We start from the raw sequence: 57671 nt of genomic DNA, 5'->3' as shown, positions 1-57671 counted from the left end.
CTTTTGAATGAAATCAAAAAAATAATGACGGAGAAGAAGCCGCAAGAGGCTGAAAAACCGAAGCGAAGGAGGAGGACACATGACGGCAACTAGTATGCGTAATCCAGGATACGTGGTACTTGTGGACACGGACGGTAATCCGGTCAACATAGGCGCTCCCGGTCCTGATAGCGTAGGTACAGAACAATTGCAAGATGGAGCCGTAACCACAGCTAAATTAGCTCCAGATGCCAAAGCCCCATCTGCTGCTACTGCAGATTCCGTTGCTTGGGGCAATGTCACTGGTAAGCCAAGCACATTTCCGATAGCAGATAATGGTGTAACAACAGCCAAAATCGCAAATGGGGCTGTAACAGATGATAAGCTGGCTACGCCTAAAATCGATAAGCCGGAAACATTAATTCCGAAGATGGTGATAGGTACAACGCTGGAAACCAGCGTCTTGGGAATCGTGCCATACGAACAAACGCCTACGGCAGACCATCTTGCTATGTACCAATTTGGAGGACAATTGGCAGCAGCCGATCCGGTAGCAGATAACGATGCAGCAAACAAAAAGTATGTAGACGACCAGCATGCGTTAACTGTACTCAAAAGTGCTTTTGCAAGCATAGATCCAATTGCTGATCCATCAACGGCCACAACCGAGGATGTTGCTACACTGCTTAACAGTATTTTGACAGCGCTCAAGGGGTGATAAGATGCTACTTAGCGAAGTTGTGGAAGAAATCATCGAAAGGGCGCCGGACAGTTATCGTTCCATCCCATCAATACTTCGTAAGATAACCCAAGTAAGAGACCAGATCATACGCAATTTTGGGCCGGCTCAACGACAGTCTGAGCCCATTGTATCAACAGTAGACATCATCAAGGGCAAGTCCCAATATCCCTTACCATGCCCTCCTGGTAACGTGGTAGACGTTGATATGTATGTAAGTGGAGAGTGGCGCAGAATGGCGTATAGGCAGTTTGATGAACGATTCAACGGGGCTTATTATTACTTTCTCAACGGTACTATCGGGCTTGTTCCAGAGCCAGACGAGGATATAGAACAGGGACTTAAGATATTCCATACATCTGTTCTTGCTCCACTAACAGTGAATGATATGAATGGACTTACCGGACTTGACCCTAACTTTGACATGGTTCTGGTTTTTGGGGTGCTTAAGGACATCACAACAGGTTCTGAGCGAAGCCAATACCGCGAACAATATGAGCAATGGCTTTATGATTACAGGACAGCTAACAGCGGTTGGGAAAGGCATGTCGTAAAAGAAAGATGGTGATATAATGAGTAATTTTCCTTGGTATAACGGTAATAGTAGCACAAGCTCGAATATCTCGCAGCAAACAAAAAGCACTTACCTAGACTACAGGAAAATCAACAAATTTAACGATGTCGGTTTCTTTTTGCAGAACTATGTTAACGAAGGTGGCATTGTCACCAAGAACTTACAGCGTAATGACATGGTGGATGTGACTGACATATCGGCAGCATTGAATAATAACGTTCTGGCCAGAGAAGGAACAAGCTTCCAAACAACGATACCGAACACTACCTACTACCTTGATTTTCATCAAGACGGTTATTGGTGGTGGGGAACAGGACATCCAGTTGGAGCGTCTTATTTGACTGTAGCCGAGGTTACAACGGATGTAAACGGAAATGTAGATACTATTACAGATAAAGCCTCTCCACGAGGTGGGTTTAGGCTCAAGAGTGAGTTTGGGTTAGAGGATTATGCCACACTCGACGATATAAAACAGCGATTTGTAAACGTCAGACTACCTCCTTACAGTGTTCCGATGGATGGAACTAATGTATTGCCGCAACTCCAGCGAGCAGTAGATGACGTGGCCAACGCAGGTGGTGGAGAGGTTTATTTGCCAAACGGTCTCTATATGGTTGATGCTTTAATCGGGCTGCAATTGCGCTCAAATGTAAGATTGAGATTAGATGACAATGCCGTTATTAAGGCGATCCCAACAAGTACTCAGGCTTACCGAGTTGTTGGATGCGACCAGATATCCGACTTTAGTATTATTGGAGGCACCATCCAAGGAGAACGCCAAGACCACATAGGCACCACAGGCGAATGGGGAATGGGAATAGAACTAAAGGGCGTTTCTAACTTTACGATTGAAAGGGTTGTTCTGCGTGATTGTTGGGGTGACGGTCTCTATATCGGTCAAGGCACAGAAAAATTATACTGCGAAAACGGTAAAGTAATTGATGTTACTTGTGACAACAACAGGAGACAAGGAATATCGTTTATATCCGGGAGAAACATTTCTATCGTAAGGCCGATGTTAAAAAACACAAACGGAACAGCCCCTCAAGCAGGAATAGACTTTGAGCCTAATAATGCCAATTGTCTGATAGAAGGAATCACATTAGACAGTCCTTATACTGAAAATAATAGCGGTCCAGGTATTTTGATGGCTTTACAGTGGCATACCGGAGCAACAAGGGAAGTTGACTGTACAATCATCAATCATAAAGATATAGGCAGCTATCACGGTTTATATTTAGCCCAACTGCAGCAAAGCACAAAGGGGAAAATAACTGTTTTAGACCCAAAATGGTATGACAACAGGAGTAATGGTTTGTGGATGAGAAATTGGAGTGCCTTTGGAATCCAAGTTGACATTATCAATCCATACGTTATAAATCCCAACAGAGCAGGATCCACTGCAGGATCCTTCGGGGCAGGAATACTCGTCGGAAGAGAGCCGGTGGATACAGTAGGTGACAGTCATATAGGGAATGTAAATATTTATAACCCGACAATTAGAGATTCGTCATACCCCAACAAAATGACTGTAGGCATAAATGTACAGGATGTATCGCGTTCCGATCGTTATGTTAAAAATGTCACAATTGTTGATCCTTTAGAGATAAGTGGATACGGAGCAAATGGAAACGCGCAAATGTGGTATGCATGTGATTCTGGCGGGTCTATATCAGACAGAAAGGGAATTCTGGTTTATGACATAGCCAATACGCAACCAACCATACGGTTATCATCTCCATACCAGCTATTGCATAATCAGAGCAGCACAACGTCTCAATCGATTACACTGGACGGGGCGCTACCCCCATCGTGGGTGACAACAGTAGAAATAAGAAGTGCTCACCAGATTTTAATTATCCCCGCACCTAACGAGATGATTTATCCACTAAGCGCCGAAGCTGGAAAAGGAATAAAGTCATCTACTATTGGGGCAAGAGTAACCCTCAGAAAACTAAATACAACTTCATGGATTATTGAAAGTATTGTCGGTTCCTGGGAGGTTAACGATTAAACAACTGGAATATTTTATATGTAATTGATATAATTTCATTGTTTGGAGGGGAACAATGAAGATTATATCAATATTCTTGTTTTTACTTGGATGGACGAGTGCGTTCGCATTTCATCAATGGGTACCCATACCAATGTTTTTGGGCTTGCTTATATGTTTAGCCACAATTTTGGTCGTAATCAAGGATAAAAAAATAGATGGTCTAGGAAGAGGAGTAGTAATACTAACCTATTTTTCGTTCTCTCTCTGGTCCTATCGTTTTTACTCCAAAATTACTCACTAGGTTTTCAACAGTCTGGATTGAATCACAGCATTTCGTACATCAGCGTTATTGTTGTTTATTTTTTGTCATTTATTGTTCTGATGACAAAAACGAACTATCCAGTCGAAAAAATATATAAGTATATTACTTGGGGAGTAGTGTTTGTAGCAATAATAACAATTCTAGAGTTTATCAGTAAAAACTTTTTAAATTGGGGTTTCAACATACTTAGAATTGCAGATGAGAACAATGCTACTTATGGCGTGGGAGGACAACGTTTTTTTAGGGCGAGAGGGACTACTGTTGAATCCGGTCATCTTGCAATGTATTTACTGATGTTCGTTCCGTTTGTTTATCACTATCAAAAGAATATTAATCAAAGCAAAGCAAAACTAGTTTTCAGTCTAATAGTCGTGACATTATCCTTAATATTTACTTTTAGTGCAGCTGGTTTCGTAGAACTAAGTATTATATTGCTGATAGTTGCGATAATAAAAATCGTGAAGTTATTCAGGAAAGGGTTTAAACTTTCTAGTGTTGTGATGATTTACCCTGTTTTTTGTGGAGTAGTATTCCTGAGTATGTATTATTTTCTGCAGGGAGATCGTAACCTTTCGTTTATTACGGGGATTATAGATAAAATAACCCTAGTCAATTATTCAATAGATGACGGAGGATCCAGGTTGGCAAGATGGTATAGGGCCCTTGAGTTATTTAAAGAAAAACCTTTAATGGGACATGGTCCTGGAATATCATCATTACTATATGGCACAGGCAGTACAAGTCTATACTTGGAAATTCTCATTGCTACCGGGTTAGTAGGACTTTGCTTGTTTCTAGGGGTAATGCTTTATCACTTAACCATCATATTAAAAATTAAGGGTAATTTAAAGTATGTATACTTGGTATCATTTGTCACAATGTCTATTCATCTCGCCATTATTTCTAACTACTGGTACCCGTGGATGTGGACTTTATTCGCTCTGATTAATGTTCAGTATTGGAAGCAAAACAGAAGTGTTTCGGAAATCAAAGGCGATAGAAAGGTAATTCCTGACGTAATTTCTGCAAGCTTATCAAAATAAAGAAGGTGACAATATGCTTACCCTTCAACAAATCATAACCGAAGCGGACATTCTCGTCCCAAACGCATACGCAAATCCTGACAAAGTTGCATGGCTAAATGCAATCAATCAGGATTTTTTTTCGGTCGTTAAGATACCGCAGGCGGTTACTTTTAACGCTTCGGGTAATCAGCCTCACTATACACTACCGAATAACACCCGAGCTAAAAACATCGATCAGGTCAGGGTTGGTTTAATCCAGTACCGATCGTTACTAAGCGAGGACGTAAAGCCAGGACAAAACTACTGGACGTTTAACGATTCTAACTTTCAACTTACCTTAACTCCGCCCCCGGCAATGTCTGGTCAAGGCGTGGTTAGATGCTATAGGGTAGGAACTACAACCTTTACAAGCAATAGTCTAAATGTCCAACCAGACGCACCACCAGAGTACCATTGGATTTACACGATAGGGCTATGTTCCAAGATCGCCAAAGCTCAAGATGATATTGCCAAGGCTAATAACTACGCATCTGAGTTTACCAATGCTCTCAATGTAGCAGCTCAAAACCACGCAAAGCTAGGTGATTGATGTGAGGATTAACATTCCTAGGCCCCCTGAGTGGTTGCCATCCGCAAAGGGACCTCCAGCAGAGCGTAAGAGCGCTGTAACGAGTCTCCAACCGTTAGGCGAGCTACCTGGAATTTTGCCGCCTTCTGTGACAAGAGAGTTCCGAGGAATCAACACTCTTGATTCACTCTCTATAGGCGATAACTTCGCCACTCAAATGAAAAATATGGACGGATACCCTTTCCTAGAAACCAGGAGAGGGTTTTCTGTTATGGGGGCTGCTATCGGTTCTAAAGTCATCGGGCTTGGCACCTGGAAAGACACGGAGCTCCACGCCATATTCAGTGACGGAACTTGGCGCAGGTGGACAGGTTCGGCATGGAGTTCAGCTCTTGTCAGCGGACTGGATACGTCCACAGACTGGCATTTTACCAATTTCAAGGGGAATTACTCTGACGTGAACCTAATCGCCTCTAACGGGTCGACAGTAAGGAGATATGACGGCAGCACCGTACAGACATTGTCTGGTCCACCTGCAGGAATTAAATTTATCGAACAATTTGCAGATCGTTTATTCGGGGCTAAGGATAGTACGTTACATTTCAGTGGTTGGAGAGATGCAGGAGATTGGTCCAGTGCTACCGGAGATGCTGCGGCTTCCGGATGGATCGAAGTTGAAACGCCAGACGGCGAGGACATAGTAGCCGTTAAACCCGGAATAGGGCATGTCACAGTGTTTAAACCGAACTCGATTCATGAGCTTTTTGGATACTCACCTGAGGATTACACCATGCAACCAGTCACCTATGAGGTAGGGGCTGTTAATAATAAATCGATTATTAACATTGGCGGAGCATTATACTTTGTGCATCCCACAGGAATCTATCTCTATCAAGGCGGTATGCCTCCATCTAAAGACTTTTCGCTGACCGTTCAGAAATACATTGATGGAATGGACAAGGGGCGTACAAGCGAAATTTGCGCAGCTACAGACGGGTTAAAACTGTACTTCTATATCCCGAGCCGACTTCTTGTTTATGACCTGTTGCATCAAATATGGAACGTGTACGAGGACACAACACCAAACGTAATGGTCGGCTGGAACAATACGCTTTATATCGGTGCTGAAAGAGTCTACCAACCAGCGACCAACGCAAATGGGGTCAACTTTGAATGGATAACCAAACCTTTCGGAGCTGGATCATTCGCTCAAAAGGTTCGCTGGTACCGGATGTATATTGTTGCTGATGTGCCAATCGGCAGCAGCTTACAAGTCCATTTATCCAAAACCATTGACGGTAATGACTGGACGTTAGCTCAGACCGTCACAGGGGCAAGCAACATTCAACAGGCCAGAATCATCATTCCAGTCACGACAGTAGCTGATTCCAATTGGGTAAGGGTAAGATTTTCCGGTACTGGTTACGTAAAGATTCATGAATTCACAAGGCAGGTAAGAGAAATGCCTATTGTATAAGGAGGCGCTATGAGTACACCTAATCTACCAAAGGTAAATGGAGCAATGGAAACAAAGGACTTAGTTAATCTTGTAGCCATCTTAATCAAAGAGTTATCTTGGCTACTCACCGGGAATTTGGATGTTAAAAACATCAGGGCCAAGTCCATTACGGCTGACAGGCTGACTGTAGATGAGTTATCCGCAATTTCAGCCAATCTTGGACACATCACAGCAGGACTAGTAGAGGCTGTAACTATCATAGGGTCGTTGATTAAAACAGCTGACTTCGGACAAAGAGTTGAGCTTAGCAGCAGTGAAAACTTGCTTAAAGCAGTAAATTTTTCAGGTTCCCAATTACGTATAGTACCAGATGTTGCAGGAACACCGGCTCTTGAGTTCAATAATGGCTCTGGATCAATCGGTGTAATTTTCTTAGATACATGGGGTTTGAACTTAGTGTCCTCTTTGAGTATTGCAATATCGTCAACGATGGGGAATCTAGACCTAAGCGCCGGGAATAGCGGGAGAGTAACTGTAAGAAATTGGGGGCAGTTTGGAAACAGAGATACAGGAAGATCACTACAGCAAGAACTGAGCGAATTATCAGCAAGAATATCGGCCCTTGGAGGATAGAGTTAACCATAGTATAATAAGGAAAACTATGGTAAAGGGTTGATAATATGAGAAAGTATCTTATTGGTGCAATTTTTGGCGCTGCCCTTACAATCGGAATAACGGCACATGCGGAAGTAAGCAACATGATAGGTAAGGCTGTTGACGGAGTTTTCCCGGTTAAACTAGAGGGAGAACTTTTGGAAAACGAAGCTATCGTAATCCAGGGAACCTCTTATCTGCCTGTACGGGAGTTCGCTGAAACATTAGGGTACGAGGTGAGTTTTGATATGAATGAGGGTATAAGCTTAAGTGCAGATAAGACAGTTGAACAAGAATCGCAGGACGAACTGGCAAAGATAACAACAGAGGTGAAGCAGAAAGCAGAAGATGTTGTTCCATTATTAGAATCTCTGAATCACGAAATTAAGATTATGGATGACAAAATCAAACTATTTGGAGCTCAGAATAGTGATGGTAGTTTAACAGAAATTATAAATGGATTAATCCAGGAAAAAACCGAGTTAGAGGAATTAAGAGCACACCATTACCCTGATTGGGACAAGTGAATAAAACATTCTGGACACTCCTTGCGGGGTGTCTTTTATTTTGGGGTGATACTATGGCAACACCTACATTTAGGCAGCCTGCCGATAATGACACGCCTTGGCAGCAACGGCTTGCTAACTATGCCTCTGACCGGGATGCAGGTCGCAACGAGTATAAACGCGCCTTAGAGGTCTATCAAGGCAAATCAGCGCTTGGAGATACGGCAGGGGCTAATCTAGCAAAGCAGTGGGCCGACAAAGTAAACACGGCTACAGGGGGCTATGCAGCACAACAAAAGAGCCCATACCAAGAGCAAATTAAACCTTTGATCGAACGTATGACACAAAATGCCAACCAGCAGCCGTTTCAGTTCCAGGCGCCACAACAATTCAGTTACAATCCTCAAACCGATCCACAGTACCAAGCAGCTTTAAGACAAGCTCAGCAAAACGCACAGACAGCCGGTAATAATGCCATGGTACAAATGGGCTCCCGGGGCATTGGAAACTCATCTATGACTACGGATCGAGTGGCGCAAATCCAACAAAGTGAGCTTGGCCGGGTGAGCGATACTGTATTACCTCAGCTCATGCAGCAAGCGTATCAACGGTATGCCGATGATGCTAACCGAGACTGGCAGCGACAGCTTGCAAACTATCAAGCTGCACAAGATAATCAAAATCGCTTGTCAGAGCTTGTACCTCTACTGTCTGGACTGGATCAACAAGATTGGCAGCGTGGGATTACAGAAGCTGGACTGACAGGCCGTTATAACGGTCAGAATACCATGCAACAGCGACAAATGAACATCGATAACGCTAATACTTTAGCGCAGCTCTACGGTACTTATGTAGGTCCGAAAGATGATGGCAATGTCTTGTTTGATCAAGTAAGAGACATGGCGCCGATCAACTCTCAACAGTTCCAGTATCAACAGTACCGTGATGCTATCGCGGACGAGAGATACAAACAGCAATTTGACGAGGATGCAAGACGGCATGGCCTGGATTACGCTCTGAGACAGGCTCAATTAGCTAATCAAATTGACATGAGTCGAGCAGGATTGGCGCTTGATCAGGCAAGGTTTGGATTGGATCAGGATCGTTTCCGGTCGTCAATTGACATGGAGATTTACGACCGAATGAATCAACCATCTGCAGCAGGACCAACGGCAGGTGATATTTCCAGGATTATCAATAGTTCACCGATTATGCAAAGACTTCAAGAACAGGCTAATTTGGGAGTGGATGTCTATTCCGATCCGAACGTCCAAAGACAAATTGAGGCCATGATCATTTCTCAAACTCAGAACCCTCAAACAGCAGTACAGCTTTATAACCTCTATGGAATCCCGGTCCCGTCCGGTCTACAGAAGGAGTACAACGATAGTTTAAAGTAAATAATTCAGGAAGGAGTGATGCCTCATACCAAAGCATAGCACCGTCACAATATCAACCAATCATTCAGTCAGCGGCGCAGGAGAATAACTTGCCAGTCCGTTTAATTGAGTCCGTAATTAAGGCAGAGAGCAGTTTTAACCCACGGGCTAAAAGCCACGCAGGAGCACAAGGCCTTATGCAATTAATGCCGGGAACAGCAAAAGACTTAGGGGTTTCTGACCCCTTCGACCCTGCCCAAAACGTTGCAGGAGGAACCCGGTATTTAGGGCAAATGTACAATAAATACGGAGATTATCAGTTAGCTTTGGCAGCATACAATTGGGGACCCGGTAACGTAGATAAGGCTATACGTAAACACGGCGCTAGCTGGTCAGCAATAAGCAAAAACGCACCGAAAGAAACGCAAAATTATGTGAGCAAAATATCCAAAGAAATGGGGTGGTGAGATGGCTAGTTACTTTGAACAACGGGCCAAGGAGTTGGGACTTAACGTCCCGGCTTCCGGCCAGTCTTCAAGCGGATCGTATTTTCAGCAGAGAGCCCAGGAATTAGGTTTGAACAATCCACCACCCACACAGACCCCACAAGGGTCTGATTTCTTTTCTCAAAGGTCTATGGAGTTAGGGTTAACCCCTCCACAAATGCCGGACAGGATTAATGTAATGGATGTACGCCAGTCGCCGTTAGCACAACAGGCAGCGCAGTTTACACCACCTATGGCTAATCAATCGCTACCAACGGCACCACCGGACGACAGGAACCCGGTAACACGGACTTTGGACTATATATTCAAGGAAAACCCTGTTGCCCGGGTGATTAACCGACCTTTTGCAGCAGCTGCACAGTCCCTGATACCGGATGCACCGATGATTAAAGACGGTCAGGCTATCCCCGGAACCAGCGCAAGACAGCAATTCGCGGAACGCAATCCAATAGCATCGACAGGCAGTGAAGCACTGGACAAAGGTCTTGATGTGGCTGGCAACATCGGTAGCTATTTTATGAACCCCTCTGGACAGGGCCAAAACATTGCCAACCTTTACAATGCTGTAGCTCCACTAGCTCAAAACATCAGCGCAAGAGTGGCGCAAAGGCTGCCTGACGCTGGCATGAGATTATCTAAGGACGGCACAAGGATAGTAGACAACATGCTATCGAGAGGTGTCCAGGAGGGCACAAGAGAAGCATTAGCGGCAGCAACGTATGCCGTTCCCCGTTCCCTTATTCAGGGCGAGTCCGATCCGTTAGACATCGCCAAGAATGTAGCTATGGAAGGGGCGCTTGGGGCCGTCACGGGAGCCGCGGCCCCTTATGCTGGGGACTTATTATCGAGGGCAACGCAGCCTATCAGAGATCGGTTTAGGCCACAGGTGGATGATTTTACACCACCAGTCAGCCAAGCTCCAGCTAGTGCAACACCTGAACACAGACTTGAGATACCAAGGGAACCCGATGCCAGGGCAGAAGCTGCCGCCGCAGCATTTCGGAGTAATGATATAACTCCCCCGACAAGAGGCAGCCAACTCCCTGAAGGCGTACAAGCCATGCAATCACCAACTATACCATTAAGGGAACCTAATCCCAATGCAAATATCACCAAGCCGATTACGCGCCAACAGCTATTAGACAGCGTTAGAAAGAACATGGGTGTCACCGTTCGTACTGGGCGTTTAGGCGTGGGTGATGAAGGGGTATTAGGATACTACAAAATCAACCCGGAAGTTGTTCGCAGCCGACAGCATGGAGATATACAGGTTATTGCCCATGAGGTAGGACACCACTTGGACAAGCAATATAAGCTTTCCAACCCTCAGTTTGACGGTGAACTATTGAGTTTAGGGAGAGCGACTTCTGGACCTGGTTATACACCGGAACAAGTCCGGAATGAGGGTTTGGCCGAGTATATGCGACTGTACCTAACAGATCCACAAACAGCCAGACAAGTAGCCCCTGGATTTACATCTCATTTAGAGAATGTACTGCCAAGAAAAACAATGAATAATCTGTCAAAAGTGCAAAATGACATTGCAACGTGGATTGACCAAGGACCAGAACTGCAGTTCAGAGGTCAAATCAACCGTACGGGCCGGGATACCAAGAAAACAGTATCCCAGCGTGTAGATGATGCTTACACATCCTTTATGGATCGTTTCCATCCGTTAGCCGAAGTTGAAAAGATGGCGAACCGAATTCGTACAGGGAAAGCAACTTTAGGGGATGCGTCCAATTCGCTGTACAAACGGGCAAGGTTAAGCGTAGGAGCACCGAAAAAGGCCCAGGAGGTCTTACAAGACCTAAAAGGTATCCTAAGGCCTATTGACCAATTCGGTTACACAACCAAGGATTTAGGGGATTTCGCAGCAGCTAAACATGCTCTGGAGCTGGAAAATCTAAACATCGAATCAGGGTTCACTCGCAAACAAATTGAGTCAGTCTTGAGAAAATACGATACACCAGAAATGAATGCTCTGCAGCGCCAACTTGTCGAGTATAACAATAGCCTATTGGAAATGTTGGTTGATGGCCAGGTTATCTCTCGTGAAGCTGTGGACGCTATGAAAGAAAGATACCCGGACTACGTACCGTTTTACCGATTCTTTGATGATGACGTGTCGGCAGGATTCGGAGGAAAAGGATTCACAGACCTAACCAACCCGGTCAAACGGTTGAAAGGATCAACGAGGGATATTATCGATCCATTAGAATCCATCGTCAAAAACACCTTCGCCGTTGTTAATGCAGTGGAGAAAAACAAAGTCGGTCTGGAGTTGTCCAAACTGGCTGATGTTCCTGGTATGGGCGGCATGGTAGAGAGGTTGACCGGGAAACAATCTGTGCCGAAAGAAAATATCGTAACGGTATTCGAACATGGAGAAAAGGTACAGTATCAACTGGATCCGGAATTGTTCAGGGCTATAAAGCAATTGGACGAAGATTCCACCAACAAATTGATTAAATTTCTTTCGTTTCCAACAAGTACATTGCGGGCCGGCGCAACATTAACTCCTGAATTTGCGCTTCGTAATCCTATTCGTGACCAGTTTCAAGCATATGTTGTTTCAAATTTCGGATACAACCCAATCATCGATTTGCCTAGAGGAATATTCCACGTACTTCGAAGAGATGACATATATCGAAAATGGGCCATGGAAGGTGGCGGGTACGGTAACTATCTTTCCCAGGACCGAAACTATCTAAGGGAGCAATTAAAATCCCTGAAGGACGAAAAGAATCCCTGGGCAAAGGCGACAACTGCTATTACAAGTCCTAAACAATGGATAAAGGTTCTTCAAGCAATGAGTGAAGTAACTGAAGAGGCAACAAAAGTAGGAGAGTTCTCGAGGGGGTTAAGGAAAGGTTATTCACCTGCAGAAGCTGCCTTTCAATCACGTGATTTAATGGACTTTGGTCGAGCTGGTAACAACATTAAACAATTAAATAGAGTAGTAGCCTTTTTCAACGCCAATATTCAAGGTAAAGACCGGATAGCCCGAGCTTTTGCCAAAAATCCATATAGAACAACTATAAGGGCACTAACTTCCATAACACTGCCGACAATCGGTATTTATATGTGGAATAAGCATCAATCTAATGAAGAACAAAGAAAAACCTTAGATAATGCTCCGCAGTGGATGAGGGATACATTTTTCTTGATATCCATTCCAGGGACAAATGAAGTTGCGCGGATTCCCAAACCCTTTGACTTGGCTCCGATTTATGCAAATTTACCAGAAAACATCATGAGATGGATTGACGACAACGATCCTCAAAGCGCTGGAGAATTCACAGCGGGCGCAGCAGAAGAATTGCTTGGTGTTCCTTATATGCTTACAGGATTGACTCCTATAATTGAGAACACGGCCAATTATTCATTTTTTACGAAAGGCCCAATTGTTCCTCAAAGAGATCAGGGGTTGTTGCCGGAAGATCAATACGGAATTAACACCAGCCTTACCGCCCGTACAATAGGACAAGCAACGGGAACCAGTCCCTATAAAATTGATAATCTAATTCGTGGTTATGGTGCCGGATTGGGCCGTTACGCCACATCAGGAATTGATAAGCTCATTGAAGCTGCGGGAGGTCCGAAAATTCCACCGCAGCCAGAAAAGCGTTTCGCTGAGAAGCCTATTATCAATGCATTCACGGTTAGTTCCAGCGGCGGCGGAAAAGTCATGGAAGACTTTTATGATGAGCTAGACAAGATAAATCGAAAAGACAAATCTAACAAACGCAACAATAAATCTGATGCCGAAGTCGCAAGATCAGCAAAAGGGATGCAAGCAACGTCTAGATCAATTAGCCAAATCAGGAACCGGTATCGTGAGATCCAAGCCAGCTTTGACTTGACTCCTGCAGAAAAACGGCGACAGTTGGATGAACTAAACGATCAAATGAACCAGTTAGCAAGAGAAGCATTGGAGAGATTCGAGCTTAAAAAATAGGGCCCTTCGGGGCTCTTTTTCATGGGAAGGGTGAAGAGATATGCCGGGGGAAGACATTAAAATGATCATCGAAATGAAAGAGGATATCGCAAGCATCAAATCAATCCTTAGTACGATGGCAAACACAAACGCCATTGCGGTGGAGGCTGCGCAATCAACCAGATCGGCTCACCATCGAATTGCTGAAATTAATGATCAAATTAAGGAAATGAGAAACGCCCAACGCTGGCTAATCGGAACCACAATTAGCGTTGCTGGCTTGTTTATTGCTGCTGTCGGCTTTTTATGGAAGGCGGTGGGAGGATGACGCTTTGGAGAGATCAGTTTATCCGTATTAATGAGTTTACCCGGCCTGGTATCAAACGGACCATGACGCGCAATCTCGTCTGGCACTACACGGCCAATCCCGGAGCATCGGCAGCCAATCATTTCACTTATTTCAACAACCTTCGTGACCGTTACGCATCAGCACATATTTTCATCGACTCGAAGGAAGCTGTTTGTATCATACCGTTGGACGAATTAGCCTATCACGCTAACCAAGCCAATCCGTACAGCATCGGGGTTGAGCTTTGCATAGAGCGCGATGGGACGTTCCATGTCAACACGATTAAACAGGCGCTGGCAATTGGAAAAGAGCTTAACCGTAGGTACGGCCTAACCATCAGCGACCAGCTACGCCATTATGATGTAAATGGCAAGATTTGCCCTAAGCCATGGGTGGACAATCCCAGTTCATGGCAGGATTTTAAGCAGCAGTTATTCGCACCGGACACGAAGGAGGACGAAACTTTGAAACTCGAACAATGGCAATGGAAAGACCTTGGAGATGCACTTAGTAACATGTATCACTTAAGCGTTAACGGCCAAGTTAAGCCTCCTTTGATAACGGATTATACTTGGGCTGAAAAAGCCTATACAGGACGACTAAAACGGGATGAATTTGCGTGGCTTAACATGATTGTTTTGAAAGGGACTTACGAGGAAGATTACAAAATCAGGAGGGAAAATAAGATGGAAAAAACTAAGGTGGAAAAGAAAAGATTACGAAATTATGGATTTTGGACAGCCCTTGTATCGCAACTGTTGCTGGTTGTGCAGATCGGAGCAAAGTTGCTGTTTGACTACACTCTCACAGAGGATTTTGCGGCTGAGATTGTACTATTTGTTGATGCTATCCTTGTTGTGCTAGCCACGCTAGGTATTATCAGTAATCCGACAAAGCCGGATGGTAAGTATTTTAATTTGTAACAAGACAAACCCCGCATGGACTTATGGCTGGGCGGGGTTAATTTTTTGCTTGAAAAAGAACGTATGTTCTCATAAAATGTATCTAATCCTAGAGAAAGGAGGCAGAGAATCTAGGGATTTCCATGGATTTACTTATGTTGGGAACGGGCTGTACACTGAAACTATTTGAAATTAATGACGTAAAATCAATAAAAACCATGTACAATTATCACATTTTGTGAAATAATGAATTAAATTTCGGCGGAGGTGAAATTCTTGAGTGATATTTTAAGAATCGCTGCAGCCATGACTAGAATTTATGAAGAAGTATATGGTTCAATTAGTGAAGTAAGCGACCTGACAGAAATGAAAATGCATAAATTACTTTATTTTGCCCAAAAAAACCATTACTTCAACTTCGGGGAATGGCTATTTGATGATGACTTTCAAGGCTGGGTACATGGTCCGGTTAATAAGAAAATAAGAACAAACTTTAGTTATTTAGATCAAGATGTTGAAATAACTTTAGAAGAGGAATATACGATTAGGGAAGTTGTACATGAATACGGGAAATTTTCTGCAGGATACCTAAGAAATTTGTCCCATGAAGACGATGCATATAAAAATTCAAGGATAGGTTTGATGGAAGATCAGGCAGGAGATAGAACAATAGCAAAAGACGACATAATTACAGACCTTTCATCACACGGAAGACATTTTAAAAGTGATGAACGAGGGGTGTTTAATTAATTGTCTAGCCCGGAGAACAACATAGGAAAAATATGTAAATCCATGGAAAAATATTTCGATGTTAGAACAGGTAAAATGAAAGTGAAGAGCCGACCTGTGTTGATAGTCGGGTACGAACCGGACTACACTTCACATACAGATATTGATTATGAAGTATTGCCGATATCTACGTTGAAGAACAGGCGGCCTTCAAAGGATTATGACTATCTAATTGACGAAGAATTAAGACAAAAACTAAACTTAAATGAAATCTGCTATGTCCGTTCACATAAAACGTCATGGAGTCATGTGAAAAACATGGATGTTTATAAACCGATAGGCAACCTTATTGAAAATGATTTTATGTTGTTCAACGAAATACTGAATAAAAACAAAGAATGGGTTTCGTTAAGGACTCAAGAATCTTTGTTTGAATTTGAAAGTTTAAAGGAAAGTGGTTAACTTTTATTGAAGTTACATATAATCCATCAAGAGGACTGGGCTTACCCGGGCCTCTCTTTACTTTTTATAAATATAATAATGACACAGCCCGCCCTTATAAGCGGGCTTTTTTTATGTTGATAAAAGAACATACAATCACCTATAATAAGAACAAACGTTCTATACAGGTGATCCTATGCCCATCCTAACTGACACCGAACGCAAAATCCTACGCATCCTCTTTAATCGCTATCGTCTCGACCAAACACATGCGGACATCGATTTATTGTCTCGACTCTCAGGACGCTCTCCTGATCGTGTACAACAGGCTTTACATGGATTGGCTGCTAAAGGTCATATCACTTATGAGTTACCTCTTGTCCAAGTGCTGCTGCCGTGGCCCGATAGTCCCGATCCACCTAAAAGAGATCCGTCCATATGGAGAGAGTGACAAAACCTCCCTTAAATCGCCAAAGGATTCGACAAGCCCCGTGCCGTATAGATGGTATGGGGTGATTTTATGGAGCTTAAATGTAGATTGCGTGTAATCCTTGCTGAGATGGATATGACACAGCAGGAGCTTATTAAAAGGATGGACAAGCCTATAAGCAACTCATCTATGAGCCAGATAGTGAGAGGGGATACATTGCCTACGCTCACTACGGCTTACATGATTGCTAAGGCTTTAAATAAACCAATCGAGCAAATATGGATTGAAGCAGTAACATAATTTTTTAAGAGGACAGGCAATTTTAAGTCACAGGCGCATACACTGTATCATCAACCAATAAGGAGATGGTACAGATGAACTTAAATGTTGTCATGCAACGTATCGCTGAGTTATGGACGATACAAAAGGGCCGGCAGTTGACGGATGAGGAGTATTTGGACTTTACTCACGCCATGAACGCCAATGCTAAGTATTGGTGGGAGAGGGCATATCTAAGCAATGAGCTAGTCATGGCGACAATAGCGAAAAACGTGGATTGGCAAAACGAGGTTTTAATGGAAATATCCCATTTTGACTACGGTATAAAAATAAAAAGCCGGGCCGCAAAGGACCCGGGGAGAAAAAATAAATTCCTACTATAATATAATGTATGCCATTGGTTGCTGTTGATGCCAATGGCTATTTTTCATTGCGCTTTCATGATCTTATGATATAATGGGAACAAATGTTCCTAAACTACATCATGAAAGGTTGTGGTGGTAATGAGAATCACCAATGTACAGAGAAAAGTGATTTTAGCAATCAATGAATTTGTCTCTAAGCACAACTATTCTCCTACCGTTAGAGAAATATCTAAAATGATGGGTTGGTCATCTCCGTCCACGGCACACGGATGTTTGATGCAACTAAAGAAGAAAGGATTTGTCACCTGGGAGCCTGCGCTACCGAGAACATTAAAAGTGAATGAAGATAGATTTGTTGTATAAATAGGCAAGACTCCAGAATCTTAATTTCTGGAGTCTTTTTTTTCTAAAATAATTAATTCTGTCATCCTGACAGGATTTTTGACAGTGAAGTTATCGTAATTAATGGAATTTATGGAATTAAAATAATTCAAATGGCTAAAAATCCGCATAAACACTGGGTTTTCAATAATTGCTGGAATGATGGATGAATGAACCACCAAATTGAGGGGGTAGTGGGCGAACGCCCGTGGAGGTTCGAGTCCTCTCGACCGCATAGCTTTAACTTTTCGGGGATTTTTAAAGTGAGTATAAGATAGTGGGTAAGTTGTTGCCTGCTTTAGATAATGGAGACCACTTTCAGTTAGTTAACCATTCTAATTGAAGGTGGTCTTTTTTTGCTTCAATTTGCGATACAAGACTTCAGCATCCTAAGGAGGCAGAAGCTTACTTTTGTGGTGATGAGTAAGCATGTCTTTTAAAAATCAAAAAGTTTGATCATAACATAAGGGGGATCGAAAGTTCGAACTTGGATTGATGATAACTGAGGTCAATAAAGCCGCTCTTGTAGACGATTTAAAGGAACAATTTGAAAAGTCGATGATTCTGGTCAATGACGAAGAGACGCTTCAGCAGATGCAAATGTTTGTAGAGGGTTCCAAGGGAGAATGGGTAATAAAAAAGGAAGGAGTAATCATAATGACTTTATTAGCCTTTGGTTAGCGATACAGGTGAGATGAACGGAAGAATGGTATGTATAGAAGATGAGTTTATTTATCCACATAATGATAGAATTTGTATACATCTTGATACATTTTTCCCCGGGTGCTAAAATAAATGTATACAGGAGCCGTGCTGGTAACACGACTCCCACGCAATAGCCGCTTCTAAGGGCGGTTGGCTTAAAAAGGTGATCACAAATAGACCGTTAACCTTTTGTTGGAGGGCGGTCTATTTGTCGTTTCTGAATGACAGCGTGGCTATAATTAGCATACCAAAAGTAAGCATAAGTATAAGTGCTTCAATACTGTCATCATATAGGCATCCCTCCTTTCATCGGAGGTAGCCGACCGCCCATATAAGCCTTTTCTATTGCTTGTCCAATTATAGCATATTTTGTCAAAAAAGAGTGTGGGAAAAGGTGAAGGGAAACGGATAGAGTGAAACAAGAATCTGAGTGATACAGAATTTTATAACCAAGATACGTGTGATGAACTGCGAGTAGTTCTGCGCTAACGCTCGCCCTTGCTCTTATGTGTGACAAAAAGCCGGAAAAACTGGGTTCTGAAGCAAAATAAGTACCGTGGCAAACCGTGGCAAGCGTTACAATTTATTTCCCCCTGATTTTGGTCAAATAAGGACACTGGCGAGCGTTAGAATTTGAGAGCGTTCTGCAACTAGCTGCAAACCTGCCTACCTGCAACCCTCCTGCAAAGTGCAAACCGCTTCCCTGCTTGCTGTCAACCGCACTAAGTAAGGCTGCAGTAAGGTTGCGGGAAGGATCCAGAAAAGGTTCCAGACAAAGCTCCGGGAAGGTACAGGCAATGGCTCCAGGAAAGTCCTCAACCAACCGTTAACGCGGCATACATAGCATAGTAAGGTATGAAGGCTCTGGCAATACGCTGGAGCCTTCAGCTTGTTGGAAACAGGTTACAGGCTTGCTCTCTCCGAGGAGGAAAAGCTGACGATAAATCTGCAAATGCCCTGAAATAAACGGGAAAAATCGTCTCTAAAGCCGGAAATGGACACTTAGCTTTGTTGAAAAATATACGATCCCGCACTTCTGGCTCGAGTTCTGATGGCGACACGTGTAACAAACCCGCCACTGTAGGAGCCTATCCTTGCGATGCCGTAAGGTCTTACTGTTATGGTCACTGTATTATTGAGGAGAAGCACAAACGGCCTGCTGCTGTTATTGGATATGGCGAGAGTGCCATCCACCCCTTTAGGAACTGTAAATAACGGTTTTACCCCAGAAGTGGGGAAGCTGAATGAACCGGTATGGGCATATTTAGCCATATTTATCACCTCAAATTAATGTATTCAGCTGAGGATGTTGGTGCATGGGTATATGAAGCAGGGATGTACAACAAATTCGAAGCAGCAAAAACACAAGAAAACGAACAACAAAAATAAACAAGCCCAAAGGAAAGCCCAAGAGCAGCAACAAGGACACAAAGAAGGAAAAGCTTGGCAGTCAGGCGTGGGCTCGCCTAATTAAGAAACCAGCAGTCTGCGGCTGCAGGTCTATAAAAGTTAGTCCTTCCAGCGGAGTCCCCATTTCAGTAAAGTTAGAAGTAACCAGAAGCTTCAGTGAGATGGGGGAGAACGGGATGGGTAAAAAAATAGTATTAGCGGGCGGAACCGGTTTTGTCGGGCGTTATTTTCAAGAACAATTTAGAGCGTTGGGTTATGAGGTGTATGTCATTTCACGGCAAAAGGGTCAAGGCTTTGTAGGCTGGGGCGATATGAAGGAGCTGACGCGGATTTTAAACGGCTCTGAACTGCTGCTTAACCTTGCTGGCAAATCGGTTAATTGCCGGTATCATCAGCGCAATCAGCGTGAAATCCTTTTGTCGCGAACGGAAACGACTTCAAAGCTGGGTCAGGCTGTGGCCGCATGCACTGAACCACCGCCGTTATGGATTAATGCGAGCACCGCGACCATCTATCGTCATGCAGAAGATCATCCGATGACAGAGGCGGAAGGGGAGAAGGGGACAGGGTTTTCGGTCGATGTGGCGAATGCATGGGAGGAGGCTTTTTTTGCCTGCAAGCTGCCCGCTACGAGACAGGTAGCTTTAAGGATGGCTATTGTGCTTGGAGCTAATGGCGGGGTGATGACACCTTACCGATATTTGGTCCGGTTCGGTCTTGGAGGCATTCAAGGGAACGGCAGGCAAATGTTCAGTTGGATTCATCTTGAGGATCTTTTCCGCTTGGTTGGATTTATTCAGGAACACAAGGAGCTGTCAGGAGTGTTTAACGCTGCGGCTCCTCATCCTGTATCGAACCGCCAGCTTATGAAGGAGCTTAGAAAAGCGTTCAGAATGCCGGTAGGACTTCCTGCACCAGCCTGGCTGCTGGAAATCGGCGCAGTCCTCATCCGTACGGAAACAGAGCTGATTTTAAAGAGCCGCTGGGTCGTTCCAAAGCGGCTTCTTGAGGCGGGATTTGTGTTTCGGTATCCCCGGCTAGCCGATGCTCTGCAGCAAATTGTCCGAGGATGACATGACAGCTAATGGGGGGCTGCCCCTGCAGGCCAATCTTGAATCATCTGCTCTTAAATGGTTCTTTCTCTCTGTTCGCTCTAAAGCTAGCCTTGTTTCTGCGGTCCAATGCTAACAAAGCCTCGATCAAGCTCTGTGAGTGATTTCCTTTTTGTGAGATCAAGGCTGAAAAAAATGCTGGTATTGGGCTTCTGCAAGGGATATGATTATTGCATATATATGCCAAAAAGAAGGAGCGATGCAATTTGAAAAAAATGATTGTTGGCGGCTTGATTGGCGCGGCGTTGACGGTTGGAGTTTCCGCACATGCGGAAGTAACGAATCTGATGATAGGCAAAGTGGTGGATGGAGTATTTCCCGTTAAGCTTAATGGCCAAACCTTACATACAGAAGCTATCGTTATAGAGGGGACATCTTATTTGCCGGTCAGAGCATTTAGCGAGACGCTGGGCATGGAAGTCAGGTTTGACATGCAGGAGGGGATCAGCCTATATGAGGAAGGGCAGGCTCCTCCTGAAGTTGAACCAGAGCCGGAAGAACCTCAAGAGGAGCCGCACGGACCTGGGGAAGTTCCCGGAGCCGCAGCGCGTACGGTCGACGAATACAATACGAGAATTAGCACGTTGGAGCAGACAATCGAGTCTATGTATTTGTCTTTGAGCGGACTAAACGGAGGGACGCCGGAACAACAAGAGAAATACAAGAATTTGATTGCAGAGAGAGACCGTTTAATCGAAGAACGGGATTACTACTACCCCGATTGGAATAAATAAGAGCGCCGGGGATCAATCATTTTGAATTATATTTTTGCCGGAAGACCCATTCCAACCACAGTGCCGGTTCATATCCTGTAATGTATCCGAAGTTGAAAGGGAGGAATACACATGAGTGGTGCTGTTGGAGGATTGGGCTACGGTGGTTTTACTTCGGCCGGAGTGATTTTGGTTCTGTTTATTTTGTTGGTTATTATCTCTCGTTCTTTCTGCTTCTAATGCGCAAAGAGAATTAGGGAAGCTGTACGACAAAACGAACCCGTCAATCCAGGATTGACGGGTTCGTTTTTTTATAGAGCATTCTGCTTCTAATTCAATTACATCAGGCGGGGCAGCAGCTTCACACAAGCTATAACCGATTAGGTCACAACCTTGCTAGAGAAATGCCCACTGGATTTAGGAAAAGTGCTGAATAACATAAATTAGGGGCTCCTTGGGAAAAATAGCTAAGCAGGCATAAAAGCTCAAAGCCTGCTCGCCGGTTATTTGAAGTTTAGGCTTTAAGGCTGTTCCAGATTGGCAAAATTGGTGTTTTCGGCAATGAGCTTGCCGGAGCTGTCCACAAACTGGATGACCGGCTGCTGCTCGTTTTGATAATAAGAAGAGCGCATATACAGGCTTCTGAGCACTCCATCAAAGATGGGAGCGAACAGCATATTTTCCAAAGATTCTCCATCGGTATTGTTGAAAACGACCTTTAACGTATAGTCATCCAAGAGAGTAATTTCGCTGAAGGGGTTGGTTTCTTCATCTCCCTTGATCATTTCGGTCAACAGCTCATTAAATTCTTCCTTGGATAAAGGTGTGTCTTCCCACTCCTCCATCGTCCAAACATTGAGCTGTGCCTCAATATCGGTCTCCTGTAGGCTGGAATCCGCCGATCCTTCATCGGACAAGGCTCCGGACTCAACGGCCGTGCTTTCCAAGGTGCTGGGCGATTCCACGTTAGCAGCTGCATTATGTTTATTCTTAGAAGGCTCGGTTTGGGCAGACTCATCACCAGGGACAGTCTTTCCGGCAACCGGATGCTGATAATCCATTTCGGATGTAGAAGAGAGGCTGTAACCACAAGCGGAGAGCAGCAGGGCAGCCAGACCCACAATAGCCAGCCTAAATTTCATTGTACTTCTCCCCTGTCTTCTTATGGATTGGTCTTATAACAAATTACTAAATATTTCTGTTTAGATCAAGGGAAATTTTCATGAAGAGAAAGCAGCAGGGGGCGGAGAAGCCCCCAGGCCCGTACTGAACAGAGAGAAGAAGAAGGACTTTTTTAGGGGTTGGAGGAGGAAATGGCAGCTGGACGAGCCGCAAGTGTGATCCTTCAGCACATGCATGGAAAGCGGGTGTTTTGCTCCCTGCCTGCATATTTGGCAATCCATTCAAACGCCTGAATACCTCCGTTCAGATCAGGGTCATATTTAATTCTATGATTCTCTCATTGGATTGGTAACGGCATTTGCTAGATTCCGCTTTTATGATTATACTTGTAGCAGGTTCATTAGGTAAGCTTTGCCATGCAGGGGAGGGTTCATGTTGAAGGGTGTAGTTCGTTCAGGTATTTCATTCGGCTCTGCACTGGCCATCGTTATTTCCTATACCGCGCATGAATCAGTGTTATGGGCCATTATCCACGGTATTTTCAGTTGGTTATATGTGATTTATTTTGTTTTGACCCGTTAAACTTAGCTTGTGAGAGCCATCCGAGTTATAGCGAAAGGTGGAATAAACAGTGATTAGCGAGAAACTGCTCAATCAGTTAAACGAACAAATGAATTACGAGTTCCATTCCTCTCATTTATATTTGACAATGGCAGCCTACTGTTCGGCTGAAAGCCTGGATGGCTTCGCCAACTTTTTTATCGTGCAGGCGGAGGAAGAACGGTTTCATGCGATGAAGCTGTACCGTTATATTAACGACAGAGGACACCGGGCCATTATTGAGGGCATTCCGGAATTGAACAATTCTTATGAATCGGTGCTGGATGCTTTTGAACAAGCCTTTTCCCATGAACGCAGTGTAACGGAGCGCATCTATGCCCTGTCGGATACCGCCATGAATGAGCGTGAGCATGCGACCATTGCCTTCTTAAAATGGTTTATTGACGAGCAGGTAGAGGAAGAGGCGATGTTTGATACGATCATCAACAAGCTGAAAAGAATCGACCAGGACAGCAATGCTTTCTTCATGATGGATACGGAATTCCAGCAAAGAAGCTTCTCCCCTCCTGAGGAGTAGGTAAAAGCAAGCTGTAACGGCGGACATCGGCAGATGCATGCATCTTCGTAATCATCCTGCATCTTCACATATTTGCTCGCATCTTGTTAGTTGCGTTAAAGCCCAAATATGCTCGAAATAGACGGTTGCCCATGGCGGACAACCGTCTATTTGGCATGTAATAACAGAGCAGCCTGTATCTATAATGACATGAGGCATTGGAAGGGAGGGACCGGAATGCATGACCCTAACTTCAAGCAGGAATGGCACGGTTTTAAAAAGCTCTGGCAAAGAGTGCAGTCCACGGATCGCTATGATCTGTTGGGGGAGGTACACCGCAGGCTGGACCGTTATCATTTACTAGCAAAGCAGTTGGAAAAGCTGATGGAAACATCGGTCGGCTTGGCGGAGGAATGGAACAAGAACAAAAAGAAAAAGCCGGAAGACTGACCGTATAAGCTGCGACAAATGATAATGTGTGTCAGGCGGCTGAGGCTAACCGATCAGATCTGCCATTCTCCAATACATTGAGGTCGGGGCAGAGCGACTCGTTAGTCAGCAATCTGTCTTGTCTGTCTGTTCATGGAATCGAATAATGCAAAAAAGAACTTATAAAAAAGACGGTGGCCATGGTGGGTGGACCAGCGTCTTTTCTTTGTCGCCAGAAATTAGCAACACCCGTGCAAAAGGTTAGCAGGCCGCTAAAACCAAGGCTGGGCCTGCCTTTACCAGAAAGTCTGTCAATGATCGTAGAAACTGTTCATTTGCCGAAATCAAGTGATCCGCTATAATGATTAGGCAACTATCATTCTCACAAGGAGTGTCAGCATGTTTGCTCCAGGTCAAAGGTTCCGGACGAATTCTTTATTTGTGAAGCTGCTTTTTCATTTCCTGATTATCATCATTCTGCTAGCTTCATACAATCTGTGGTCTTTGAACCTCTATTCGCGAAATGCGGAAAAGGAGATCATCAATCATAATTTGTCCCTGCTGAAAAACACAACCGAAACGTTGGAGAATCAATTTCGTTCCCTTAAGGGGCTTATGTTCAATCTTTATCACGACGGCAGGGTGAAAGCGCTGTACCAACAGTCATTAACAGGAGACAAGCGGGACTACGACTATACGATGATAAGAAATCTAGTGGAACAAATCCGCAATGATGTGGCTAATCCTTACTATCAGCTGGAAAATCTGATGGTGTATTATCCTTCCCCGGCCTTGCTGCTGGAGAAGGATGGTTTGGTCGCGGAACATAGCATGTTCAGCCGTTTTTACATTAGCGGCCGGTATCCGTTTACTTTTTGGCAAAAGCAGTGGAAGGAGGGCCAATCCTTCTCCATTTTTCCGGGGGCTTCGTTTTACAATGAACATACCCAGAGCAGCAGAACGCTTATGCCGGTAACCGCGCAAACGGTGAATGGCGATTATCACATTCTGGCCTTTGTCCAGGTGAACAAACTGATGCAGGCATTCAGCGGGACTCCACAGGCGGAGCTGCTGCTGCTGGATGACAATGGAGCGGTGATCGCCGCCTCATCGAAGGAGGCTGATAGCCGCCTGCTCCCGCAATGGGACGGTGTCAGCCGCTGGCTGCTTCATGAGGATACCTACTATTTTTTCGAGAAGGGGAAAGAATCTGGGGCTACCTACGTCTCGGTGATTCCTTACAAGACGTTGAATGCCACTTTGCAGCGCTTGAACTGGCTTGCTGTGCTGCTGTTTGCTGTTACGCTGCTGATCGGGATAACCGCTTCATTCCTGTTTAGCCGCAGCATTCACCGTCCCGTGCGGGACATTCTTGCCGGATTCGTTCCAGATAAGAAGCCATCCGTATATCACAGCAAAATTAGCGAGTTCAATCAAATTCACGCCCGTCTGAACGGCTTGTTCCAGGAACGCAATCGAATGAACCAGGAGCTGAACAGCAGCAAATCGCTGCTGACGAATTACGGCTATATTACGCGATTTAAAAAGATTGACACTGGCGCGCCTCTTTCCCGTGAATCCATGATCGGGGAAGGCAGCTTCATCCTGGTCCTGTACCGGCTGTACTACCGGCAGGGAGCGATGAACCAGATGCTGCTGAGACCGGAAAAAGCCGCCGCCCGCATCCGTGAGTTTATCGGTCTGCATATCCGCCAGTCGTTCCCCGAGTCCCATACCTTGCAGATAGAAAGCAATGAAATCCTATCTGTCGTTTATACGGAGGAAAGAAACGGGGCATTGAGGGACAGCATCGAGACACTGAAGCAGACCTTTGACCGGGATCGGCAGTTTTATCTCGTCACGGTGGCGGTCAGCTCCGTATTCCAGCAGTCAACCGATTTTGACAAGGCCTATGAGGAGACGCTGATGATGACGCGGCAGGCCCGGCCGGTGGAGGAAACGCAGATCTTCTGGGAACTCGAGCAGACGGAGGGGCATTTCATGTTCACGGCTGAACAGGAGCACGAGTTTTTCGTTAATGTGCAGGCCGGTAATGATACTTACTGTATACAGCTCGTAACCCGCATGCTGGAAGCGATGCAAAAGCACCGGGCCACGTCCGAGCAGCTGTCGCGTTTTGCCGAATGGCTGGTCGTCAAGACATGGAAGACGATGGAGCTGCTGAAAGCTCCCTGCGAAGGATCACCGGACGACATTCTTGCCCAGCTTCAGGATTGTATAACAACTGAACATTATCGGACTGTACTCATCCAGTTTATTTCCAGCTCGGTTCGGACAGTCAAGGTGAAACGCGAGGAACAGTATGACATTATAGAATTCGTCATGAATTATTTGGAAAATCACTATGAAGAGGATATTTCTTTGGAAATGCTTGCCGATAAGCTGAACATGTCGGCAACGTATTTGTCCGGCTACATAAAGGAAAAAACCGGTCATAACTTCACGGAGCATTTAAACCGGCTTAGGATTCGGACGGCTAAGGAATTGCTGGAAAAGCCGGAGCTGACCATCAAAGAGATCAGCGAACGGCTGGGTTACAGCAATTCGACCTCATTCATCCGGATGTTCAAGCGATGGACCGGGGTTCCGCCCGGCGATTACCGCAAGACATTACTATTTCAAAAAGAACATTCACGGTAGGATTGCCCCGCATCTGCGGGGCTTTTCTTGATGGTAGTTAGTGAAAGCCGGGGGCGAAGACCCGAAGAATCGTTTTGCTCCATCAGCCTGTTTACCCCTGTTTGCCCCTGTTTGCCTGACTGCTATCCTTTGACCGAGCCGATCAGCGCCCCTTTGACGAAATACTTCTGAATGAAGGGATAGATGATGAGAATCGGCAGGGTCGACACGATGATGGTCGCGAATTTGATAGCATCCTCGACAACGGCAACCTCCGTAGGTCCCTCGCTGCCTGAAAGCTGCCCGGACAGTACGATATTGCGGAGAATTACCTGCAGCGGAAACAATTCCTGGTTGCGTAAATACAATAGCGGGCCCATGAAATTGTTCCAGATGCCTACCGCATAGTAGAGTCCGATTGTAGCGAGAACTGCCTTGGACAATGGCAGCACTATGCGGAAGAAGATGCCGATTTCGGACAATCCGTCGATCTTGCCCGATTCCTCCAATTCACTTGGAATTCCGGCAAAAAATGTCCGCATGATCAGCAGATTCCAGGTGGAGATGGCCCCGGGCAGCACCATCGCCCAAATCGTATTAATTAACCCGAGCTCTCTTACTACGAGAAAGGTAGGAATCATACCGCCGCCGAAAAACATGGTGAACACGATCATCAGCATGAAAGGCTTGCGGAAGACCATGTGCTTTTTGGACAGAGCGTAGGCTCCCAATGCTGTGAGCAGCAGGGAAACCGCAGTTCCCAGCGTGACATAGATGATCGTATTCTTGTAGCCGGTGTATATTCTTTTGTCTTCCAATACGTACTTGTAGGCGTCCAGGTTAAAGCCTTTTGGCCAGAACCAGACCTCGCCTTTCATAATATGAATATCGGAGCTGAGAGAGACGACAATCATATATAGAAAAGGATACAGACAGGCAAAGACAACCCCAAATAAAATGATGGCATTTACGATATCGAACCAATTTAACCGATGCTTCATTTCGAATCTCCTTATTTCATATAAAACCGCCATCCGCATGCGCGGCTTGTGACCTGAGTGCAGGCCGGGGGACCCTTTAGGAGCGGTTTGCCCGGCTTACCATATGCTGTGCTCGCTAACTTTCTTGCTGATCTGGTTGGCGCCAATAATAAAGATAAAGCTGATGATGCCGGTAAAGACATCAATCGCCGTAGCGTAACTGTAGTTCCCGTTGGCTAACCCGGTACGATAGACATATGTGCTTATAATATCCGCCGTTTCATAGGTGACGGGACTGGACAGCAGGTACACTTTCTCGAAGCCGATTTCGATAATTTTGCCGATATCCAGAATGAGCAGAATGACGATGGCCGGAGCGATTCCGGGAAGGGTGATATGCAGCATCTGCTTCCAGCGGTTGGCGCCGTCAATTCTTGAAGCTTCATACAGCTGCGGATCAATGGCGGTTAGGGCGGCCAAATAAATGATCGTACCCCAGCCGACATGCTGCCAAATATCCGTGCTGACATAAATGGTGCGGAACCAGGAGGCCTCGACCATAAAATTGATCTTATCCAGTCCGATCATTTCCAGCAGCCGATTGACCATCCCGCTGGTTGGGGATAGAAACATTACCACTATGCCGGCGACTACAACATTGGATATGAAGTGGGGCAAATAGCTGATCGTTTGGACGAATCGCTTGAAGATGGAATTCCGCACCTCGTTAATGAGCAGCGCCAGAATGATCGGCGCCGGAAAGCCGAATAGAAGCTTGTAAAAGCCGAGCAGGAAAGTATTGCGCAGAATGGGCCAAAAATCAGGGCTCTCAAAAAACATGCGGAAATACTTCAGGCCAACCCAATCACTGGCGAATACTCCGCGGTACATGTTGTAATCTTTAAAGGCGATGGCGATCCCGAAGATCGGCACATATTTGAAAATAATATAATAGAGTATACATGGCAGGACCAGAAGCAACAGATAGCGGTCCCGTTTGATTCTATAGCCGAGCGAAGCCCGGTAAAGGGGCTTCGGCTCGGCTTTTGCAGCGAATCGTGAAGTGGCCATAACTTGATAATCTCCTTACAGCGAATTTACCTCTTTATTACTCGTCCAATTGCTCATCCATTTGCATGAATTGCATGAATACCTGGATCTCGTTAAGGGGGTGGTGGAAATCTACGGCGGCGTTTCTCGTGCTTACTCTACAAAGCTTTTTGCTCTATCGTGTGCATGCTTGTAGATGTCCACGTACTTTTGCACGCCCAGCTTCTCCATTTCGGCCACATAGCTGTCCCATTCATCGAAAGATTTTTGCCCGAGAATAAACTTCCCGACATTCTCTTCCATGTATTTCTTGAGGCTCTCTCCGGTAATGTTCAACTCTTCATTCTCCTCCTCGGTAAAGGCGAAGACCGGCTGCTGCGGATTCAAGGAGTATTCATCGATAAGAGCTAGCCCTTCCTGCATCTCAGGAGAGAACATTTTAAAGAATCCTTCCATATCATGGACCGTAAATGTTCCGTAGGTGGCGATTCCCGTTCTCGTTCTTAAATCTGCAAAGCTGGTGTACTCCGGATTGATTTTCTTCTCCCCGTTTTCCACAATGTACGTTTCATTTTCCTTACCCCAGCTCACCAGTTCGATACCTTCAGGGGAATAGAGGAAGTCCAGGTAACGCAAAACAGCTTCGCGATTTTTCGTGTTGCTTGCTACTGACCAGCCTTTAGGCATAAAGCCCGAATATTCATTCAGCGGTTTTCCTTCAGGCCCGCCGGCCGGTGGAGGCATAAATTTAACCTGGAAGCCTGGAATCTCATCTTTAAGCAGAGACATCAGCTGATCGATGGAGCCGATGTAATCAACGGCCATGAACGACTTGTTCTGCGCGAACAAATCCATAAACTGCTTGCGTTGAATAGACATGAAGTCAGGCGGGATTAGCCCTTCCTCATAAAAGGTATTTAAATACGTAAGCATAAGCTTGTAGTTTTCTTCAACCGGTCCGTATCTCCATTCATCTTTGTCGTAGTCATAGTACTGCCAGTTAAATGTATTGAAGTTCGTTGCCATATTGCCAAGCGGGCTCATGCCGCCGAAAATTGCAAGCGGAATGCTGTCGGGATACAGCTCCTTCAATTGCTTGGCTACCTCGTACAGGTCATCGTAGGTTTCCGGCAGCTCCAGGCCGTGCTTCTCAAAGATATCGGCGCGGTAGAGCCATGACCGGCGAGACTCTCTTTCCAATCCGTACAGCGGCAAATAATAGCTCTTGCCGTCGGCGGACATAATTCTCTGCTTCACCTCTGGATGATCCTCGAGAAATTTCTTGTAATTCGGCATTTCGTCCAAATGATCGAAGATATTCAGGAAAGCCCCGCTGTCTCCATGTTTATTGGCTGTTGCCAAATTCGTGATCGTCATTAGATCAGGCATATCCCCTGAAGAGACGGCGAGATTAATCGCTGTTCCATAATCATTTGGCGGAGCCTGTACGTTGAAGTCGATGTTGGTAGCTTCTTTAATATACTTGTAGATCGGCCAGTCTTCCTTGTAAGGCCAGTTGGAATGGGAATCCACCATCATATTGAGTGTTACCGGGGGATGCCCGTCTGGACCAGAGCCGCCAGCATTGTTGTTTTCCGGATTAGTCCCGGGATTGGTTGGTGCGTTTGGACTGCCGCACCCGGCTATTACAGAGCCTAATAAGGCGGCAGCTGTCGCTGTTTTGCCCAGCTTTCCCCATGTTTTTGCCTTCATCATTTACTACTCTCCCCTTCTTCATAAATTCGGTTGTTTCGGTTGTTTCGGTTGTTTTTGTTGATGGTTATTTCTTTTCAAAATTGTGTGCGCCCCCTGGGTTGAAAAGGAGCGGCCCTTTTCCTATTCGAAATGATCTTATCGTCTAATCTTGAGAAAGGCTACTGACATTTGATGTGAATATTACCCGGATTCACGCAACCTGAGAAATGGTTAATAAACATAAATACGGTTTATCCTCCTGAGATTACAGCAGCAGGACAGGCCGCGCCAGTAAATCGGTCAAAATTGTTCTGAACTAAACAAAAGCTTAAAAACAAGCATAAGGAGGAGTGAAAAAAATCATTTACAAACGGATTGAGCTAGATTATAATAATTATAAATTAATATTTGATTTAAAAAGCCTATATTCTTTTTCAACGAGAAATTCCGGCTTACCCATGCTGTCCCTGCTACCAGGGGCAGCATGACTGCTTTTAAAGGGGTTAACAATGGTAATCATTCTCACTGAAACACTGAAACACACGATTACGGTATCACTGAATTTACTGAAATACTGAAGCTTCCGCTTAAACTCACATGAATAGGAGTGATCAAACATGCAACCAACTGTACATTCCGCCAAGCATGAAACGTCTTCTTCTGTTGAGTCAACCAGGACTCTTTCCATCCGCTCCTTGAAGTCCTTGCTCATCCGGCACGCGGAAGGGGCCGCTGCGCTGGCCAGCGGGCTGCTGATGCTGACCGCATGGGCTGCGGGCTCCTTCTCCGAGCCTACGTCCATCGCGCTGTACCTGTTGGCTTACGCCGTTGGTGGTTACTATAAAGCAAGAGAAGGTCTGGAAACACTAATTAAGGATAAGGATCTCGATGTCAATCTGCTCATGATTGTTGCCGCTATAGGAGCGGCGAGTATCGGTTACTGGGCGGAAGGAGCCATCCTCATCTTCATTTTTTCCTTAAGCGGTGCCTTGGAAAATTACACGATGGATAAAAGCCGGAAGGAAATCTCCGCTTTAATGGATTTAAAGCCGGAAACGGCCTGGCTCGTCAAGAATGGGGAAGAGGTTTCGGTATCCATCGAGCAGCTGAACGTAGGGGATCTCGTGCTTGTTAAGCCAGGAGAGCGAATTCCCGCGGACGGAATCATTACTAGCGGTAACTCGGCAGTCAATCAGGCGTCCATCACCGGTGAATCGGTCCCTGTTGACAAGGCGGCAGGAGACGAGGTTTTCGCTGGAACCTTGAATGGCCAGGGAGCGCTATTTGTTGAAGTGTCCCAGCCGAGCAGCTCATCGCTATTTGCGAAAATTATCAAGCTGGTGCAGGAAGCGCAAAGCGAAAAACCTGCTACACAAGTATTCATGGATAAATTCGAGCGTATTTATGCACGCGTCATTATTTTGGTTACGCTGCTGCTGATTGCGCTGCCGACATTCTGGTTCCAATGGACTTGGGAGGAAACCTTCTATAAGGCTATGGTGTTCTTGGTTGTCGCTTCTCCTTGTGCGCTCGTAGCTTCCATTATGCCGGCAATGCTGTCCGCTGTATCGAACAGTGCCAGAAAAGGCGTGCTGTTCAAGGGTGGCGCCCACCTGGAGAACATCTCCCGTGTGAAAGCAGTCGCTTTCGATAAAACTGGTACTCTGACTCACGGCCGTCCGGTAGTGAAAAAGCTGGCGGTCTTCCAAGGGATGAGTGAAGAGGAACTGCTGGAGAAAGCCGCTTCCGTAGAAAGCCTCTCGGAGCATCCTCTCGCGCAGGCGGTTGTGGGCCGCGCCAAGGAGCAGGGCATTTCCTTGGGACGCCCGCAGGAGCTGAAAGCTTGGACCGGCTTCGGGGTGGAAGCCAGGTATGCCGGAGAGACATGGAAAATCGGCAAGCCCTCCTGGATGGACCCCGCTTTGCTTTCCGAAGATATTCAGCACACTATCCGCACATGGGAAGAAGAGGGCAATACGGTCATCGTGGTCCAGAACAGTGAGGGCATAGCCGGCCTGCTGGCGATTCGCGACAGCATCCGTGAGGAAAGCAAGGCCGCTATTGCTCGTCTGAAGCAGCTCGGAATCACGGCTGTAATGTTGACTGGGGATCAACAGCGCACTGCCCAGGCTATTGCTGATGAAGCTGGTATTGACCACGTCTATGCCGAACTTCTGCCAGAGGAAAAAGTGGCCCGAATCGAGCAGCTGAAACAGACGTATGGACATGTCGCCATGGTAGGAGACGGAGTCAATGACGCCCCTGCGCTCGCAACAGCCACTGTCGGCATCGCGATGGGAGCCAAGGGAAGCGATGCGGCGCTTGAAACTGCGGATATCGTCCTGATGAACGATGATCTCGATAAGCTGGCGCACTCGGTGGAGCTGGGAAGAAGAACACGCAGAATTGTGACGCAAAACATGGTATTCGCATTGAGCGTCATCACCCTCCTGATCTTCTCGAACTTTACTGCCGGCGTAGCGCTTCCGCTTGGCGTCATCGGTCATGAAGGGAGCACGATTCTGGTCATTCTCAACGGACTCCGGCTTCTGCGGTAAACATTGCAAAAAGATATAAAAATTTTGTTTGGGACGCCTATATGTCAGGCGTCCTTTTTGATATTCTATAAGTAACATCAGATAAATCTTTTACGCTAGGAATAAGTCTCTGCCATTCATGAAGTTTTTTGCTTGTTCAGGAATTACTTAAAAGACCTATGATGAGATGGGAGAGATGGATGTTGGAAACCAACAGGGACTTGGTCGTCTATTGGCAAGCGCACCGCGGAGGAGGAGAGTACGAGGCTCCTGATAATACACTCGCAGCTAACCGGTATACCTGGAAGCTCGGGGGCATTCCCGAAGCGGATGTTCGTTCTACACGCGATGGGGTGATTATCTGTCTGCATGATGCCACATTGGCGAGAACAACCAATGCGCCGGATGAGATCAAGGACACGCCGATTTCCGAATTGGATTATGAACAGATTAAGCAATGGGATGCCGGAGTTAAATTTGACCCAGCTTATGCAGGTGAACACATTCCTTTGCTGGAAGAAGTGTTCCAGGAAATGCAGGGCAAACCGGAAAGGCAAATCTATCTTGACTTGAAGGAGCTGGATTTGCTTGCTTTAGGGCAGCTGATTGATCGATATGGGGTGAATGAGCAAATCATATTCACTCATAAGATTCAGGACAACTGCATCCGCATGAAGCAGATTGCCCGAGGCGTGCGCAGCATGCTGTGGATCGGCGGCACAGCTGAGCAAATCGAGGGTAAATTCGATGCGGCGCTGAACAGCGGCTTTGAGGGCTTGGATCAAGTGCAAATTCATTTGAATGATGATCCGGAAGCCGGGGAGTGGCCTTACCAGATCCAACCGCATTTTCTGAAAAGAGCCTTGGCCGAATGCGGACAGCGGGGCGTTGACCTGGAGGTGCTTCCGTTTCATTTCAACGATGAAGCCATTCACGGTCTGCTTGAGCTGGGTATCCGTTGGTACGCAACGGATGAACCGGCCCGTTTCCTCGCCGCGGTGAACAGCTGGCCCGGAAAGGCTTAATGATTTTAGACAAGGAAGGAATGGGCAATGAACATTTATTCGGTTAAATACACCTCTACCGAAAAGCTGTACGAAGAAGAGATTGTAAGAAAGCAGAATATCGTAACGGTCAGGGCAAAGAGCGAAGAAGAGGCAAAGGCGAAGGTGCTGGAGAAATTAAAGAGCGAGGGCCGGCATGACAATATCGTCATCCATTCGGCGCGCCTGGAAGGTAAAGTTAAGCTCAACCTGACCCAGATGCTACTCTTGGGACTCGGGATTATTGTCATTATAAGTCTGATTTCAAGTCTTGGCAGGTAAGGTATGCGAACGATATAAATAGCTCATGTTTGAAAGATTCATTCAAGGGCGGACTTTCCGGGTAAAGGACCCATATGAAGCCGTTTCATTCGGCCGTTACAGATGCACGGCTTCCCTATATGACTAATCCAGGAGGTACAGCCATGACAACGGAGAAAAGAATGCTTGTCTTTATAGGCTCCTATTCAGAAGAAAAGGATAACAGCGTGCATGTGTATGCACTTGATGAGAAGACGGGAGCGTTAAGCTTGCTGGATCAAGTGTCCGGCTTGCAAAACCCGACGTTTTTAAGTCTGGATACGGATAACGCGAGGTTGTATTCGATTGCCGAAAGACGGAGCGAGCAGGGCGAAAGAATGGGAGCGGCGGTTTCCTTCGAGATTGACCCGCGGGCTGGAACATTGAAGGAGCTTAACCGCGCTGGCACGGTGGACGCCACTACTTGTCACATTAAGAGAGACAAGCACAACCGCTATGTGGTCGTTTCCAGCTATGGCGGAGGCAAGGTGGGCCTCGTTTCCCTGACGGCTGACGGACGGATAGGACAATTGCTTGACGTCCATGAGCATCAGGGAAGCGGACCGAATAAAGATAGGCAGGAGGGGCCACATCCGCATTCCGCATGGTTTAGCCCGGATGAGCGTTTTGTATTTGTGCCGGATCTGGGGATTGACCGCGTGCAGATCTACGCGATCGATGAGGACAAGCAGAAGCTGGTGCCGCATGGTTCAGCAGAGCTTCATCCGGGAGCGGGCCCGCGGCATATGGCGTTTCACCCCTCGGGCCGTTATGCCTATGTGATCAATGAGCTGGACTCAACTGTAACGGCTTTCCAGTATGATGCACAGGCGGGTCAGCTGGCTTATTTAGCCCATTACAGCACCCTGCCGGGTGATTATAAAGGTGAGAGCTACTGTGCGGAGATTCAAATTTCGCCTGACGGCCGCTACGTATATGGCTCCAACCGCGGACATGACAGTATTGCCGTATACAGAATTGATGAAGCTTCCGGGGAGTTAGCGGTGGTCCAATTCTGCTCCACTTATGGTGAGCATCCAAGGCACTTCTCCCTGTCCCCCGACGGAAAGTGGCTCATTGCCGCCAACCGGGACACGAATAATGTCGTTACGTATCGGGTAGATCAGGAGAGCGGGAAGCTTCAGCCTACCGGTCAGCAGATTACCGTTGCAAAGCCGGTTTGTATCCAGATGGATTACTTCCCTGTTCGCTAGGCTGGGACTAGCCGGATAACTAGGCGCGATGGCTGCGAGGCGTGTGGAGCGCGAGGTCGTCGTTTGCCCAAATAAGGACAATAGCGAGCGTTAGCATTCGAAGCAGGCTGAAAGCGATCTCGCGATTCGCTGCACAACGCTGGTTTTTAGCAAAAATTGTGGACAATAGAGCTGTCCGTAGATCCTAAAATTAATTAGGGACTGACTGGCAGCGGGAGAAACAACAAAAACGGTTGTTCAGGAGTGAATCCTAAACGACCGTTTTTCGTTGTGCGCGACTTGAATGCTTTAGGACTCGAAATGCTGGTCCCGCAAGCTTACCTTTATTCCGACCTCGAACATTCTTTTCCACGGCATATACACTTCATCCAGCTGAATAGTATCAGGCCGGAGCGTGTCCAGATAGGTGCGGGTGAATTCGATTAGCTTTTGCCGCACCAGCGCAGTAACCTCTTCATAAGGCCCGGCGACATCAAAATAGTTGCCGCCAAGCGCTTCCAGGTGGTGATCCTTGATGTCTTTGCGGACGAGCGTTTGGTATCCCCAGTCCTCGATTAACCGAGAAACATAGAATTCACGGCTTTTCTTGAATCGCTCGTGATCCTTGACCGAGCCTTCCGCTTTGCGGAAATACGATTCAATGATGCCATGGGCGATCACGGTCCCCAGTGTATTCCCCGATGTATTCCAGGCTGCGTAAGCGGCCAGCGAAGGGAGCAGTCCGGATTTAGCCAACAGCTTCATGAAGGTGTGGTCGCTTCCGTTGGAATTCGCCACATCCGCTACGGCTACCGGATACCCTTTGCGAATATAACGCGCGATTGCTTGAACGAATTCGTTGTAATGGACCTCGGAATGATACAGGCGATTGCGCTCTCGGAAGGTATGCACTGATTCCGCCATCTGGCCTCCAGGCGGGGAATGGACCATCAGTACGAAATCGCAATCAGCTGATGCATCTGCCGCATAAGCCCCAGCAGCGGTCAAATGGGATTTAATGCTTTCGTTCAGGCTGCGGTCTTCATAGTTCGGAATGGTCTGCGGTCCGCGGGTAGATGAATAACGGACATAAACCTCCGGCACATAATTGTGAAGCTGGCAGAATACGCGCGCCAACAGCGTGCAGCCAATTTCGTCGGCTCCGGGATACAGATGAACCCGGTCCATAACACCGAGCTCCTCCGTCAAGAAGAGCAGCTTTCTCTGTTCCATCGGAGAAAAACCATATTCTGAATTATCATCCAGAGGAATGATGAGAAAGTCGATGATGCCTTCATGCGCCAGCTGGATAGTGAGTTCATTGACATAAGCATTGATAGACCGCCGTTGCAAATGCTCGCTCAGCACATCCTCCGGTATAATTCGAAGGACATCTTCCCATTCGGCCAGTTCTTCTGCATTCAATGGCTCCTGCTCTTGCTTGTCAAGCAACCAGGAATAGCGGAAGATCGAGCGGCCATATTCCGCATAGTAGTCAGGCTCCTCGTCACTGCTGCTGTATTGCGGGGTCCGCATAATTAAATTGAACGCATAAATCGTCAGGTCCGGACGCTCTTGCTTTATTTTTCTCAACAGAGCTAACCTCTGTGCACATTCTTCTTTACTAAGATGATGAAGACGGGAAGGTACAATCCCCCCGTAAATAAGCATGTCAATGGAGAGGATCAGGCTGGATGCATTTTTCGCTTCCTGTTCAAGCCATTCGGCCAACCGAGTGACATCTCCAGGCTGTTTTTTATTGCCCATGGCGGAGCGGGGAGGTACGGATAAAGGCAGCTGTCCAAGCTGAGCCAACTGCTCCACATAGTTTACGTTACAAGGTCGTTCGTCGAGCGGCAGCAATACGATCGGTTTCAAACAAAGTCCCTCCTTAAATTAACGAAACAACAACTCTTGCCTGATTATAGCACGAAGTTTAGGAATAAATCTCTTTTTTTCACCAAATAAAAAGGAGTAATTTTTCACAAATGGCAGAACGATTAACAGCACGATTAGCAAAACGATTGAAACTTCGCTGCGTATACAGTTAATGAGGTTATTGACAGGCAAGCATCCGGCAGACCAGAACACGGATAGATTATTTTAGCGGCACTTTACCTTTCAGGTTCGGGTCCAGTGAGTAAGGCTGCTTAAGGTTTCATGTTCGGGCCAGTGTGTAAGCTGCAATAGTTTTCATGTTCGAGGCTCGTGGAAGCTGATTAATTTTCATGTTGGGAGCTAGTGTGAAAGCCGAATAAATCTGATTAATAGGGAGTGTGCAATAGTGCTGCTTAATCTACGCAAGCTTGCGGCAGCCATGATCGTGGTCCTGCTGCTGCCATTTATATATGTTCCGCTTCATGCCCAGGCTCCTGATGGAACAATTGAATTAGTGGATGATGCTTTGGTCCAGGCGGTTGAGGAAGCCGACGAAGGCTATGAGGTTACTAATTTATCACTTCGCCAGGAGGCGCTGTCACCGATTATCGAGCAGCTCAAGGGTAAGACCAGTCCTCGAATGCTGATAAAAGCTTCTGCCAGCCCCACGGCAGATTCGGCGGTGCTGCATCTGACTTCTGAGCAAGTAGCCCTCCTGCAGCGTGAGCTTCCAGGGCTAACGGTGGATTTATCCTTCCGGGATGTCATATATCATCAGCCGCTGGATTGGATTCAACTAGATGTAGCTTCGCGGCTGCTGTCAGCCCCTGCAGACGGGCTTCGTGTGCTAATCGAAATTCATTATGCGGCCGGGGAGCATCAATACCCTATGGAAAGATTGGCCCGGTCTTTAGGAATGAGCTTGTTCAGTCTGCCTGTATACTTTACCGTCTCCGTGCAGTCGGGCGAACAAGAGCTGGTGTTAGATACTTACGGAAATCAATTTGCGGAGCGCACATTCCAGCTGTCTCCAACGGCTGCGAATCAGCCTTTAACCGCCGTTAGATATGATTGGTCCACCCATGAGCTGCAGTTTGTTCCTGCGCTTATCGATCGTGAAGGCGGTACAGTTCAGGCTATTGTAAAAAGCAATATTAACAGTCCAATATTTATCGGCAGGTATGCCAAATCCTTTGCGGATACGGCCAGCCATTGGGCCAAAGAAGAGATTGAGCAGCTGGCTTCCCGTCTGCTTATACGAGGCACGGGAGAACGGCATTTCTCCCCCGACCGTGCAATCAGCCGTGCGGAATTTGCGGCATTGCTTGTCCGGGCTGTAGGTGCTTCCCCGGATCAAGCGGCTTCACCTGCATATCGGGATGTGAATTCAGCTGATTGGTATCATGATGCCGTTAAAGCAGCAAATGCCAGCGGTTTAGTGGAAGGCTTCGAGAATGGCGAATTCCGTCCGAACTCGACTATTACAAGGGAGCAAATGGCTGCTATGATCATTCGCGCCATGGACTATTTGGGAGTCGTAAATGATAAGGCGGCTGGAGCCGGACTCGAACGATTCTCTGACCATAAAGCAATACAGGGCTGGGCGAGAGAAGCTGTATCGCAGGCCGCTGCTGCTGGCATCATTACGGGTATGGAGGATGGAAGCTTCCGTCCGGGAGATACGGCCACCCGTGCTCAGGCCGCTGTTATGCTACAAAGATTTTTACAGCAGGTCGGGTTTATGGAAGGCTAAATAGACATACCTGGCATAGCTCACTAGGTGTTGATAAAAAAAAGAAAAAAATACAGAATTACCCATAATTGTAACAAAAAATTAGACCCCTTCGTCAAGCTTCGTAATTTTTAGGGGGTCTTTTTATTTTTTTACACATATTTACTATGCTAATCTACAAAAAAAGTTATATAATGGTAATGGCTTTTATAGAAGCTCTATATGGAATTATGTTACATCTAGGGTAAGGGGTGCCCCCGCTTGGTAACGCTTGCGAGAATCTGACTACAAGCTCAGGCTAATCTCGGGCATATAAATAGGGAGCGTTGAAGCCTGTCCTTTATGTGGGCACTTGGGTCAGGTGGAGCTAGTAGTGCAACCGACCATCTTTCTTACACCGAAAGGTGGTTTTACTTGTTAATTTACCTCTTCAAAGCGGTGCAGGATTGGTGTGAACTTAAAGCATGGGCGGCAGACAAGCAGGAAGGCTCGGTAGGCTTAAGCTAAGTAATGTTGTGCTAAGTACAGCTGAGCTAAGTCCAGCTTAAAAGAGCTAAACAAGTCTCTACGAGCTCGGAGGAGCTCAGAGTGGCTCAGAAGGCTAAGCCAAGAAGGGCTAACAAGAGCCTAAGAATGGCTCAGATGGCTTAAGCTAAGGAGAACTAAGAAGAGTTGAGCAACACAAGAGCTTAGAATAGCAGCAAGAAACCAAGTTGAACTAAGACTGACTATCCTGGCTTGTCTAAGGGTTGACCTTACTATTAATGGGGAAGGGGACATCGGAATATGGACCTTTTAATGGAAAATGACGCTGACTTTGTACTGGCAATCGCATTAAAGAGTAACGTATCTATATGGCAGGGAACGAAAAAGATCAGCAGTGGAGGACAGGTGGAGTGGGTCAACTCCAAGATGGTCAAAATAGCAGATCACTATTTTTCACGGCAATATTATCAATTTCGTATGGAACCAGCAATTTCAAAATATCCTGTAGGATAAAAAGAGGAATTTTTATATAAAGCGTAGAATGTTATGTCAGAAAGAATCATTTTCTGACGTCTTATCAATAATATTGAAGGCGTGGAGGAAAACAGTATTGGATCGAGTGGTCATAACAGGGTATGGATTAATTGCGCCGGGAATTAGAAACAAACAGCAGTACAAGCGGGCTTTGGAGCGGGGATTGTGCGCTCAAGAAGTAATGCCTGGAATGGGGCCTAATGGGATAGATATTATTTGCGGGCGGATCCATGATGAGCCGATATCAGATAGGCGGTATCGCCATTACCCGAGAGTGGCGCATCTGGCTATAGCTGCTTCTGAAGAAGCGGCGCAAATGGCGGGAATCCATGGTGCTGACAAGTTTCAGACTACGGTCATTATGGGAACGTCTGTCGGTGGGTTAATTGAGATGGAAGCTTATGCACATCTCACAGCCAGCAAGCAGTATAGGCGGTTTCCAATTGCCATGGCAGGCTCCGGCAATCCGCATAGTTTATCGGTAGCGGTAGCGCAGCATATGGGGCTCAAGGGCCAAGCTTTCACTTTGTCCACTGGCTGTACAGCAGGAGTTGATGCGATGCTGATGGCCAAAATGATGCTCGAAAGCGGACAAGCCGATATTTGTGTAGCTGGCGGTTCGGATGCGCCGATCACGCTAGGAAGCATTTACAGCTTTATGCGTCTAGGGGCGATGTCCAGATCATCACAGGTTGAAAGGGCAGGAATGCCTTTTTCCAGCGAGAGCGACGGCTTTGTTATGTCCGAGGCATCAGGAATCGTCGTAATGGAGCTTGAAAGCCATGCTTTGCGGAGAGGGGCTGCTATTTACGGGATCTTAGCCGGAATACATTCTAATAATGACGGGCTGTCGATTTTCGAATCCGACGCTACGGGCCGCAACATGACAGAGGCTATGCAAAGGGCAGTAGGATCCGTTTCCCCAACTTATGTGAACAGCCAGGCGTTAGGAATGAAGATTAACGACCGGGTTGAAGCAATCACTCACCGCCATTTATTCGGTTCATCCATACCGATCACATCGATTAAGGGCAATATTGGACATTCATTTGCCTCGATAGGGAATCTGCAAGTCATTTCCTCCCTGCTTTCAATGGAATACAGCTTTATTCCAGCTACTATAAAGACGGATGCCAAAGGTTTTGATGATTTGCCCATCGTCATGAAGACACGTTATGAAGCAGTGGAGCATGTAGCTGTTTCGACCCATGGCTATGGTGGGAATAATACTTGTCTGTTACTGTCCAAATACAGAGAAGCGGGGTAAACCGATGTTGTTTTACTTAATGGTCGCTTTTGCTGTAGTTCCGGTGATACTTGGAGTGGCCATGGTGATTACCTTTGGCCAGACCCGTTTAGCAAAAAGTTTTTTTGTTTCTTTGCTATTTATGGGGTTTTGGCAATTGGATGTCGCGTTTCTCTACAGCTATGACCTTTTGCCGCCGGAGCTCATTGAAGGGCTATTCCGGGCTTTTCGCTTTGGGTCCGTTTTATTAGGGCCAGCGGCCTTTTATATCATCTATGTTCTTTATCACGATTGGGAAGGTCCTAAGCAAAAGAGCGGCGCGGCGTATCGGTACATTTTCAGCCGGCCGACATTAGTGGCTTTCTACGGCTTCGGCATCCTCGTATATTTGCTCGGCTGGACACCGCATGGTATTAAGGACTTACACTGGGTGGAGCATGCCAATCATGTCAACTATTTCTATCCTACAACCGGCTCTTGGCATGAATTGTTTTATGTCGTTATGCTGCTTTTTTTTGCCACGTTGGCGATTGGCCTCGATATCAGCCGTAAGGTGGTCAATCCGCATATCCGTTCCTTCCTGATTGTATTTTGTATAGCGTCGTCGCTTGCTTGCGGAATCGGAATGTTTAATTTTTCCGGCAAGTACGGCTTACAATTTAGCGGTCTGTCTGTTGTTATCTTTGCCGTTACGATATTTATCGCCTTTATCCGAATGCATACACGAATGATACGTGATATAAACGCGGAACTACTCAGCCAAAAAAACTTCCTGCGCAAGCTGATCGACATGGATCCTAATCTTATCTTTACAAAGGATGAGAAAGGCCGCTTTACGTTAGTGAACACGGCGGCGGCGCAGCTGTTTGGGAAAACTCCGGAAGAAATGATCGGCCGTCTTGAAAAGGAGCTTCGCGATGATCTCTTGGAAGTCAACACTTCTTTGGTGACAGAAGACCCGGATGCATGGCTTAACCTTCAGGAGAATGAGTATGAGCAAGAAGAATTGTTCGTGGATATCCAGGGCAGCAGCAAATGGCTGAAAGTTTCGAAGATTCCGATTGTCACAGCCAAAGGGCGGCAATTGTTGTGCATTGCTTCAGATATTACCGACTATAAAAGGTTCCACGAACAAATCTCGAATTTGGCCTACCACGATTCTTTAACGGGCTTGCCTAATCGGCTGCTTTTCCAGGATCGCTTGGCTGAAGCACTTCAATCTGCAAAGCCCGGACGCTTGGCAGTTCTCTTTCTGGACCTTGACAGCTTTAAGCTCATTAATGATTCCTACAGTCACATGACGGGGGATACGCTGCTTAAGCTGGTGGCAGACCGATTGCTTGGCTGTCTGCAGCCCTCGGACACAGTTGCCCGGAGAGGCGGAGATGAATTCAGTATTTTGCTGGAGAATAAGAGCCGTCAGGAAGTGAAAAAAGTCGCTCTTTCCATCCTGGAAGCCTTCGATAAACCGTTTCAATTGAACGGGGTGGAGCTATATATTTCCACAAGCATTGGGATAAGCGTTTATCCGGAAGATGGCAAAGATGTGGAGCGCTTGATTAAAAATGCGGATACGGCCATGTATCACTCCAAGGAGAGGGGAAAGAATCACTATACTTTCTATTCCATGGACATGAATCAGCCCAACTTGCGGCAAAATCTGCTCAAAGAGGATTTGCTAAGGCTGTTGGCCGATGCGGATTACCGCCAGTTCGATCTGTTCTATCAGCCGCAAATATCCCTGGCGGGCAGAAATTTGACGGGTCTCGAAGTATTGCTGCGCTGGCGGCATCCGGAGCTTGGCATCATTTCTCCGAATGAGTTCATGGCCATTGCCGAGGAGAACGAGCTGTTCCTGCCTCTTGGCTACTGGGTGCTGCGTACTGCCTGTCTGCAGTGCCGAGCCTGGAGGGAAAGAGGGTACCGGGGCCTGAGATTGGGAATAAACCTGTCTACCGCTCATCTCCATGACGATTATCTTCCTGAATTGGTACAAGAAGTTCTTTGTGAAACAGGAATGCGGCCTAGCGATGTCGAACTGGAAATGAAGGAACAGGTGGTCCGCGAAGAGCAGGGACTGCTGCTGCCAAAGCTAAGGAAGATCAAAGAAGCGGGATTTCAGCTGAAACTGGAAAATCTGCCTGAAGGGAATTCGCCGCTGGCCTACTTAAATCCGATTCTCATTAAGCGAATTAAATTAGGTCAATCCATTGTCTACAGAATGGAGGAAGATGCCCAGTATCGGGAACAAGTGCATCAGCTGATCGCCACCGCCCACTATAGGCAGTGGAAGGTAGTTGCCGAAGGTGTGGAATCCAAGGATCAATTGGAGATGCTGGAGAATAGTGGATGCGATGAAGTTCAAGGCTTCTTGTTCGGAAAGCCGATGACAGCGAAGCAATTCGAGGAGAGCGGTCTGATGGGCAATCCCCGGCCGATGAAATGGGCTAAAGAATAGACAGGGAGTGCATTGACGAATGGTGCATAAAGGAGCATTCAAGAAATTGAAGCCCGGCACGTGACGAATAGCATCAATATCATCGTAAGTTGTTCGACCCGCCGGTAATAAGCTCTAACGTACGGATAACCGGGTATGGGTACAGGTACGGGCTTCAATTCATGATTATAAAACTGGGTGCAGCGAATATCATCTCAGCGGCAGGACTGGCTTCCTTCTGTTTATTTCTCTTACATTGCGGATTTGCCTGGATTGAGATCACAGTCGCTGGATCGAGCCACTTCTTTCATTGTCTTGGTGTCGATAATGCGGTAATTATGTCCTAAAAAATTCATGATGGCTTCCTTCTGGTCGCTTTCTAGAACAAAGTGCCAAATTTCCTGGCCTGTTAATGGGTCAATTCCGCTTAGCTTTTGCAGCGAATACCGTTTTTTCATTGATCACCGCTCCATTTTCTCAAGATGTAATTAGCTCATATAGACTATGACACTTTTAAACAGGCATTTATCACGCAAAAAACCTAAAGATTTTTTAATCTTACAAATTTCGACATGACAAATATAAAATTTTAGGTATAATAATAAAAAATGGCTGGAAACAATCGGCAGTGTTTTTAATAATGTTACTAACATGGGGGCTATGAAGTTCACTCTGTAATTTGGGCACTTGGAGTGAATGGAGCTAGTAGTGCAACCGACCATCTCTTGTTTGTCATTGGACAAACGGGAGGTGGTTTTTTATTTCTCCTATCCGGCCGGAATCCGTTACAAACAAGGCGGTTGATATTGCAGGGATATCCAAATAAGAACGATGAAGCAAGATCTGTATTGGAGACAAGCTCCTGGCTAACAGAGAGTACTTTTTTAGAAGCTACATAAAGATAAGGATTAGGCAAGAAGGACAGTAGGCGATGAGAGTCATGACCAAGATAACAGCACACAAGTTAACAGCACATAGATGAAAGTCATTATTGTCGGAATTATAAAAAAATAGGATCAGTGAGGAAGGTGAACAATGATGAATGATTTCTGCAAAATCGATGGATGCAACAAACCGGTAAAGGCAAAAGGAATGTGTTCGATGCATCATCAACGCTGGTGGAGAAATGGGGACCCGGAATTTTTAAAGCGGGACATCAAAAAAGTATGCAAGGTTGACAATTGTACAAGTGATGCCAAATGCAAAGGGTATTGTACCGTGCATTATGCGCGTTGGAGAAAGTACGGAGATCCCAATCAGGTGCGTAAAGTCATTAAGACCTGCACTATAGAAGGGTGCAACCGCAGCCACCGTGCACGCGGACTATGCGCTTCCCATTACCAGACCTGGGCACGGCGGAAAAAAGCTAGCAGCAAGCAGGAATACAGTGAGGCGTTGAATCGTCTGCGCTCGTCCTCCTGGCAGCCGGTTAGACTGCTGCGTTCGAAGATTCATTTAAGGTAGGAAAGCTAGATGGAATCATGGTACTCTTTATTAGCTAACTGATATATTTAGAAACCTTCTTATTTTCCGATGACAGGGAAAGAAGAAGGTTTTTTTGTGTTCACAGTTGAATTATTAATTTATATTTACCGGACCTATCGAAGGAACAAGGGGGAACAATATTAATGCACAAAATGCCAAGAGAAGAGAAGTTGAAAATTGTGAGTGAGCTTCAAGAGCACCTTCTTCAAGAGTGGGATTTGGAAGTGGGTGAGCTGGCGGCTGAACTGTTGTTAGATAAACTTAGCAGCAAGCTCTACCCGTTTATATATAACCAGGCCATAGCTGATTGTCGCCAGCTGCTTGAGATGAGGATGAATTCACTGGAAGAGGATCTATACGCTTTGCAGCGGCCTGTTCCTTCGCCTGAAAGGGACTAATCATTCGTGACAATGTTGTCGATTAACTGAGCTGACACTTGAGACATGGCCAGGAGGCTGTAGCAGCTGCTTCGAATTCTAACGCTCGCAGTGGTCCTTATTTGAGCAAAATCAGGGTGTTGAAAATTGTAACGCTCGCCACGGTCGCCACGGTCCTTATTTTGCTCAAATTGCTGTTTTCAGGGCTTTTTGTCGCAAATAAGAGCAAGGGCGAGCGTTAGCGCGAGAACAGCTCGCAAGGAGTGCCGCAGAACAGCAGAAAATCACGCAAGGAACCATCGTAGAACAATTCGAGGCGGCACACAACTCGAGAGCCACGCTGTAGCCAGCGGCACACAACTCGAGAGCCCCGCCGTGGACAGCGGCACACATCTCGTAATACATGCGATTGGTCAGCGAGAGGTGTCCGCAACTAATCGCCAGCCTCCAAGGCAGCTTAGCTTTTAGGACATTTAGGATAACAAATAATAAACCACGCACGCTTCGGACAACCGAGGCCTGCGTGGTTTATTTTGTTGTTATGGTCGCTATTTTATTGGATACCCATCACTTGACCCTGCACGGGATTGGTCAGCGCTTGAAAATGGTGGGCGGCTTCCTCCGCACGAGTCATCGGCTGGCGGGACTTGAAATCGTAGATTCCAGCATCGCTTACAGTTACTTCAGGTCCATGCAGACCGAGTAAGATAGCCATTTGTACTGCTTCTTGAGCCCAAGCATCAGTAGACCCTTCCAGGAGCGGAATCGACTCATACATCTCCTTAGGCAGGATAGCGGAAGCAATTCTCCACACGATCACAGCCGCTTCCTGACGAGTTATAGCGCGGTCTGGCTCGAACAAGCCCTGGTCATTGCCAGCTATAAGACCCAATTCTACGGCAGCAAGTATGGCCTTTTCGGACGGATGGCCCTTCACATCAGGGAAAGCTTCCGTTATGATGCCTTGCGGCTTTCGATTCAGAATTTGCATATATCTCTCGATATATTCGGCACGAGTGACCGGAAGATCAGGGCCAAATTCCAGCGCCGCATCGTTGTCGTAATAACCGAGCGATTGCATGCTCATAATATAGGATGCGAAGGGATGGTCTTCGGCAATATCGGCAAATCCTTGCGCAGGTTGCCCTTTGCGGGTGTAGCCTAACGGATTCAAATGAGGTTCTTTCATGTAGCTTACCGTTCCGTCTTCCTCTACCTTAAATCCGGTTAACATCCCGTAGGCGTCAATAAAGAGGTGATCTTCCACCTGAATCAGCGGACGGGCACCTAGCAAGGCGTCGGAAATTACAAGATCCTCGCCTTCCGGACTTTCCACTGTGCTAACCATGGAGTTTAAGCGGAGATCAGTGAACAATCCCGTATAAATGCTCATGTCGGCATCCAGTTCAGGGGCGTACCCGCTAAAATCGGCCGGCTGAGTCCATTCCGGATAAAATTCATACATAAAAGCAGGATACAGCAGATTGCGAAGCATGCCGTTGTTGTTATAGGTCACAAAAACACCGGTGTTGTCCTCTGGAATCATCCACAGATAAGAGCTGAAGCCGTTCAAGTCCCCTGCCTTCGTAATTACGCGGCTGTCGGCTCCGGCTTCCGGCAGCTGCATGGGTGCTTCAAAGCCGTAGGTCGTATCGGGCAGCAGAGGGTGAATGGAAGATTGGTAAACAGTCATCGCCTGACGAGTTTCTTCGCTAATTAGAGAAGGAATGTCCGAGCTTCCGCCAGACAGGAAGGACAGCATAAACTTACCGATGTCTGCCGATGTGGACAGCATACCGCCATGCGGCATAACCGTAGGGGTTAGCGTGTACAGGTCCAGAGGCTGGCCGGCAGCGTCATACCCTACAGCGAGCTGCTCGCGCAAAGAGCCTTCTAGTAGAAACCCGCTGGTGTCCATGCCCAACGGCTCGAAAATATTTTGTTCCATGTACTCCTCAAAAGGCATTCCGCTGACGGTCTCAACCAGGTATCCGACCAGCAGGGAAGCGAAGTTATCATACATATAGGAGGTTCCGGGCTCACGAACTACTGCGGGCATGTTCGCCTTTATGTATTCTTCCATGCCAACAAATTTATCAAAATCGTTATGGATATCTGTTGGGTTAGGATCACGAATTTCAAAGCCTGTAGTATGGGCAAGAAGGTCTCCTACGGTCACGGGGGTGGAAAACGGGTTGTCCAGCTCGAGATCAGGCAGGTAGACAAGAAAATCCTGATCAAGCTCGATGGCTCCCTGCTCGACAAGCTGCATGGCTGCCAAGGCGGTGACCGACTTGGAAACGGATGCGATGCGGAACACAGTGGTGTCCGGGTCAACTTCCAGCTGGTTAGCGGCATCCGCATAGCCAAATCCTCTGTTAGCCAATACTTCTCCATCCTTGACGATAACAACCGATGCGCCTATGTAGCTGCCTTCCAGTTCAGGCTGGGCAAAGAATTGGTCAAGAAATTGATTGGCGCTTTCCGCGGTTAGCGGTGTAGGGTCCGCTTCATTGGTTTCTGCGAAAACAGTTGTGGCGGAGAACGCTAAACAAAGAGCGAGCATAACAAGGGTTAGCTTGAAAGGACGGGAGGAACGGGATGATGAAAAATACATAATAACGGGATCACTCCTTCATTTCAGATATTCCTGGGGATAGTTATTCTAGTTGATCTTTAATAATACTAAAACTATACCAAAACTGTTTTTTCGAAAGTTTTCTGGTGGATAAAGGGAATTTTTTCGAGAGTTTTCTAGATGGATAAAGGGAATTTTCCTCCTTTCTAATTCAGGCTAAGCCTCTCATGGTACGGATTCAAGCCTGCCCGCATGGAAGATTAAATGAGCAAATTGCCTAATTCGCATGGTGATCCCCAATTTCGATGGATCGACTAGCATTAACAAGATATAGATAAAGGAAACCTTATAATCTATTTCTTGTTCGATTGAACCTTTCGCTGGTATTTATGCAAAATGCTACAATAGATTCTAACTATTAAGTATAGCAATAAAATGCGGCAATCTCCAACGCAGCGGTGGAAAAACGAACGAATAGACGCCAGAAAATTCGTCCAGCATTTTTTGGCGTCTAAGCGAAGGATATGTCGGGGTTAAGATTACCATCTATACCTGGCCTTCCGGCGGGATAGGGCCGATTTCTACCCGCAATATGCGGTGCCGTCCTTTCTCTCTAACGGTGAACCGGTAATTTTGATAGTCAATATAGCCGCCCTTGCGAATAGCCGGGTTACGGTGATAGATCCAGCCGCCAAGAGTGTCAAGATCTTCATCATCAAAGTGAAGGGGGAGCTTTTCCTCCAGAATATGTAGCGACAGCTTTCCGTCCGCCATCATCCGGCCCTCGCCAATGGTCTCGAATTCCCGTGTCTCCGCTTCATCAAACTCGTCGCGAATTTCCCCGACAATCTCCTCGAGGATATCTTCCAATGTAACCATGCCGGCGGTCCCGCCGAACTCGTCAACTAGAATAGCCATATGGATTTGCTTTTGCTGCATAAGGGTCAGAACTTTTTGTACAGGCGTATGGGCAGATACGGAAATGACAGGCTTGATCATGGTGGTCAAATCAAGCAGCGGTCCCCTGCGGTCCTGCAAAAAGAACTGCTTCGTAATAATCATGCCAGCCACATGGTCTTTGTCACCGTCTATAACGGGAAAACGCGTAAACTGTTCCTTTTTCATAATGGAAATATTCTCGCTCAAAGGCTTGTTAAGATCCAAGCAAATCATGTCGGTGCGGGGCACCATTACCTCATGCGCGAGACGCTCATCGAAAGCGAAAATCCGGTTAACATAGCCGTATTCCGAGTGGTTGATCTGACCGCTCTCCAGGCTTTCAGACATGATAATGCGAAGCTCGCCTTCCGAGTGGGCCTCTTCATGCTCCGAAGCGGGATTGACTCCGAATAACCGGACAATTCGGTTTGATGACAAGTTCAGCACCCAAATAAGAGGGAAGAACAGACCGTGAAACCAAATGATCGGCACCGCACACAGCAGACTGACCGCCTCTGCCTTCTGGATGGCTAAAGTTTTGGGAGCGAGCTCTCCTATAACAACGTGCAGATAGGTAATCGCCGAGAACGCAATAATAAATGAAAGCAATCCGATCATTGCTTCAGGGACAAATTCGCCCAGGACAGGCTTTAGCAAATTCTCCACCGTCGGCTTGCCGAGCCAGCCCAATCCCAAAGATGTCAACGTAATGCCAAGCTGGCAGGATGACAAGTATTCATCAAGCTGATGGAGAACTTTTCTCAGGGCGAGGGCATTCGCTTTTTTCTCCATAACAAGCTGGTCCACCCGGCTTGAGCGAACCCGAACAATGGCGAATTCGGTTGCCACAAAAAAAGCGCTGAAAAAAATAAGCACTGCTATCATAAATAAATTAAAGGTAACCATGTCATCACCCCCGCGGGTGTAGGATAGCTGAAAACTGCATATCAGGCCGTACAAAGCTTGTGAACCTCATTATAGAACTGATCAGATCAATATTCAACTTTTGGCAGGCAGGGCTTGGAAAAGCGAACAATAACGAATGAACTAATGAAAGAATGAACTAATGAAAGAATGAACATAAGTAAGTGCGAGCCTCTTAAGCGCAACGCTTTAAGCGGTTATTTTTTATTTATTCAAATGTTTATGGCCGCTACGGATTGACAAAATGGAACGATTAGCATAATCTTAAAATTGAACAAATAAAAGCACAAATATAATACAAATGAACATATGTTTATAACAAACAAGCAATTGTTCATGATCGAGTAACCTATTGATATATGCACGAAAGTAACCGGTGTACGCAAGTATTTACTTAGTTAATCTGCCATTCCCTCTTTAAATGGCTTTCCGCTGCCAGCTCAATTCCTTTTACTGTTTATGAACTTATTGCCGACAGGAAATGAATAAAAGTGCGTGGAAAGCTAATGAAAGTGAATAGCTGATGTGTGTTTAGGTTGTCAGTCTCTCCTTGACGCTTCATAATGGAAAACAGCATGGCAAAGCTCTATGTATGGCCAAACACATATTACGCTAATATACCGTCTTAAGGAGGAGTGAGCAAGATGCTAGCCGCAGAAAGAAAATTACTCATTGTGGACTATGTTAAACAAACCAAAGTAGCCACCGTAGCTGCCTTGGCCAAAGAATTCAACGTTCATGAGGCCACTATACGCCGGGATTTGGCCGAAATTGAACAGGAGGGACTGCTGCGCCGGACACATGGTGGTGTAGTCTTAGATCAGCAGCTGAACCAGGAGCCTTCTTTTGTAGAGAGGGCTAATATTCAATTGGACCAGAAGCAGCGGATCGGTAAAAAAGCGGCTGAATTAATCAATGACGGAGACCATATTATTATCGACTCCGGCACGACGACTATTCATATAGCTAAACAAATTGTGGGACGCTCGAATATTACGGTCGTCACCAACGATATGAATGTTGCCGCAGAGCTGCGCGAAGCACGAGGCGTTAAAGTAATTGTTACGGGTGGAGAGCTCTATTTGTCGAGCTATATGTTGAATGGGATGTTCACAGACCAGGTGCTAAGCTCACTCCATGTGCAAAAAGCATTTATCGGAACTCCCGCCCTGCATGCCGAGCATGGACTAACTCACCCGGAAGCGCAGCTGGTTGTGACCAAGCAAAAGATGATCAAGGCTGCCAGAGAAGTGTTTATTGTGACGGACGATACAAAAATCGGCAAAGTGTCCCTGCACACCGTTGCTCCTATTCATTCGGTGCAAAATGTAATAACGGGCAAGGAAGCCTCGGAAGCCCAAGTGAAATTGATGGAAGAAAAAGGAGTGAAGGTGCTCCTGGCTTGATCGTGGGTTAGACCCGTTCATCCCATTGCTTAGGATGGAGATGATGAGATGAGCCGGATAGTCTTTCGCCAACAACTCGAAAGGGGGTGAAATCAATCAATGGAAACCAAATCGGTTAACACAGCCGTTCAGTCCCGAGTCTATCGACTGACCAAACCCCGTGAAATGGAAGAAATCACCGTGGAACGAATCATCCCTGAAGGGTTCGTAGCTATTGAGCCAACTATGGCCAGCATTTGTCACGCTGATCTGCGTTACTTTACAGGAATGAGACGTCCGGAAGCCTTGGCGAAAAAGCTGCCCATGGCCCTTCTTCATGAAGGCATCGGCACCATTGTCGAAAGCCGTGATGCAAGCAGACAGCCGGGGCAAAGAGCCGTGATCGTTCCGAACATCCCGGGGCGTCTGTTGAACCCCGGGCAGGGCGTGAACGAGCTGCCCCCTTTCCGAGCGGGCTGGGAAGATAATTACAGCAGTCATGGAGCTTTCCTCGGAAGCGGAAATGACGGTATCGCCCAAGATCGGCTGGTAATCCCAGCGGCTTGCGCGATTCCTATTCCGGATCACATCCCGGATGAAATTGCCGTGCTCTCTGAATTATGCTCTGTGTCTACCCAAGCTTTAAGCCGTGTCGAAAATGAATTGAAAGCAGCGACTGTAGCCGTATTTGGTGACGGTCCAGTCGGTTATTTAACCGCAGCTATGGTTCACCATCTGCATGGTCTGGACGAAAGCCGCTTGCGGGTGTTCGGTGCGGATGAAGCAAAGCTCAGCCAAGTCGAGTTTGCAAGTCGGGCGATGGTACAGGACTATGATTTTGCCAATGCGGAGAAGGTCGATATCGCTATTGAATGTACAGGAGGACGCTTTAGTGAAAGCGCCGCGAATCAGGCAATCGATATTTTGAAACCGGGCGGCATTCTTATTCTGATGGGCGTAACCGAGGAGCGCGTACCGATTAATACCAGAGATGTTCTGGAAAAGGGCCTTACGCTATTCGGCAGCAGCCGCAGCTCAATTAACGATTATTATCCGGTATTGGAGGCTATGACCGATCCGGCCTGCCAGGCTACCCTGCGCAAGCTTCTGCCGGATGAACATAAATCCATCCTTCGTCTGAATGATTTTGTAGAAGTGATGGAAGAAGCTTCGAATCATCGCGATTGGAAGAAGACCATTCTGGAGTTTAAATGGTAAGTTAAGAAATGTATGTAGGGAATTTGGAATGCGGACTTATTTCTAGGCTAAGCGTATAAAATACTGATGTTAAACGGACAAAAAGAGGGTTCCCCAAAGTTATCACAGATGACTGAGGGCGACCCTCTTTTTCTGATGGCTCCGGAGGAATGTAATGTCTGTAAGCGTAGATTGAGAGTGCACAGAGTTGTACGTAGCCGCATAAAGAGCTGGTTTGTTATGAAAAGGTGCCGAACATGCTAGTGATTTATAATATGAGGGTTGGCATCGATAATGGATAACGCGGCCTCCCAAACCTGAGGCACATAATCTAGTACGGCTTCGGCGCGGGCATGAAGATCGCAGCTGGAAGCAAGACCAAGATCCTGCAGAATGGCTTGAAATGCCGGCAGCTGCTGTTCTCCAAGATGGGGCGCATCAGCTGCAAATATGTAATGGCAGCGGGCGAATGTAGCCGCCATCCAGAAGACGGCCTCGCGGTGGCAGCCGGAGCGGATCAGCTGCCTGCTTCCGTCGATGGCGATAGGCCGAGCGGCAGCGGTAATGTCAGAGCTGAAGAAGAACGGCGTCCGGGAGACCGCAGCCGCAGCATCGAAGGTATTTGTTAATGCTTGTAGATGCGCCTCCGCCTGCCCGGCCGTCCAGCTGAGACAGCCCAGCAGCTTCAACAGCTGCACATACAGCTCTGGCTGCCCGTATTCCTCCAGCACCTCACGTGCTGCCAAATAACGAAGCCTAATAGTCGGGTTGCGCAGAGCTGCGACCAGCAGCATATGGGTAGTCACTCCGGCTGGAAACAGCAAGGACATGACCCGTTCGTGAAGCGGAGCGTCTCGCTTAATGGAGCGCATGCCGCTCACCACACGCTCCCTGGCCTCTTCACAGCGGCGCAGCACCCATGTTCGCTCGGCGAACCGCGGCGCTACTTCATTCAGCAGAAACTGCAGGTGGCCGGTAGGGTCGGCGATAATCGTATCCTGCCGGAAACCGCCGGCCAGGTGATAGGAGGCTAGAACCTGCTCCGGAGTAGCGATCTGCTTGAGGCTAAGCGGAGTGACCTCAAGAAGCGTATCGCCATATATGAACTTTCCCGGCTTTACGGGAGCTTCTTCTGATTTAACTATGATGAGATCGACGTCGGAGGAGGGAGACAGCTCAGCCTCGTCGGGAAGATATGCGGTGGAGCCGGTGATATAGGCGCCGCGGAAGTCCGGAGCTTGACTGGCCTGGCTGTGTACCCATTCAGAAGCCTGCCGGCGAGCTTTTCCAACCTTCATCATGACACCCCTTCTGAAAAAACGTCTGATTGTTCAATCTATCATTGAATTATTCACTAAAGCTGGCAAGCTAATCGGATAATGTAAAAAGAATAGATCGAAAGAAAACATGCTGGTCATCCGGTCATTTAGTCATTTTGACACTATGCCTTGTGGCAGCGTTCGTGTCACATTTTTTGCAGCCTGCTCTTTTTACGATAGTCGCCTGGAGTAAGCGCCGTCAGCTTCTTGAACATCCGGATAAAGGAAGTAACATTGCGGTAGCCGATGCGCTGGCCGATTTCCTGAATGCTTAAGTCGGTCGAATCGAGCAGCTCCTTGGCTTTGCGGATCCGGATGTTATTTAAATGATCGCTGAAGTTCACCCCGGTTTTCTCCTTCATCAGTGCTGATAGGTAAGCCCCCGTAATTCCGAGATGACTGGCCACGATATCAAGTGAAATGTCCTCAGCGTAATGCTCCTCCAGGTAGCTCATCGCTCCATCGGTCGTGTCGTTCTGCTCTTCTTTCTTGGACTGAATCAGCGAACCGGAAATCGATAGAAAACGAGTGAAAAATTGCTTTAGCTGGCTGGTTGTGTAGCAGTCGTCAAGCAGGCCGATACTGTTGTAAAGCTCGGTCTGGTCCTCAATTTCCATTCTGTGGGCAGCGATCACCTGCAGCGTCGTTTCGATGGTCTGCTCGGCGAATTGGCGGAAGCGCAGGGCGCTCGATTCCTTCAGGGCCATATAATCCAGCATGCGGTGAACCAGTTCGATACACATGGAAGCATTGCCCGCCTGCAGATTCATATAAAACTCCTGATCCTTTTCCGCCAGGAACGGATGGTATTCCGCTTCGCCCGTATCCGCAAGAGTGAGCAGTTGGGTCTCTTCCACCAGCTTCGCGGTTTTGGCAATGTCCAGCACTTCATCATAAGCATCTCCCAATGCCGTATGCGCTGGATAGACGCGGCTTAGCGCAATGCTGACCAAACAGTACAAGGTATCCTGGTCGAACACCTTTTTCAGCTTATGCAGCTTCTCTTCGAGCTTAGACATAGGGACATCTCCGCTTGCCATCGTCAGAATCTGGTCATTTTCGATTTGCAGCGTGTGCGATAAGGTAAAGCCGCCCATCGCCAGCTCGATATATTCTTTTAGAGCATAAGCGACCTGCTCTGTAGACATTTTGTGCTGCTTCAGCACTGTTTTCTTGAAATTGAGCTGAAACAGAATAAGCCGGTAAGGCTGTTCAGTGAAAGTCTCGGACAATTCGGACAGGTCCGATTTGATTCGCTTGACCTTATGCAGGTAGCTGTAATTGCTCAAGAGAGCCTTTTTGCGGACCAGATCAGACAGGATATCATTCTTCTCTTGAATCAAATGGGTAATCTGATGGTGAATCAGCTTGAATTCGGCAATATTGCCGGACAAGGACGCAGGCTTATTGCTGATCAGGGAAGAGACTATTTCCTTGACCGGAGCATCCATTCTGCGGGTGTAATAAATGGACACCAGAATTCCGCAGCAGACAGATAGAATCAGCAGCAGGGCTGAAGTCAGATTCAGACTGGACATCTGCGAGCGTATGCTTGATACCGGAAGGCTAGAAACATAAGTGAATCCGGTATCCGTGCCTCTCTGCATGAAATAATAATGATTCTGATGCACAATAGTATCTTCTTCGTCCGCAAACAGCGTCTGGAGCAAATTCGCATCGGGCCATTCGCTGGAAGTGCTGTACAGCAGCTCTCCATCCTTGTCCAGAATGGTTAGTTCCGAGCCTGGAACCTGGTGGAAGCTTTGATTCATGCGACCCGCATCTAAAAAAGCGATAGCCATATAATTGCGGGGGGTCATTTTCAACACAATGGGAATAAGCTCCCGGGTATAGCCGGAAGAAAAAGAAAAAGCTCCATTTTCAAATACGTGATATTCATAAGGCTCATCTAACTGCTGCTTCCAAAATACGGGAGGATAAGAGTGACTGCTGAACTCCCGCTCAAACAGAGAGGCGGCTTCCGAGCCTCCTCCTTTGCTGATCACGTAGGACGGGGAAATATAGTAAACAAGAATATTATCTAGATAGAGAGAAGGATTTTCTACACTGGTCTCAATTTTGCTGCTTAACTGACTCGCTTTCAGGTAATCCAGCCTGTCCATCATATTCAAAGATAGCTTGACACTGAGCGTGGTCGTATTTTGATCGAAATAAATGTTAAATAACAGGCTTTTAACGGTGGACAGCTGATTCTCGTAAGCTTCCGCCGCGTTGCTGAGCAGGAGCCTGTTATAGCTCATGATTTCTTCCTTGTTATTCTGACTCAGGATTAAGAGGGAAACTACATTGATAGAAGTTAATAAAAGAACGATCATAAGAAATCCGAATAAGAGTCTAATAAAAAGTGAGTAAGGATTGCTGATCCATGTCGTCATCTTACGCAAACGTTCCTTCAATGTGTCCATTCCCCCATAAGCAAATGCATTTGGCAGTATGTACGTCAATCGTCAAAAATGGAAAATAATTCTATTTTAACTAGTGTAAGCGATAGAAATATTTTAACATGGAATTAGGCGAAGAAGGGGGAAATCCGGCGAATTCAAGAACTTTATGCAATTAACATTTCTTTAAATAGTTAACACTTCTCGTGATATCCTCAGGAAAGTCAGCAATTCAAAGAAGTGTATGTATATTCTTCCATTTCGCGTTAGGTATAATGGGGCTGCCAATAGCGCCGGATTCGCAATTAGATCCAGTTAATATCCGGCGGCAGCAAGGAAAGAAGCTTGAGAAGGGGAGGCACAACAAACATGAATCCATTATGGAAAAGAAACGCGATGCTGCTGTTAGCTGCAGGAGCATTTGCCGTATCGGCTTGCAGCAGCGGCGGCAATGGAGGGAGCAGCGGTGGAAACGAAGGAGGCGGAGAAGGCGGCAGTCCAAGTTCTGCACCTGAACAGGAAGTTGTGGAAGGATTGAATGCTGAGGGGTTCCCGATAGTGGAAGAGCCGATCAGCCTGGAGTTTTTCACAGGTCTTGCTCCCTCGAACAGCAATAATTTCGAGGAAACGATGGTTTGGCAGAGGTATAAAGAGAAGACCAACATGGACATTAAGTTTACCCTGGTCCCATTCGACAGTCTGAACGAAAGGCGGAACCTGATGCTGGCTGGAGGCGATTATCCTGACGCGTTCTACAGCGCGCGTTTGCCGGCAGCTGATTTAATGAAGTATGGCGAGCAGGGGACGTTTATTCCGCTTAATGATCTGATCGATCAATACGCTCCCAATTTCAAAGCGCTGCTGGAGCAATTTCCCGACCTGCAAAAAGGACTGACCATGCCTGATGGCAATATTTATTCGTTCCCGTCCTTTTACTCCCCGGAGTTTCTCTCTATGTTAATTGGAACACCCATTTGGATTAATCAGGACTGGCTCAGCGAGCTAGGCTTGGAAGAGCCGCAGACGATCGGGGAGTTTTATGAATTTTTGCAGGCAGTGCAGGCTTCGGATCTGGCCGGCGGCAATGCGATTCCTTTTGGCGCGGTTGGATTTAATACTTTGAAATACCATCTGCAGGGGGCCTGGGGCTTGGGAACGCGCGGAATTGGAAACGCTTATCTAG

The 57671-nt window shown here is 46.6% G+C and carries 50 protein-coding genes and 2 riboswitches (2 of these 52 running past the window's edge); of the genes, 39 read left to right on the top strand and 11 right to left on the bottom strand.

The window, feature by feature from the left end; all coding sequences use genetic code 11:
* The 20 genes from PSHG_RS30720 to PSHG_RS19120 all read left to right on the top strand — a co-directional run.
* On the top strand, positions 1–93 hold the 3' portion of the coding sequence (locus tag PSHG_RS30720) for a hypothetical protein (protein WP_157213476.1). 63 nt of this gene lie to the left of the window's left edge; the window shows 93 of its 156 coding nt (coding positions 64–156); its start codon lies beyond the left edge, outside the window; its stop codon occupies positions 91–93.
* Positions 80–697 (top strand): hypothetical protein, encoded by a 618-nt coding sequence (locus tag PSHG_RS19210; protein ID WP_010276428.1) that lies wholly within the window; start codon positions 80–82, stop codon positions 695–697. The genes PSHG_RS30720 and PSHG_RS19210 overlap by 14 nt, the downstream gene beginning before the upstream one ends.
* 4 nt (positions 698–701) lie before the next feature.
* Positions 702–1286 carry a phage adaptor protein gene (locus PSHG_RS19205; protein WP_010276425.1) on the top strand — a complete coding sequence of 195 codons (585 nt, stop codon included), beginning with the start codon at positions 702–704 and terminating at the stop codon, positions 1284–1286.
* Positions 1287–1290: 4 nt separating this feature from the next.
* Positions 1291–3306 carry a right-handed parallel beta-helix repeat-containing protein gene (locus PSHG_RS19200; protein WP_010276422.1) on the top strand — a complete coding sequence of 672 codons (2016 nt, stop codon included), beginning with the start codon at positions 1291–1293 and terminating at the stop codon, positions 3304–3306.
* Between the two features lie 420 nt (positions 3307–3726).
* A complete protein-coding gene (locus PSHG_RS19190; RefSeq protein WP_010276413.1) occupies positions 3727–4653 on the top strand; it encodes an O-antigen ligase family protein in 927 nt (308 codons plus the stop codon).
* A 13-nt stretch (positions 4654–4666) separates the two neighbouring features.
* Complete coding sequence (locus tag PSHG_RS19185) at positions 4667–5224, top strand: phage adaptor protein (protein ID WP_010276411.1); 558 nt, start codon at positions 4667–4669, stop codon at positions 5222–5224.
* Between the two features lie 250 nt (positions 5225–5474).
* Positions 5475–6680 carry a hypothetical protein gene (locus PSHG_RS28335; RefSeq protein ID WP_148497789.1) on the top strand — a complete coding sequence of 402 codons (1206 nt, stop codon included), beginning with the start codon at positions 5475–5477 and terminating at the stop codon, positions 6678–6680.
* A gap of 9 nt (positions 6681–6689) precedes the next feature.
* Positions 6690–7295: a hypothetical protein gene (locus PSHG_RS19175; RefSeq protein WP_010276402.1), complete on the top strand. Its 606-nt coding sequence runs from the start codon at positions 6690–6692 to the stop codon at positions 7293–7295.
* Between the two features lie 47 nt (positions 7296–7342).
* Positions 7343–7843, top strand: a complete 501-nt coding sequence (locus PSHG_RS19170) for a hypothetical protein (protein WP_010276399.1) — start codon at positions 7343–7345, stop codon at positions 7841–7843.
* 53 nt (positions 7844–7896) lie between these two features.
* Positions 7897–9222: a hypothetical protein gene (locus PSHG_RS19165; protein ID WP_026021482.1), complete on the top strand. Its 1326-nt coding sequence runs from the start codon at positions 7897–7899 to the stop codon at positions 9220–9222.
* A 35-nt stretch (positions 9223–9257) separates the two neighbouring features.
* A complete protein-coding gene (locus PSHG_RS28330; protein ID WP_081505200.1) occupies positions 9258–9668 on the top strand; it encodes a lytic transglycosylase domain-containing protein in 411 nt (136 codons plus the stop codon).
* 1 nt (position 9669) lies between these two features.
* Positions 9670–13668, top strand: coding sequence for an LPD38 domain-containing protein (locus tag PSHG_RS28325; protein WP_010276387.1), 3999 nt, complete (start codon positions 9670–9672; stop codon positions 13666–13668).
* 61 nt (positions 13669–13729) lie between these two features.
* A complete protein-coding gene (locus PSHG_RS19150) occupies positions 13730–13975 on the top strand; it encodes a hypothetical protein (protein WP_148497788.1) in 246 nt (81 codons plus the stop codon).
* Positions 13972–14919, top strand: a complete 948-nt coding sequence (locus PSHG_RS29535) for a phage holin (protein WP_010276379.1) — start codon at positions 13972–13974, stop codon at positions 14917–14919. The genes PSHG_RS19150 and PSHG_RS29535 overlap by 4 nt, the downstream gene beginning before the upstream one ends.
* A gap of 255 nt (positions 14920–15174) precedes the next feature.
* Positions 15175–15648, top strand: coding sequence for a Panacea domain-containing protein (locus tag PSHG_RS19140; RefSeq protein WP_010276376.1), 474 nt, complete (start codon positions 15175–15177; stop codon positions 15646–15648).
* Positions 15649–16089 carry a hypothetical protein gene (locus PSHG_RS19135; protein WP_010276372.1) on the top strand — a complete coding sequence of 147 codons (441 nt, stop codon included), beginning with the start codon at positions 15649–15651 and terminating at the stop codon, positions 16087–16089.
* Between the two features lie 499 nt (positions 16090–16588).
* Positions 16589–16798 (top strand): helix-turn-helix transcriptional regulator, encoded by a 210-nt coding sequence (locus tag PSHG_RS19130; protein ID WP_010276370.1) that lies wholly within the window; start codon positions 16589–16591, stop codon positions 16796–16798.
* Between the two features lie 74 nt (positions 16799–16872).
* A complete protein-coding gene (locus PSHG_RS28315; protein WP_010276368.1) occupies positions 16873–17160 on the top strand; it encodes a DUF7667 family protein in 288 nt (95 codons plus the stop codon).
* Between the two features lie 120 nt (positions 17161–17280).
* Positions 17281–17505: a LexA family protein gene (locus PSHG_RS30090; protein WP_010276366.1), complete on the top strand. Its 225-nt coding sequence runs from the start codon at positions 17281–17283 to the stop codon at positions 17503–17505.
* A gap of 510 nt (positions 17506–18015) precedes the next feature.
* Positions 18016–18204, top strand: coding sequence for a hypothetical protein (locus PSHG_RS19120; protein ID WP_010276364.1), 189 nt, complete (start codon positions 18016–18018; stop codon positions 18202–18204).
* Between the two features lie 228 nt (positions 18205–18432).
* Here PSHG_RS19120 and PSHG_RS32015 read toward each other — a convergent pair whose 3' ends face one another.
* Positions 18433–18507 (bottom strand): putative holin-like toxin, encoded by a 75-nt coding sequence (locus PSHG_RS32015; RefSeq protein WP_392392026.1) that lies wholly within the window; start codon positions 18505–18507, stop codon positions 18433–18435.
* Between the two features lie 1307 nt (positions 18508–19814).
* Here PSHG_RS32015 and PSHG_RS19110 point away from each other — a divergent pair.
* From PSHG_RS19110 to PSHG_RS19100, 3 genes are all read left to right on the top strand, one after another.
* Positions 19815–20711 (top strand): TIGR01777 family oxidoreductase, encoded by an 897-nt coding sequence (locus PSHG_RS19110; protein WP_026021480.1) that lies wholly within the window; start codon positions 19815–19817, stop codon positions 20709–20711.
* Between the two features lie 245 nt (positions 20712–20956).
* Positions 20957–21484 carry a hypothetical protein gene (locus tag PSHG_RS19105; protein ID WP_010276361.1) on the top strand — a complete coding sequence of 176 codons (528 nt, stop codon included), beginning with the start codon at positions 20957–20959 and terminating at the stop codon, positions 21482–21484.
* Between the two features lie 111 nt (positions 21485–21595).
* Complete coding sequence (locus PSHG_RS19100) at positions 21596–21703, top strand: hypothetical protein (protein WP_026021479.1); 108 nt, start codon at positions 21596–21598, stop codon at positions 21701–21703.
* A gap of 281 nt (positions 21704–21984) precedes the next feature.
* Here the strand turns inward: PSHG_RS19100 and PSHG_RS19095 are convergent, their stop codons facing one another.
* Positions 21985–22605, bottom strand: a complete 621-nt coding sequence (locus PSHG_RS19095) for a hypothetical protein (protein WP_010276357.1) — start codon at positions 22603–22605, stop codon at positions 21985–21987.
* A gap of 611 nt (positions 22606–23216) precedes the next feature.
* Between PSHG_RS19095 and PSHG_RS19085 the strand changes: the two genes are divergently transcribed.
* The 3 genes from PSHG_RS19085 (at position 23217) to PSHG_RS19075 (ending at position 26792) form a co-directional block, all read left to right on the top strand.
* Positions 23217–23723: a ferritin gene (locus tag PSHG_RS19085; RefSeq protein WP_010276352.1), complete on the top strand. Its 507-nt coding sequence runs from the start codon at positions 23217–23219 to the stop codon at positions 23721–23723.
* Positions 23724–23939: 216 nt separating this feature from the next.
* The gene (locus PSHG_RS19080; protein ID WP_010276348.1) at positions 23940–24152 is read left to right on the top strand and encodes a hypothetical protein; all 213 of its coding nucleotides are present in this window, start codon (positions 23940–23942) and stop codon (positions 24150–24152) included.
* Between the two features lie 378 nt (positions 24153–24530).
* The gene (locus PSHG_RS19075; protein WP_010276345.1) at positions 24531–26792 is read left to right on the top strand and encodes a helix-turn-helix transcriptional regulator; all 2262 of its coding nucleotides are present in this window, start codon (positions 24531–24533) and stop codon (positions 26790–26792) included.
* A gap of 122 nt (positions 26793–26914) precedes the next feature.
* Here the strand turns inward: PSHG_RS19075 and PSHG_RS19070 are convergent, their stop codons facing one another.
* From PSHG_RS19070 to PSHG_RS19060, 3 genes are all read right to left on the bottom strand, one after another.
* Positions 26915–27772 carry a carbohydrate ABC transporter permease gene (locus PSHG_RS19070; RefSeq protein WP_010276341.1) on the bottom strand — a complete coding sequence of 286 codons (858 nt, stop codon included), beginning with the start codon at positions 27770–27772 and terminating at the stop codon, positions 26915–26917.
* A gap of 96 nt (positions 27773–27868) precedes the next feature.
* Positions 27869–28822 (bottom strand): ABC transporter permease, encoded by a 954-nt coding sequence (locus tag PSHG_RS19065; RefSeq protein WP_010276337.1) that lies wholly within the window; start codon positions 28820–28822, stop codon positions 27869–27871.
* 132 nt (positions 28823–28954) lie between these two features.
* Positions 28955–30517, bottom strand: a complete 1563-nt coding sequence (locus PSHG_RS19060; protein WP_010276332.1) for an extracellular solute-binding protein — start codon at positions 30515–30517, stop codon at positions 28955–28957.
* Between the two features lie 596 nt (positions 30518–31113).
* On the opposite strand from PSHG_RS19060, the gene PSHG_RS19055 reads away from it, so the two are divergent.
* The 4 genes from PSHG_RS19055 to PSHG_RS19040 all read left to right on the top strand — a co-directional run bounded on the left by PSHG_RS19055 (position 31114) and on the right by PSHG_RS19040 (position 35590).
* Positions 31114–33054 carry a heavy metal translocating P-type ATPase gene (locus PSHG_RS19055; RefSeq protein WP_010276330.1) on the top strand — a complete coding sequence of 647 codons (1941 nt, stop codon included), beginning with the start codon at positions 31114–31116 and terminating at the stop codon, positions 33052–33054.
* Positions 33055–33233: 179 nt separating this feature from the next.
* On the top strand, positions 33234–34058 hold the full coding sequence (locus PSHG_RS19050; protein ID WP_010276327.1) for a glycerophosphodiester phosphodiesterase: 825 nt from the start codon (positions 33234–33236) through the stop codon (positions 34056–34058).
* A 27-nt stretch (positions 34059–34085) separates the two neighbouring features.
* The gene (locus tag PSHG_RS19045; RefSeq protein WP_010276323.1) at positions 34086–34358 is read left to right on the top strand and encodes a hypothetical protein; all 273 of its coding nucleotides are present in this window, start codon (positions 34086–34088) and stop codon (positions 34356–34358) included.
* A 143-nt stretch (positions 34359–34501) separates the two neighbouring features.
* Positions 34502–35590, top strand: coding sequence for a lactonase family protein (locus PSHG_RS19040; RefSeq protein ID WP_010276320.1), 1089 nt, complete (start codon positions 34502–34504; stop codon positions 35588–35590).
* A gap of 288 nt (positions 35591–35878) precedes the next feature.
* Here PSHG_RS19040 and PSHG_RS19035 read toward each other — a convergent pair whose 3' ends face one another.
* Positions 35879–37447, bottom strand: coding sequence for a DUF4127 family protein (locus PSHG_RS19035; protein WP_010276317.1), 1569 nt, complete (start codon positions 37445–37447; stop codon positions 35879–35881).
* Positions 37448–37853: 406 nt separating this feature from the next.
* On the opposite strand from PSHG_RS19035, the gene PSHG_RS19030 reads away from it, so the two are divergent.
* The 4 genes from PSHG_RS19030 (at position 37854) to PSHG_RS29530 (ending at position 43903) form a co-directional block, all read left to right on the top strand.
* Positions 37854–39200: an S-layer homology domain-containing protein gene (locus tag PSHG_RS19030; RefSeq protein ID WP_010276312.1), complete on the top strand. Its 1347-nt coding sequence runs from the start codon at positions 37854–37856 to the stop codon at positions 39198–39200.
* 289 nt (positions 39201–39489) lie between these two features.
* A riboswitch (cyclic di-GMP riboswitch) is annotated at positions 39490–39572 on the top strand.
* Positions 39573–39965: 393 nt separating this feature from the next.
* Positions 39966–40178, top strand: coding sequence for a hypothetical protein (locus tag PSHG_RS19020; protein WP_010276309.1), 213 nt, complete (start codon positions 39966–39968; stop codon positions 40176–40178).
* A 106-nt stretch (positions 40179–40284) separates the two neighbouring features.
* Entirely contained in the window at positions 40285–41466 is a 1182-nt protein-coding gene (locus PSHG_RS19015; RefSeq protein ID WP_235782096.1) for a beta-ketoacyl-[acyl-carrier-protein] synthase family protein, read from the top strand.
* Positions 41467–41470: 4 nt separating this feature from the next.
* Positions 41471–43903, top strand: a complete 2433-nt coding sequence (locus PSHG_RS29530) for an EAL domain-containing protein (RefSeq protein ID WP_010276302.1) — start codon at positions 41471–41473, stop codon at positions 43901–43903.
* 230 nt (positions 43904–44133) lie between these two features.
* Here the strand turns inward: PSHG_RS29530 and PSHG_RS19005 are convergent, their stop codons facing one another.
* On the bottom strand, positions 44134–44340 hold the full coding sequence (locus PSHG_RS19005) for a hypothetical protein (RefSeq protein ID WP_010276299.1): 207 nt from the start codon (positions 44338–44340) through the stop codon (positions 44134–44136).
* A gap of 186 nt (positions 44341–44526) precedes the next feature.
* Positions 44527–44611, top strand: a riboswitch (cyclic di-GMP riboswitch).
* A gap of 306 nt (positions 44612–44917) precedes the next feature.
* On the opposite strand from PSHG_RS19005, the gene PSHG_RS29525 reads away from it, so the two are divergent.
* Entirely contained in the window at positions 44918–45346 is a 429-nt protein-coding gene (locus tag PSHG_RS29525; RefSeq protein ID WP_010276296.1) for a hypothetical protein, read from the top strand.
* A 164-nt stretch (positions 45347–45510) separates the two neighbouring features.
* Positions 45511–45765, top strand: coding sequence for a DUF2164 family protein (locus PSHG_RS18995; RefSeq protein ID WP_010276292.1), 255 nt, complete (start codon positions 45511–45513; stop codon positions 45763–45765).
* 532 nt (positions 45766–46297) lie between these two features.
* On the opposite strand, the gene PSHG_RS18990 is transcribed toward PSHG_RS18995, so the two are convergent.
* Together PSHG_RS18990 and PSHG_RS18985 are read right to left on the bottom strand one after the other, a co-directional pair.
* Complete coding sequence (locus tag PSHG_RS18990; protein ID WP_010276289.1) at positions 46298–48361, bottom strand: serine hydrolase; 2064 nt, start codon at positions 48359–48361, stop codon at positions 46298–46300.
* Positions 48362–48868: 507 nt separating this feature from the next.
* Positions 48869–50167 carry a hemolysin family protein gene (locus tag PSHG_RS18985; protein ID WP_026021477.1) on the bottom strand — a complete coding sequence of 433 codons (1299 nt, stop codon included), beginning with the start codon at positions 50165–50167 and terminating at the stop codon, positions 48869–48871.
* Between the two features lie 662 nt (positions 50168–50829).
* Between PSHG_RS18985 and PSHG_RS18980 the strand changes: the two genes are divergently transcribed.
* Complete coding sequence (locus tag PSHG_RS18980; protein ID WP_010276279.1) at positions 50830–51591, top strand: DeoR/GlpR family DNA-binding transcription regulator; 762 nt, start codon at positions 50830–50832, stop codon at positions 51589–51591.
* Positions 51592–51690: 99 nt separating this feature from the next.
* The gene (locus PSHG_RS18975) at positions 51691–52788 is read left to right on the top strand and encodes a zinc-binding dehydrogenase (protein WP_010276274.1); all 1098 of its coding nucleotides are present in this window, start codon (positions 51691–51693) and stop codon (positions 52786–52788) included.
* Between the two features lie 239 nt (positions 52789–53027).
* Here the strand turns inward: PSHG_RS18975 and PSHG_RS18970 are convergent, their stop codons facing one another.
* The gene (locus tag PSHG_RS18970; protein ID WP_316244849.1) at positions 53028–54068 is read right to left on the bottom strand and encodes a hypothetical protein; all 1041 of its coding nucleotides are present in this window, start codon (positions 54066–54068) and stop codon (positions 53028–53030) included.
* Positions 54069–54232: 164 nt separating this feature from the next.
* A complete protein-coding gene (locus tag PSHG_RS18965) occupies positions 54233–56347 on the bottom strand; it encodes a helix-turn-helix domain-containing protein (RefSeq protein WP_157213475.1) in 2115 nt (704 codons plus the stop codon).
* Positions 56348–56857: 510 nt separating this feature from the next.
* Here PSHG_RS18965 and PSHG_RS18960 point away from each other — a divergent pair.
* Positions 56858–57671, top strand: the 5' portion of a protein-coding gene (locus PSHG_RS18960; RefSeq protein ID WP_010276267.1) for an extracellular solute-binding protein. It continues 839 nt past the right edge of the window; only the first 814 of its 1653 coding nucleotides appear in the window; it begins with the start codon at positions 56858–56860; the stop codon falls past the right edge of the window.

The organism is Paenibacillus senegalensis JC66, assembly GCF_000285515.1.
GTDB classification, from domain to species: Bacteria; Bacillota; Bacilli; order Paenibacillales; family NBRC-103111; genus Paenibacillus_L; species Paenibacillus_L senegalensis.
The sequence above is the reverse complement of the archived record's forward strand: the minus strand, read 5'-3'. Positions and strand labels throughout refer to the sequence as shown.

Excerpts from the sequence above, each read along its gene's own strand:
- PSHG_RS19210 (WP_010276428.1), top strand. The coding sequence starts at position 80 with ATGACGGCAACTAGTATGCGTAATCCAGGATACGTGGTACTTGTGGAC.
- PSHG_RS19205 (WP_010276425.1), top strand. The coding sequence starts at position 702 with ATGCTACTTAGCGAAGTTGTGGAAGAAATCATCGAAAGGGCGCCGGAC.
- PSHG_RS19200 (WP_010276422.1), top strand. The coding sequence starts at position 1,291 with ATGAGTAATTTTCCTTGGTATAACGGTAATAGTAGCACAAGCTCGAAT.
- PSHG_RS19185 (WP_010276411.1), top strand. The coding sequence starts at position 4,667 with ATGCTTACCCTTCAACAAATCATAACCGAAGCGGACATTCTCGTCCCA.
- PSHG_RS28335 (WP_148497789.1), top strand. The coding sequence starts at position 5,475 with ATGGGGGCTGCTATCGGTTCTAAAGTCATCGGGCTTGGCACCTGGAAA.
- PSHG_RS19175 (WP_010276402.1), top strand. The coding sequence starts at position 6,690 with ATGAGTACACCTAATCTACCAAAGGTAAATGGAGCAATGGAAACAAAG.
- PSHG_RS19170 (WP_010276399.1), top strand. The coding sequence starts at position 7,343 with ATGAGAAAGTATCTTATTGGTGCAATTTTTGGCGCTGCCCTTACAATC.
- PSHG_RS19165 (WP_026021482.1), top strand. The coding sequence starts at position 7,897 with ATGGCAACACCTACATTTAGGCAGCCTGCCGATAATGACACGCCTTGG.
- PSHG_RS28325 (WP_010276387.1), top strand. The coding sequence starts at position 9,670 with ATGGCTAGTTACTTTGAACAACGGGCCAAGGAGTTGGGACTTAACGTC.
- PSHG_RS19150 (WP_148497788.1), top strand. The coding sequence starts at position 13,730 with ATGATCATCGAAATGAAAGAGGATATCGCAAGCATCAAATCAATCCTT.
- PSHG_RS29535 (WP_010276379.1), top strand. The coding sequence starts at position 13,972 with ATGACGCTTTGGAGAGATCAGTTTATCCGTATTAATGAGTTTACCCGG.
- PSHG_RS19130 (WP_010276370.1), top strand. The coding sequence starts at position 16,589 with ATGGAGCTTAAATGTAGATTGCGTGTAATCCTTGCTGAGATGGATATG.
- PSHG_RS28315 (WP_010276368.1), top strand. The coding sequence starts at position 16,873 with ATGAACTTAAATGTTGTCATGCAACGTATCGCTGAGTTATGGACGATA.
- PSHG_RS30090 (WP_010276366.1), top strand. The coding sequence starts at position 17,281 with ATGAGAATCACCAATGTACAGAGAAAAGTGATTTTAGCAATCAATGAA.
- PSHG_RS19110 (WP_026021480.1), top strand. The coding sequence starts at position 19,815 with ATGGGTAAAAAAATAGTATTAGCGGGCGGAACCGGTTTTGTCGGGCGT.
- PSHG_RS19100 (WP_026021479.1), top strand. The coding sequence starts at position 21,596 with ATGAGTGGTGCTGTTGGAGGATTGGGCTACGGTGGTTTTACTTCGGCC.
- PSHG_RS19095 (WP_010276357.1), bottom strand. The coding sequence starts at position 22,605 with ATGAAATTTAGGCTGGCTATTGTGGGTCTGGCTGCCCTGCTGCTCTCC.
- PSHG_RS19080 (WP_010276348.1), top strand. The coding sequence starts at position 23,940 with ATGCATGACCCTAACTTCAAGCAGGAATGGCACGGTTTTAAAAAGCTC.
- PSHG_RS19075 (WP_010276345.1), top strand. The coding sequence starts at position 24,531 with ATGTTTGCTCCAGGTCAAAGGTTCCGGACGAATTCTTTATTTGTGAAG.
- PSHG_RS19070 (WP_010276341.1), bottom strand. The coding sequence starts at position 27,772 with ATGAAGCATCGGTTAAATTGGTTCGATATCGTAAATGCCATCATTTTA.
- PSHG_RS19065 (WP_010276337.1), bottom strand. The coding sequence starts at position 28,822 with ATGGCCACTTCACGATTCGCTGCAAAAGCCGAGCCGAAGCCCCTTTAC.
- PSHG_RS19060 (WP_010276332.1), bottom strand. The coding sequence starts at position 30,517 with ATGATGAAGGCAAAAACATGGGGAAAGCTGGGCAAAACAGCGACAGCT.
- PSHG_RS19055 (WP_010276330.1), top strand. The coding sequence starts at position 31,114 with ATGCAACCAACTGTACATTCCGCCAAGCATGAAACGTCTTCTTCTGTT.
- PSHG_RS19050 (WP_010276327.1), top strand. The coding sequence starts at position 33,234 with ATGTTGGAAACCAACAGGGACTTGGTCGTCTATTGGCAAGCGCACCGC.
- PSHG_RS19045 (WP_010276323.1), top strand. The coding sequence starts at position 34,086 with ATGAACATTTATTCGGTTAAATACACCTCTACCGAAAAGCTGTACGAA.
- PSHG_RS19040 (WP_010276320.1), top strand. The coding sequence starts at position 34,502 with ATGACAACGGAGAAAAGAATGCTTGTCTTTATAGGCTCCTATTCAGAA.
- PSHG_RS19020 (WP_010276309.1), top strand. The coding sequence starts at position 39,966 with ATGGACCTTTTAATGGAAAATGACGCTGACTTTGTACTGGCAATCGCA.
- PSHG_RS29530 (WP_010276302.1), top strand. The coding sequence starts at position 41,471 with ATGTTGTTTTACTTAATGGTCGCTTTTGCTGTAGTTCCGGTGATACTT.
- PSHG_RS19005 (WP_010276299.1), bottom strand. The coding sequence starts at position 44,340 with ATGAAAAAACGGTATTCGCTGCAAAAGCTAAGCGGAATTGACCCATTA.
- PSHG_RS29525 (WP_010276296.1), top strand. The coding sequence starts at position 44,918 with ATGATGAATGATTTCTGCAAAATCGATGGATGCAACAAACCGGTAAAG.
- PSHG_RS18995 (WP_010276292.1), top strand. The coding sequence starts at position 45,511 with ATGCACAAAATGCCAAGAGAAGAGAAGTTGAAAATTGTGAGTGAGCTT.
- PSHG_RS18990 (WP_010276289.1), bottom strand. The coding sequence starts at position 48,361 with ATGTATTTTTCATCATCCCGTTCCTCCCGTCCTTTCAAGCTAACCCTT.
- PSHG_RS18985 (WP_026021477.1), bottom strand. The coding sequence starts at position 50,167 with ATGGTTACCTTTAATTTATTTATGATAGCAGTGCTTATTTTTTTCAGC.
- PSHG_RS18980 (WP_010276279.1), top strand. The coding sequence starts at position 50,830 with ATGCTAGCCGCAGAAAGAAAATTACTCATTGTGGACTATGTTAAACAA.
- PSHG_RS18975 (WP_010276274.1), top strand. The coding sequence starts at position 51,691 with ATGGAAACCAAATCGGTTAACACAGCCGTTCAGTCCCGAGTCTATCGA.
- PSHG_RS18970 (WP_316244849.1), bottom strand. The coding sequence starts at position 54,068 with ATGATGAAGGTTGGAAAAGCTCGCCGGCAGGCTTCTGAATGGGTACAC.
- PSHG_RS18965 (WP_157213475.1), bottom strand. The coding sequence starts at position 56,347 with ATGAGCTATAACAGGCTCCTGCTCAGCAACGCGGCGGAAGCTTACGAG.